The sequence below is a fragment of the Burkholderia sp. BCC1208 genome (genome assembly GCF_902833095.1).
Lineage (GTDB): Bacteria > Pseudomonadota > Gammaproteobacteria > Burkholderiales > Burkholderiaceae > Burkholderia.
On sequence record NZ_CADFDY010000003.1, the window covers coordinates 114,912 to 172,582 of the forward strand.

The 57,671-nt window shown below is 67.3% G+C and carries 47 protein-coding genes (2 of these 47 cut by a window edge); 20 read left to right on the top strand and 27 right to left on the bottom strand.

Features of this window, described 5'->3' with window-relative positions:
- The 3 genes from HWX09_RS08200 to HWX09_RS08210 all read right to left on the bottom strand — a co-directional run.
- Positions 1 to 933, bottom strand: partial view of an MFS transporter gene (locus HWX09_RS08200; RefSeq protein WP_027786637.1) — the 5' portion only. The gene continues 393 nt to the left of window position 1, outside the view; only the first 933 of its 1,326 coding nucleotides appear in the window; the start codon lies at positions 931 to 933; its stop codon lies beyond the left edge, outside the window.
- A gap of 74 nt (positions 934 to 1,007) precedes the next feature.
- Positions 1,008 to 1,757, bottom strand: coding sequence for an SDR family oxidoreductase (locus tag HWX09_RS08205; RefSeq protein ID WP_027786636.1), 750 nt, complete (start codon positions 1,755 to 1,757; stop codon positions 1,008 to 1,010).
- A gap of 153 nt (positions 1,758 to 1,910) precedes the next feature.
- Positions 1,911 to 2,810 carry a LysR substrate-binding domain-containing protein gene (locus HWX09_RS08210; protein WP_027786635.1) on the bottom strand — a complete coding sequence of 300 codons (900 nt, stop codon included), beginning with the start codon at positions 2,808 to 2,810 and terminating at the stop codon, positions 1,911 to 1,913.
- Positions 2,811 to 3,052: 242 nt separating this feature from the next.
- Between HWX09_RS08210 and HWX09_RS08215 the strand changes: the two genes are divergently transcribed.
- Complete coding sequence (locus HWX09_RS08215; RefSeq protein ID WP_027786634.1) at positions 3,053 to 3,976, top strand: LysR family transcriptional regulator; 924 nt, start codon at positions 3,053 to 3,055, stop codon at positions 3,974 to 3,976.
- A 34-nt stretch (positions 3,977 to 4,010) separates the two neighbouring features.
- The gene (dctA, locus tag HWX09_RS08220) at positions 4,011 to 5,321 is read left to right on the top strand and encodes a C4-dicarboxylate transporter DctA (protein WP_027786633.1); all 1,311 of its coding nucleotides are present in this window, start codon (positions 4,011 to 4,013) and stop codon (positions 5,319 to 5,321) included.
- A 24-nt stretch (positions 5,322 to 5,345) separates the two neighbouring features.
- On the opposite strand, the gene HWX09_RS08225 is transcribed toward dctA, so the two are convergent.
- Both HWX09_RS08225 and HWX09_RS08230 read right to left on the bottom strand, forming a co-directional pair.
- Positions 5,346 to 6,128, bottom strand: coding sequence for a substrate-binding domain-containing protein (locus HWX09_RS08225; protein WP_027786632.1), 783 nt, complete (start codon positions 6,126 to 6,128; stop codon positions 5,346 to 5,348).
- A gap of 55 nt (positions 6,129 to 6,183) precedes the next feature.
- Positions 6,184 to 7,479, bottom strand: coding sequence for an MFS transporter (locus tag HWX09_RS08230; protein ID WP_027786631.1), 1,296 nt, complete (start codon positions 7,477 to 7,479; stop codon positions 6,184 to 6,186).
- Positions 7,480 to 7,811: 332 nt separating this feature from the next.
- Here HWX09_RS08230 and HWX09_RS08235 point away from each other — a divergent pair, with 332 nt between their 5' ends.
- Positions 7,812 to 9,332 (top strand): GGDEF domain-containing protein, encoded by a 1,521-nt coding sequence (locus tag HWX09_RS08235; protein ID WP_027786630.1) that lies wholly within the window; start codon positions 7,812 to 7,814, stop codon positions 9,330 to 9,332.
- Between the two features lie 113 nt (positions 9,333 to 9,445).
- Here the strand turns inward: HWX09_RS08235 and HWX09_RS08240 are convergent, their stop codons facing one another.
- Positions 9,446 to 10,345, bottom strand: a complete 900-nt coding sequence (locus tag HWX09_RS08240; protein WP_027786629.1) for a LysR family transcriptional regulator — start codon at positions 10,343 to 10,345, stop codon at positions 9,446 to 9,448.
- A gap of 110 nt (positions 10,346 to 10,455) precedes the next feature.
- Between HWX09_RS08240 and HWX09_RS08245 the strand changes: the two genes are divergently transcribed.
- A complete protein-coding gene (locus tag HWX09_RS08245; protein WP_027786628.1) occupies positions 10,456 to 11,319 on the top strand; it encodes an NmrA family NAD(P)-binding protein in 864 nt (287 codons plus the stop codon).
- 81 nt (positions 11,320 to 11,400) lie between these two features.
- Here HWX09_RS08245 and HWX09_RS08250 read toward each other — a convergent pair whose 3' ends face one another.
- The 12 genes from HWX09_RS08250 to HWX09_RS08305 all read right to left on the bottom strand — a co-directional run bounded on the left by HWX09_RS08250 (position 11,401) and on the right by HWX09_RS08305 (position 26,060).
- The gene (locus HWX09_RS08250; protein WP_027786627.1) at positions 11,401 to 12,303 is read right to left on the bottom strand and encodes a GNAT family N-acetyltransferase; all 903 of its coding nucleotides are present in this window, start codon (positions 12,301 to 12,303) and stop codon (positions 11,401 to 11,403) included.
- A gap of 194 nt (positions 12,304 to 12,497) precedes the next feature.
- Complete coding sequence (locus tag HWX09_RS08255) at positions 12,498 to 13,685, bottom strand: M20 aminoacylase family protein (RefSeq protein ID WP_027786626.1); 1,188 nt, start codon at positions 13,683 to 13,685, stop codon at positions 12,498 to 12,500.
- A gap of 65 nt (positions 13,686 to 13,750) precedes the next feature.
- A complete protein-coding gene (locus tag HWX09_RS08260; RefSeq protein ID WP_027786625.1) occupies positions 13,751 to 15,208 on the bottom strand; it encodes an aldehyde dehydrogenase family protein in 1,458 nt (485 codons plus the stop codon).
- 140 nt (positions 15,209 to 15,348) lie between these two features.
- Entirely contained in the window at positions 15,349 to 16,674 is a 1,326-nt protein-coding gene (locus HWX09_RS08265) for an FAD-binding oxidoreductase (protein WP_027786624.1), read from the bottom strand.
- Positions 16,675 to 16,676: 2 nt separating this feature from the next.
- A complete protein-coding gene (locus HWX09_RS08270) occupies positions 16,677 to 17,411 on the bottom strand; it encodes a cupin domain-containing protein (RefSeq protein WP_027786623.1) in 735 nt (244 codons plus the stop codon).
- Between the two features lie 120 nt (positions 17,412 to 17,531).
- A complete protein-coding gene (locus tag HWX09_RS08275; RefSeq protein ID WP_027786622.1) occupies positions 17,532 to 17,963 on the bottom strand; it encodes an AraC family transcriptional regulator in 432 nt (143 codons plus the stop codon).
- 23 nt (positions 17,964 to 17,986) lie between these two features.
- Positions 17,987 to 19,321 carry an FAD-binding oxidoreductase gene (locus tag HWX09_RS08280; protein ID WP_175888564.1) on the bottom strand — a complete coding sequence of 445 codons (1,335 nt, stop codon included), beginning with the start codon at positions 19,319 to 19,321 and terminating at the stop codon, positions 17,987 to 17,989.
- A 138-nt stretch (positions 19,322 to 19,459) separates the two neighbouring features.
- Positions 19,460 to 21,328, bottom strand: coding sequence for an ABC transporter ATP-binding protein (locus HWX09_RS08285; protein WP_027786620.1), 1,869 nt, complete (start codon positions 21,326 to 21,328; stop codon positions 19,460 to 19,462).
- Positions 21,328 to 22,287 (bottom strand): ABC transporter permease, encoded by a 960-nt coding sequence (locus tag HWX09_RS08290; protein ID WP_027786619.1) that lies wholly within the window; start codon positions 22,285 to 22,287, stop codon positions 21,328 to 21,330. Before HWX09_RS08290 ends, HWX09_RS08285 begins: the two co-directional genes overlap by 1 nt.
- 31 nt (positions 22,288 to 22,318) lie before the next feature.
- On the bottom strand, positions 22,319 to 23,272 hold the full coding sequence (locus HWX09_RS08295; protein WP_027786618.1) for an ABC transporter permease: 954 nt from the start codon (positions 23,270 to 23,272) through the stop codon (positions 22,319 to 22,321).
- A gap of 79 nt (positions 23,273 to 23,351) precedes the next feature.
- Positions 23,352 to 24,935, bottom strand: coding sequence for an ABC transporter substrate-binding protein (locus HWX09_RS08300; RefSeq protein WP_027786617.1), 1,584 nt, complete (start codon positions 24,933 to 24,935; stop codon positions 23,352 to 23,354).
- A gap of 456 nt (positions 24,936 to 25,391) precedes the next feature.
- Entirely contained in the window at positions 25,392 to 26,060 is a 669-nt protein-coding gene (locus tag HWX09_RS08305) for a haloacid dehalogenase type II (RefSeq protein ID WP_027786616.1), read from the bottom strand.
- A gap of 462 nt (positions 26,061 to 26,522) precedes the next feature.
- On the opposite strand from HWX09_RS08305, the gene HWX09_RS08310 reads away from it, so the two are divergent.
- The 9 genes from HWX09_RS08310 (at position 26,523) to HWX09_RS08350 (ending at position 37,053) form a co-directional block, all read left to right on the top strand.
- Positions 26,523 to 27,383 carry a GNAT family N-acetyltransferase gene (locus HWX09_RS08310; RefSeq protein ID WP_027786614.1) on the top strand — a complete coding sequence of 287 codons (861 nt, stop codon included), beginning with the start codon at positions 26,523 to 26,525 and terminating at the stop codon, positions 27,381 to 27,383.
- A 12-nt stretch (positions 27,384 to 27,395) separates the two neighbouring features.
- Positions 27,396 to 28,322: a glyoxylate/hydroxypyruvate reductase A gene (locus HWX09_RS08315; protein WP_027786613.1), complete on the top strand. Its 927-nt coding sequence runs from the start codon at positions 27,396 to 27,398 to the stop codon at positions 28,320 to 28,322.
- 160 nt (positions 28,323 to 28,482) lie between these two features.
- Positions 28,483 to 29,883 carry an aspartate aminotransferase family protein gene (locus tag HWX09_RS08320; protein ID WP_027786612.1) on the top strand — a complete coding sequence of 467 codons (1,401 nt, stop codon included), beginning with the start codon at positions 28,483 to 28,485 and terminating at the stop codon, positions 29,881 to 29,883.
- Between the two features lie 85 nt (positions 29,884 to 29,968).
- Entirely contained in the window at positions 29,969 to 30,460 is a 492-nt protein-coding gene (locus HWX09_RS08325; protein ID WP_027786611.1) for a winged helix-turn-helix transcriptional regulator, read from the top strand.
- A gap of 109 nt (positions 30,461 to 30,569) precedes the next feature.
- Positions 30,570 to 32,042: an NAD-dependent succinate-semialdehyde dehydrogenase gene (locus tag HWX09_RS08330; protein WP_027786610.1), complete on the top strand. Its 1,473-nt coding sequence runs from the start codon at positions 30,570 to 30,572 to the stop codon at positions 32,040 to 32,042.
- A 234-nt stretch (positions 32,043 to 32,276) separates the two neighbouring features.
- Positions 32,277 to 33,287 carry a helix-turn-helix domain-containing protein gene (locus HWX09_RS08335; protein ID WP_034185530.1) on the top strand — a complete coding sequence of 337 codons (1,011 nt, stop codon included), beginning with the start codon at positions 32,277 to 32,279 and terminating at the stop codon, positions 33,285 to 33,287.
- A 78-nt stretch (positions 33,288 to 33,365) separates the two neighbouring features.
- The gene (locus HWX09_RS08340; RefSeq protein WP_027786608.1) at positions 33,366 to 34,304 is read left to right on the top strand and encodes a transporter; all 939 of its coding nucleotides are present in this window, start codon (positions 33,366 to 33,368) and stop codon (positions 34,302 to 34,304) included.
- A 22-nt stretch (positions 34,305 to 34,326) separates the two neighbouring features.
- A complete protein-coding gene (locus HWX09_RS08345) occupies positions 34,327 to 35,559 on the top strand; it encodes an MFS transporter (protein WP_027786607.1) in 1,233 nt (410 codons plus the stop codon).
- Between the two features lie 36 nt (positions 35,560 to 35,595).
- Positions 35,596 to 37,053, top strand: a complete 1,458-nt coding sequence (locus HWX09_RS08350; protein ID WP_027786606.1) for an amidase — start codon at positions 35,596 to 35,598, stop codon at positions 37,051 to 37,053.
- 131 nt (positions 37,054 to 37,184) lie between these two features.
- Here HWX09_RS08350 and HWX09_RS08355 read toward each other — a convergent pair whose 3' ends face one another.
- Complete coding sequence (locus HWX09_RS08355) at positions 37,185 to 38,660, bottom strand: HD domain-containing phosphohydrolase (RefSeq protein ID WP_027786605.1); 1,476 nt, start codon at positions 38,658 to 38,660, stop codon at positions 37,185 to 37,187.
- 290 nt (positions 38,661 to 38,950) lie between these two features.
- On the opposite strand from HWX09_RS08355, the gene HWX09_RS08360 reads away from it, so the two are divergent.
- The gene (locus HWX09_RS08360; protein WP_027786604.1) at positions 38,951 to 39,526 is read left to right on the top strand and encodes a DUF308 domain-containing protein; all 576 of its coding nucleotides are present in this window, start codon (positions 38,951 to 38,953) and stop codon (positions 39,524 to 39,526) included.
- 64 nt (positions 39,527 to 39,590) lie between these two features.
- Here the strand turns inward: HWX09_RS08360 and HWX09_RS08365 are convergent, their stop codons facing one another.
- From HWX09_RS08365 to HWX09_RS08385, 5 genes are all read right to left on the bottom strand, one after another.
- A complete protein-coding gene (locus HWX09_RS08365) occupies positions 39,591 to 40,304 on the bottom strand; it encodes a DUF4396 domain-containing protein (protein ID WP_027786603.1) in 714 nt (237 codons plus the stop codon).
- Between the two features lie 205 nt (positions 40,305 to 40,509).
- Positions 40,510 to 41,172 carry a nucleotidyltransferase family protein gene (locus HWX09_RS08370; RefSeq protein ID WP_227789464.1) on the bottom strand — a complete coding sequence of 221 codons (663 nt, stop codon included), beginning with the start codon at positions 41,170 to 41,172 and terminating at the stop codon, positions 40,510 to 40,512.
- Positions 41,173 to 41,392: 220 nt separating this feature from the next.
- Positions 41,393 to 42,160, bottom strand: coding sequence for a DUF4149 domain-containing protein (locus tag HWX09_RS08375; RefSeq protein WP_027786602.1), 768 nt, complete (start codon positions 42,158 to 42,160; stop codon positions 41,393 to 41,395).
- Positions 42,153 to 43,070 (bottom strand): nucleotidyltransferase, encoded by a 918-nt coding sequence (locus HWX09_RS08380; RefSeq protein ID WP_089502469.1) that lies wholly within the window; start codon positions 43,068 to 43,070, stop codon positions 42,153 to 42,155. Before HWX09_RS08380 ends, HWX09_RS08375 begins: the two co-directional genes overlap by 8 nt.
- Before the next feature lie 203 nt (positions 43,071 to 43,273).
- Positions 43,274 to 43,924, bottom strand: a complete 651-nt coding sequence (locus tag HWX09_RS08385; RefSeq protein ID WP_227789465.1) for a GntR family transcriptional regulator — start codon at positions 43,922 to 43,924, stop codon at positions 43,274 to 43,276.
- A 53-nt stretch (positions 43,925 to 43,977) separates the two neighbouring features.
- Between HWX09_RS08385 and HWX09_RS08390 the strand changes: the two genes are divergently transcribed.
- Positions 43,978 to 45,144, top strand: a complete 1,167-nt coding sequence (locus HWX09_RS08390; protein ID WP_027786599.1) for a pyridoxal phosphate-dependent aminotransferase — start codon at positions 43,978 to 43,980, stop codon at positions 45,142 to 45,144.
- A 177-nt stretch (positions 45,145 to 45,321) separates the two neighbouring features.
- On the opposite strand, the gene HWX09_RS08395 is transcribed toward HWX09_RS08390, so the two are convergent.
- Complete coding sequence (locus HWX09_RS08395) at positions 45,322 to 46,668, bottom strand: MFS transporter (RefSeq protein WP_027786598.1); 1,347 nt, start codon at positions 46,666 to 46,668, stop codon at positions 45,322 to 45,324.
- Positions 46,669 to 46,965: 297 nt separating this feature from the next.
- On the opposite strand from HWX09_RS08395, the gene HWX09_RS08400 reads away from it, so the two are divergent.
- The 5 genes from HWX09_RS08400 to HWX09_RS08420 all read left to right on the top strand — a co-directional run bounded on the left by HWX09_RS08400 (position 46,966) and on the right by HWX09_RS08420 (position 55,289).
- Positions 46,966 to 48,003, top strand: a complete 1,038-nt coding sequence (locus tag HWX09_RS08400; RefSeq protein WP_027786597.1) for a LacI family DNA-binding transcriptional regulator — start codon at positions 46,966 to 46,968, stop codon at positions 48,001 to 48,003.
- A 187-nt stretch (positions 48,004 to 48,190) separates the two neighbouring features.
- Complete coding sequence (locus tag HWX09_RS08405) at positions 48,191 to 49,972, top strand: IlvD/Edd family dehydratase (protein ID WP_027786596.1); 1,782 nt, start codon at positions 48,191 to 48,193, stop codon at positions 49,970 to 49,972.
- 32 nt (positions 49,973 to 50,004) lie between these two features.
- A complete protein-coding gene (locus HWX09_RS08410; RefSeq protein WP_027786595.1) occupies positions 50,005 to 51,186 on the top strand; it encodes a fumarylacetoacetate hydrolase family protein in 1,182 nt (393 codons plus the stop codon).
- 369 nt (positions 51,187 to 51,555) lie between these two features.
- On the top strand, positions 51,556 to 53,142 hold the full coding sequence (locus HWX09_RS08415; protein ID WP_027786594.1) for a methyl-accepting chemotaxis protein: 1,587 nt from the start codon (positions 51,556 to 51,558) through the stop codon (positions 53,140 to 53,142).
- A gap of 188 nt (positions 53,143 to 53,330) precedes the next feature.
- Complete coding sequence (locus HWX09_RS08420; protein ID WP_027786593.1) at positions 53,331 to 55,289, top strand: phosphatase PAP2 family protein; 1,959 nt, start codon at positions 53,331 to 53,333, stop codon at positions 55,287 to 55,289.
- Between the two features lie 87 nt (positions 55,290 to 55,376).
- Here the strand turns inward: HWX09_RS08420 and HWX09_RS08425 are convergent, their stop codons facing one another.
- Positions 55,377 to 56,900, bottom strand: coding sequence for an altronate dehydratase family protein (locus tag HWX09_RS08425; RefSeq protein ID WP_027786592.1), 1,524 nt, complete (start codon positions 56,898 to 56,900; stop codon positions 55,377 to 55,379).
- Positions 56,897 to 57,671 carry the 3' portion of a mannitol dehydrogenase family protein gene (locus HWX09_RS08430; protein ID WP_227789466.1) on the bottom strand. 431 nt of this gene lie beyond the right edge of the window, so 775 of the gene's 1,206 nt are visible here — the last part of the coding sequence; the start codon falls outside the window, past its right edge; it ends in the stop codon at positions 56,897 to 56,899. Before HWX09_RS08430 ends, HWX09_RS08425 begins: the two co-directional genes overlap by 4 nt.

A 57,671-nucleotide genomic window follows, 5' to 3' on the forward strand; every position in this document is an offset into this window, starting at 1 on the left:
CAGCGCGACGATCGCACAGGCATACGGAATCGCGGTGAACAGGCCGACCCACAGCGGATCGGCAACGCCGGCCTTGCGAATGATCGTCGGCAGCCAGAACGTGAGGCCGTACTGGCCGAGCACCACGCAGAAGTAGATCGCCGCCATCAGCCACAGGCGTCGGTCCGCGACGAACGTACGGATCGACAGGTGGGCGGTGGTGTGCTCGGCATCGGCCGACACGTTGCGCGCCAGGAGGGATTTTTCGGCGTCGGTCAGCCATTTCGCGCCGGCGATGCCATCGTCGAGATACAGCAGGATCGCGAAACCCAGCACGAACGAAGGCAGCGCCTCGAGCAGAAACAGCCACTTCCAGCCCGCCATCGACATCGCGCCGTGCAGGGAATGCATGATCGCGCCCGACAGCGGCCCGCCGATGATCCCGGCGAGCGGAATCGCCATGAAGAACAGCGACAGCGCCTTCGCGCGCCGCGCCGACGGGAACCAGTACGTGAGGTACAGGATCACGCCCGGCGCGAAGCCTGCTTCGGCGACGCCGAGCAGAAACCGCAGCACGTAGAACGCGGTGGGCGACTTGACGAACACGAAGCTCGCCGAGATCGCCGCCCACGTCAGCATGATGCGCGCGAGCCAGCGACGCGCGCCGACGCGATGCAGGATCAGGTTGCTCGGCACCTCGAACAGAAAATAGCCGAGGAAGAAGATGCCTGCGCCCATGCCGTAGACCGTCTCGCTGAAGCGCAGGTCGTTGAGCATCTGCAGTTTCGCGAAGCCGACGTTGACACGGTCGAGATACGCGCCGAGATAGCACAACATCAGGAACGGGATCAGCCGTCGGGCAACCTTCGCGTAGGTGGCCGCCTCGAACGTCGGCGCATCGTCCCGTTGCAGCGTCTCGCCCTGGACCGGCGGTGCGGGGTACTTTGCTCTCATCTTTGTCTCCTGCCATGGCCCCGGGTCGTCCCGGGTGCATGATGGTCGGCGCCGCGCATCGGGCGGCGCCGTTCTCAGTGAATCAGCATCCCGCCATTGACGTCGAGCGTGACGCCCGTCAGATAGCTCGACAGGTCGCTCAGCAGGAACAGGCACGCATTGGCGACGTCGGCGGCATCGCCGAGCCGGCCGAGCGGAATGCCCTTGATGATGTCCTCGCGCATGTCGGGCGTCAGCTTGTCGCCGGTGATGTCGGTCTGGATCAGGCCCGGCGTGATCGAATTGACGCGGATGCGCTCGGCGCCGAATTCGCGTGCCATCGCCTTCGCGAGGCCGAGCACGCCGGCCTTGGCGGCGCTGTAGTGCGGGCCGCCGAAAATGCCGCCGCCGCGTTGCGCGGATACCGACGACATGCAGACGATGCTGCCGCTGCGCTGCGCCTTCATCGCGGGCAACACCGCCTGCGACATGTAGAGCGTGCCGCGCAGGTTCACGTCGACGATCGCATCGAAGTCGCGCGCCGAGATATCCAGCGTGCGCACGGGCTGCGTGATGCCGGCGTTGTTCACGAGGCCGTCGATACGGCCAAAGTGCTCCAGCACCGCGCGGGCTGCCGCCACGCACGCGTCGCGGTCGGTCACGTCGCACGCGAAGCCGAGATGATCCGGGCCGAGTTCGGCGGCGGCCGCTTGCGCGTCTTCGCGGCGCAGGTCGAGGATCGCCACGCGTGCGCCCTGCGCGGCCAGCGCGCGGGCCGTGGCCTTGCCGATACCGCGCGGCGATGCGGCGCCGGTCACGATGATGGCCTTGTCGTCGAGCAACATGGTTCGTCTCCTGTGTTGATGTGTGTGCAGAGTGTCGGCTCGGCGGACACCCGCATCAACGCGGAAACGCTCAGACATCGTTGAGAAAATTTCAGGTGACGGCGCGCGGCCGGTGCTGCAGCGCAATATCGCGAGCGCCGTCGGGCGCCGCGTTCAAGCCGGCCGCGCGTGCGCCGCCACTTCCCGTTCGATCCATGCCAGGAAGCGCTTCACGCGCGGCAGCTCCGCGTTCTGCCGCGGGTAAACGAGATGATGCGCGCCGACTTCGACCGCATGGGCCGCGTCGAAGACCGGCACCAGCAGCCCTTCGCGGATCTTCACCGACGCGAGCATCAGGCTTTCGAGCGCGATGCCGAGGCCCAATGCGGCGGTTTCGAGCGACATGTACGAACGGTCGAACGAAAAATCGAAGGTCTTCTGGGCCGCGAGCGGCACGCCGGTCCGGCCGAACCACTGCTTCCACTGGACCAGCGGCGTTTCGGAATAGATCAGCCGATGCGCGAGCAGGTCTTCCGGCGCGTTCACCGGATGCCGTTCGAGATAGCGCGGCGACGCGAGCGGCGCGATGAATTCGCCGCGCACGGTCCGGACCTCGAGGTTGTCCCAGTTGCCGTAGCCGTGCCGGACATCGATATCGTAAAAGCCGTTCGAGAACGACACGTTTTCGTAAGAGCACGCGAGGTTCAGCTGGATATCGCCGTTCGCCTCCTGAAACGACGACAGCCGCGGCAGCAGCCACATCAGCCCGAAGCTCGGGCTCGAATGCACGCGCAGGATGTCCACTTCGGTGCGGCTCGACGCGCGCTCGGTCGCGCGGCTCAGGTCGGCCAGCGAGCCGGTGACGTCGGCCAGGTAGCGTTCGCCGGTCGGCGTGAGGACGAGGCCGCGCCCCGAACGCTGAAACAGCGGCTGACCGATCTGCGATTCGAGGTTGCTGAGCTGATGGCTCACCGCGGACGCGGTCAGGCCGAGCTCTTGCGCCGCACGGTTGACGCTTTTGGTCCGGGCGACGCTTTCGAACGCAATGATGGCCTTGAGCGGCGGAATGCGCATGCTGGAGTCCGTTGAAGAGAGCGGCTCGCCCGGCTGGCCGGGGCTAACGCCGGCGCTGAATCGTTGCCCGGGCAAAAGCGATACGGTACAACAGGAAGCGCGCCGGGACGATCGATTCGCGGCGTGGCCTCGGCTGGGCAGCACACCGCGCCGCGCCAACGCCGCCGCATGGACGACGCGACACGCATGGCGCGGACCGAATCATGCAAAATGCTGCGCATCTGAGTGGCGGAGAGTGACCGGTGGGCATCAATTTCGATTTGACCGACTTGCAGGCGTTTCGCGCGGTCGTGGAAACGGGCAGTTTCCGCAAGGCCGCCGAAGCGGTCAGCCTCTCCCAGCCCGCGTTGAGCCGCCGGATCGACAAGCTCGAGGACGCACTCGGCGTGCGGCTGTTCGAACGCACCACGCGCCGCGTCGCACTCACCACCGTCGGCCGCGTGTTCGCGCAGAGCGCCGAACAACTGCTCGACGATCTCGACGCCGCGCTGCTCGGCATCCGCGACGTGTCGTCGAGCCGCCTGGGCCACGTGACGATCGCCTGCGTGCCGTCGGTCGCCTACTACTTCCTGCCCCCCATCATCGCCCGCTATCATCAGCGCTTTCCGCGCATCAGGGTGAAGCTGCTCGACGCCGGCGCCAACGAGGTGCTCGGCGCCGTGATCAGCGGCGAGGCGGATTTCGGCGTGAGCTTTATCGGCAGCCAGGAGGCGGAGATCGAATTCAAGGTGCTGCTCCAGGAACGGTTCGTCGCCGCGTGCCGCCGCGACCATCCGCTCGCGCGCAAGAAGCGCGTGACCTGGAACGAACTTTACGAACACGATTACGTATCGGTGGACAAGACTTCCGGTAACCGCCTGCTGCTCGACCAGGCATTGGCCGCCGTCGCGCCGCGTAAGCCGAGCGTCTGCGAGGCGCGCCACGTCACGACCCTGCTCGGGCTGATCGAGGCGGGGCTCGGCGTCGCCGCGGTGCCATCGATGGCGATGCCGGGGCATGACCACCCGGTCCTCACGAGCGTGCCGCTCGTCGAGCCGGCCGTGAAACGGCGCGTGGGCATCGTCAAGCGGCGCGGGCGCTCGCTGACGCCGGCCGCCGAGGCGTTTCACCGGATGATCGTCGACGCGAAGCGCGGCGACGCCGTCGGCAGCGGCACATCGGCATGACGACGCCGGAACGCAAACGAAGGAAGATTGCATCGTGAGGTGGACCCGGCTGCTCAAATCGCTTTACGTGCAGGTCCTGCTCGCGATGATGCTCGGCATCGCCATCGGTCACGTGTGGCCGGCGGCGGGCTCGATGCTCAAGCCGCTCAGCGACGCGTTCGTCGGGCTCGTGAAGATGACCATCGCCCCGATCGTCTTTTGCACGATCGTGTCGGGCATCACGTCGTTGTCGAACGGGCGGGCCATCGGCCGCACGATCGTGCGGGCGCTCGCGCTCTTCTATCTGTTGACGGCCGCCGCGCTCGCGCTCGGGCTCGTCACCGCGTACGGGCTGCAACCGGGCGCCGGCATGCACATCGACGTCCATCATCTGGATGCGAGCATCCTGGCGCCGTACGCGAAGCATGCGGAGCCGCGCAGCCTGGTGGCGTTCGCGCTCGGCGTGATTCCGGATACGATGCTCGGCGCGTTCGCCAGCGGCGAAGTGTTGCCGGTGCTGCTGCTGTCGCTGTTGTTCGGCTTCTCGCTGAATGCGCATCCGCGCACCGCCCGCCCCGTTCTTGCGCTGATCGACGGCATCGCCCAGGTCGTCTTTCGCATCCTCGCGATGATCATGCGACTGGCGCCGCTCGGCGCGTTCGGCGCGATGGCGTTCACGGTGGGCCGCTTCGGCATCGGCTCGGTCGGTTCGCTTGCGAAGCTGATGATGTCCTTCTACGTGGCCTGCGCGCTGTTCGTCGCGCTGGTGCTCGCACCGCTCGCGCGGCTGCACGGCTTCGCGCTGTGGCGGCTCTTGCGTTACCTGCGCGAAGAGTTGCTCATCGTCCTCGCGACCTCGTCCACGGAGCCGGTCCTGCCGCGCCTGATCGTCAAGCTGGAAGCGCTCGGCTGCGACAAAGGCGTGGTGGGGCTCGTGCTGCCGGCCGGCTATTCGTTCAATCTGGACGGTACCGCGATCTATCTGACGCTCGCGGCGTTGTTCATCGCGCAGGCATGCGACGTCCCGCTTTCCGCGCCGCAGATCGCGACGATGCTCGCGATCATGCTGCTCACGTCCAAGGGGGCGGCCGGCGTGTCCGGCAGCGGGCTCGTCGCGCTGATCGCGACGCTCGCCGTCATGCCCGACCTGCCCGTCGCCGGGGTCGCGCTGCTGGTCGGCATCGATCGCTTCATGTCGGAAGCGCGCGCGCTGACCAGCGTGATCAGCAATGCGTGCGCGGTGATCTTCGTGTCGGCGTGGGAAGGTGCATGCGATCGCACGCGCCTCGCGCAGCGGCTCGCGTCGGCCGGGGCCGATGAAGCGCGTGCCGCGGCAGGCGGCGACGGCGACGGAAAGACGGTCTGATACGCGCCTTCCCGTCGATCGGGCTCAATGTGCGGAAACCGGATCCAGGCCGGTCGATTTCACGTCGGCCTGCACGTCGGGCGACGCAAGAAAGTCGAGCAGCGCCTTCGCTTCCCGCGGATGCTGCGCGCCGACCGGGATGCCGGCGGCGAAGCGCGTGACGGACTGCAGCGATTCGGGAATCTTGCCGACGAAGCTCGCCCCCTTGACGGGCAGCAGCTCGCTGACCTGCTGGAAGCCGATTTCGTAGTCGCCGTTCGCGACGACCGACGCCACCGGAATCCGCGGGATCATCTTCGCCTTCGACTTCACCTGCTCCTCGATCCCGAGCTTCTTGAACAGCGCGCGTTCGATATACACGCCGCTCGCGCTGTCCGAATAGGCGATCGATTTCGCGTGCAGCAGCACCTGCTTGAGGCCCTCGGCGGTGCTGATGTCGGGCTTTGCCGCGCCGTCGCGCACGACCATGCCGATGCGCGAGTCGGCCAGCTCGACGCGAGATTCGGGAGCGACCTTGCCTTGCTTGATCAGATCGTCCAGCGCGTAGCCGACCATGATCACGGCGTCGGCGGGCTCGCCGCGCGCGAGCCGGTTCGGAATTGCTTCGAGCGATTTGCCCATCGACGGGCCGAGCGCAGTAGCGAGCGTATTGCCCGTCGTGGACGCGAACCGGGGGCCGAGCACCTTGTAGGCGGCGGTGAAGCCGCCCGAGCTCATCACGTGCAGTTCGGCGGCCTGTACGTTGGCCGCCAACGCCGCGGTGGCGACGAGCGCGGTCGCGCAGAATGTCAGGAACGGATTTCTCATGGTCGTGGTCGTGCGGATTCGTGGATGTGGGTTGGCATGCCGGAGGGGCCGGACCTCAATGCGCCGGCGTCAACGTCGCTGCACGGCGGCGATAGAGCGCGAACGTCGCAAGCAACGCGCACATCGCGGCGAAGCTCATCCAGTAGCCCGGTGCGGCCTTGTCGCCCGTCATGTGAATGAGCCCGGTCGAGATGACCGGCGTGAAGCCGCCGAACACGGCCGTCGCGAGGCTGTACGCGAGCGAGAAGCCCGCGACGCGCACCTGCACGGGCATCACTTCCGTGAGCGCGACGATCATCGCACCGTTATAGATCCCGTACATGAACGAGAGCCAGAGCAGGACGAGCAGCATGTTGACGAACGACGGCGCGTGAGCGAGGAACGTCAGCGCCGGGTAGGCGGTCACGACGGTGAGCATCGTCATGCCGACCAGCAGCGGCCGGCGGCCGATCCGGTCGGAGAGCGCACCGCCGATCGGCAGCCACACGAAGTTCGACACGCCGACGCAAAGCGTCACGAGCAGGCTGTCGGCGGTGCTCAGATGCAGCACCGTCTTGCCGAAGGTCGGTGCGTAGACGGTGATCAGATAGAAGCTCGTCGTGGTCATCGCGACCAGCATCATGCCGGCGACCACGACGCCCCAGTTCTGGACCAGCGTACCGAACACTTCCTTCATGCCCGGACGATGCTTGCGGGCCTTGAATTCATGGGTTTCCTCCAGGTTGCGGCGCAGCATGAAGATGAACGGCACGATCATGCAGCCGACGAAGAACGGCACGCGCCATCCCCAGGCGGCGATCTGCGACGCGCTCAACCACTGATTGAGCGCGAAGCCGAGGCCCGCCGCGATGACGATCGCCACCTGCTGGCTGGCCGATTGCCAGCTCGTGAAGAAGCCCTTGCGGCCGGGCGTCGCCAGCTCGGCGAGATAGACCGATACGCCGCCCAGTTCGGCGCCCGCGGAGAAGCCCTGCAGCAGCCGGCCGGTCAGCACGAGCACGGGCGCGAGCAGCCCGATCGTCGCGTAGCCCGGCACGAACGCGATCAGGATGGTGCCGCTCGCCATGATCGTCAGCGTGACGATCAGGCCCTTGCGTCGGCCGACCTCGTCGATGTACGCGCCCAGCACGATCGCGCCCAGCGGCCGCATCAGGAAGCCGGCGCCGAACACGGCGAAGGTCATCATCAACGACGCGAACTCGCTTTGCGCGGGGAAGAAGACGTTGGCGATCTGCGTGGCGTAGAAGCCGAACAGGAAAAAGTCGAACTGCTCGAGAAAATTGCCGGCCGTGACGCGAAAGATCGCGGCGGCCTTCGAACGTTCGGCCGGAAGGCGGGACGAGGGGTGCATCGGGGTGTCTCCTGAAAACCTGAAATACGCGGGAGGGGCTGGTCGATTGTCGTTTTCCGGCATGTTGGCGCGGTATCGATCAAACGATAAGTGCGATTTTCGGAACGATTGATGCAGGATGGTTATCAATCAACATGAGCCGCATGTGTCCGGATGGCGTTCGGGCGTATTGCCGCATGCCTGGGTGACCGCACACGTTTGCGCCGTCACGCGATGCCGATGTGGCCGACGGGCGGCCATGCCGGCCTCGATTTTTCCTGAACCGTGCCGTTAACCGGGATTGGAATCCGCGCTGGCGCAATCGCAGCTGGCATCTCACAACGAGCGCGAGCATGCCCGCATTCACTTCGATCGAGAAAATCGCCGACTGGGCCGGACGCAATCCGTTCGTCGTCGGCGCGCTGGGCACGCTGATGTCGCTCGCGGCGCTCGGAATCAGCGCGGTGACGCTGTGGGCCGCGCGCAGCGAAGTCGTCGTGCACGCACATGAGACGTCGCGCAACGTCGCGGCCGTACTGGCGAGCCAGATCGCGAGGACGGTCGAAACGTCGAACACCGCGCTGGTCGCGCTGGCGGCCGATCTCGGCAAGCCGGGCGTGCAGCGCATGGACGCCGGGTTACGGCACGACCTGCTGTTCGAGCGCACCGCGGCGCAATACGTGACCGGCATGGGCGTGACCGACCGGCACGGCCGGCTGATCGACGGGTGCTGCAGCTCGACCCACCGGTGGGACTTCGGCGATCGCGACTACTTCAAGGTTCATCGCGATGCGGACAACGTCGGGCTCTACGTATCCCAGCCCTATCGCGCCCGCTCGCGCGACGGCAAGGAATCCATCGCGCTGTCGCGGCGCATCGAGCGGCCGGATCATGCGTTCGACGGGATCGCGGTCGTCGCCGTCGATCTCGCTTACTTCGAGCAGCTCCTGTCCCGTCTCGACGTCGGGCCGAACGGGGTCAGCGCGATCGTGCGCGCGGACGGCACGATCCTCGCGAGAAACCCTTCGTTGAACGAAGGCCAGATGAGCCGCCTGCGTCTGTCGAAATCCTTCAAGCGGATGGTGAACAGCGAATCGGGCTTCTATCCCGCGCGCTCGAGCCTCGACGGCACCGTGCGGTTGTATACGTACCAGCGGATACCGGGCACGCCGCTGATCGCGGTCGTCGCGCCGGCCGAAAGCGACGTGCTGGCCGGCATCCGGCGCCTGTCGTGGACGGTCGGCGTGTCGGCATCCGTGATCGGCGTATCGTTCTGCGCGGTGGTCTGGCTGCTTGCCTTCGCATTGCGGGACAACTTCCGCAAGCAGACGCTGCTGACCGATCTCACGCGTACCGATCCGTTGACCGGACTGCACAATCGTCGCGCGCTCGATACCGCGCTGGCCGACGAATGGGAGCGGCTGCAACGCGGCAGCGACGGGAGCCTGTCGGTGCTGTTCATCGACGCCGATCACTTCAAGCAGTACAACGACCGGCACGGGCACGCGCTGGGCGACACCGCGCTGCGCTTTCTCGCCGAATGCATCCGCGCGCATACGCGGCGGCGCGGCGACCTCGCCGCGCGCTACGGCGGCGAGGAATTCGTCGCGGTGTTGCCCGATACGGACGAAGACGGCGCCGCGCAGGTGGCCGACGCGATTCGCCGCGAGGTGGAACGCAACCGGCTCGACGGGTTTGCCGAAACCGTTCCGGCCTTCACCGTCAGCATCGGCTGTGCAACCGGTCGGCGCGCGCGGCATGCTTCCGTGCACGCGCTCGCGCATCAGGCGGACATGGCGCTCTACCGCGCCAAGCGCGAAGGCAGGAACCGCGTGTGTTGCGCGCGGACGGAGCCGGTCGCACAGCCGGCGTGAAGGCCCCGGTTCGAATCGGGATGGAAGGCGGAATCACCCCTGCCGATTGCGACGGCATCCCCCTCGGCACATCGCGGCCGCGACGCGCGTGCGCTGTCTCGACCGCGGCCGTTTCACTGCCCGGGTTCGATATACGCAGCCAGTTCTTCCGGCTTTCCCGATGGAAACGCGTCCTTCAGATGATCGAGAAACGCGGAAACGCGCGCGCTCAATAATCGTCTGGACGGATACAGCGCCCACAGGGCGATATCGGGCCCCGGCACGTCGCCCCAACTGACGAGCGTGCCGGCGGCCAGGTCGCGGCTCACGAGCGATACCGGCAGGCGCGCGACGCCCAGGCCGAGGCGGACCGTATCGCGCACCATGACCAGCGACGACAGCCGCGCCACGGGTTCGACCGGTATGCGCGCCGTCCCGGCCGGGCCCGCGATTTCCCATACGGCGCGGGTGCCGATCGCGCCGCGAACCACGGCCGGTGCGGGTGCGTCGCCGCTAGGCCGCGCCAGCGCGGGCGTCGCGACGACGACCAGCCGGTCGCGCAGGATCACGCGCCCGATCAGGCTCTCGTCCGGGTCCGGGTTCACGCGTATCACGAGGTCGTACCCTTCCTCGATCATGTCGACGGGCCGGTCTTCGGTCGTCACCTCCAGCCGGACGTCCGGGTATTTCAGCGCGAACGTCGCCACCAGCTTCCCCATCGCGAACTGGGAAAAGAGCATCGGCGCGCTGATGCGCAGCCGGCCGCGCGGCCGCTCGCTCCCCGATGCGATCGCCGACGCGCTGTCGGCAAGCTCCGCGAGCAAAGCACCCGTCCGCTCGTAGAGCGCGCGTCCTTCCTGCGTGAGCTTCACGCCGCGCGACCCGCGTTCGAACAGACGCAACGACAGACTGTTCTCCAGTTCCGCCACGCGGCGCGACAGCGTCGCCTTTGGGCGATCCGCGACCCGCGCGGCTTCCCCGAAGCTGCCATGGCGGGCGACGAGGTTGAAATCGGCGAGAGCAAGCAGGTCCATGTGTTCCACCAGTGAGACGACACGTCTATTTATCACATCTTCCGGATCGTGTGTGGATCACTTAACTTACGCAGGCAGTCAACCCAACCGTTACTTCAGGAGTGAACATCATGACCATTCTCGTTACCGGCGCCACCGGCCGTGTGGGCCGCCAGGTCGTCCGTCAACTCGTCGATCGCGGCGCCGACGTGCGCGTGCTGGTGCGCGATCCGGCCAAGGCCGACTTTCCGGCGGGCGTGACCGTCGCGCAGGGCGACATGCTCGACGTCGACGCGCTGCGGGCGGCATTCTCCGGCGTCCGCACGCTGTTCCTGCTCAACGCCGTGGCGGGCGACGAATTCACGCAAGCGCTGATTGCGCTGAATCTGGCCCGCGAGTCGGGCATCGAGCGCGTCGTCTATCTGTCGGTTCTCCACGCCGACCGCTTCGTGAACGTGCCGCACCTCGCGGTGAAATTCGGCGCGGAGCGGATGATCGAGCAGATGGGCTTCAGCGCGACGATCCTGCGCGCCGCATATTTCATGGACAACGAATCGATGGTCAAGGACGTGATCGTCGGGCACGGCGTCTATCCGGTGCCGATCGGCGGCAAGGGCGCCGCGATGGTCGACGTGCGCGACATCGCGGAAGTCGCGGCGATCGAATTGATCCGCCGCCACGACGCGCCCGGCAAGCTGCCGGTCGACACCCTCAACCTGGTCGGTCCCGACACGTTGACGGGCGCGCAACTGGCGTCGATCTGGTCGGAAACGCTCGGCCGCCCGGTTGCGTATGGCGGCGACGATCCGACGCCGTTCGAAAGCAATCTGGCTCAGTTCATGCCGAAATGGATGGCCTACGAAATGCGGCTGATGGCCGAACGCTACGTCAGCGACGGCATGGTGCCGGAGGCCGGCGACGTCGAGCGGCTGACCGCGATCCTCGGCCGCCCGCTGCGGACGTATCGCGACTTCGCGGCCGCGCTTGTGCGCTGAGCGCGATGGCGCGCGTTCATGCCGACGGTGGCTGGGCGGGCAGCCGCCCTGGAAGAACCGGCCGCCGTGCGCGGCCGGGGTTTACAGCATGGCCTGACTGATCAACGCGTACAGTCCGAAGGCCGGGTCGGCCGGGCCCTCGTGTGCCGCGGCCGGCGCGTTGCGAACCATCTTCGAACAGGTATCCACCTGTTTCAATCCCTGCTCGCTCAGCCACGCCGGCAGACTGCTCCCGGAAGGCACGTCGATACGAACGAATTCGCCGTCTCGTTTCGTCAGCCAATAGCCGATCAGCGCCTTCGCACGCGCATCGTCGCCCGAACGCGGCGCGACCACCGGACCGATCACGTATCCGCGACCGAAGCGCCGCAGCACCGAAAACCCGACGACCTCGCCGTCGCGTTCGAGCACGACGCTTTCGCCCCGCTTCAGCAACGCGGACAACAGCGCTTCGCGCTCGAGGCCGGAAGCCCGTGCGTCGAGTTCGATCAGGCGCGGCCAGTCCGCCGGCGAACCGGCACGCAGCCGCTCGCCGTCGGGCACGGCAACCGCGGCGGGCCGATCGACATTGCCCTGATATTGGCCCAGCGATCCGCACACGCTGAATCCCAGTTTCTCGTAGAGCGGCCGACCGGCCGGCGTCGCGTGCAGAAACGTGATGCGCGGCCCCAGTTCGTCGAGGAGCGTCTCCATCAGTTTGCGGCCGATTCCCCGGCCCTGATGCGCGTCGGAGACGATCACATGCCCGATCGCCGCGCGATCCGCACCGAACTTCCAGCACATCGCCGTGCCGATGACCACGCCGTCTTCCTCGGCCGCGAACGCGGTCGACGTGTCGGCGGAGAACTGCCAGTCTTCCACCCTGAACGGCCAGCGAAGCGCCGTGGTAAGGGCATGGGCAGCGGTGACGTCCGCCGCGGTGAATCCCCGGTAGCGAAGCGCCGACGTCGCGCCGTGCGCCTTCACTTCATGTTCCTGTTTCATCAAGGAATCCTTCCAAATAGTGTTTTCGTGCGACACGGCACGCTGAAAAATACGCGGCGATCACGTCGAAGCGGCGACGAATTGCACGGCTCTCCCCGGCTGGCATGGGTACCCGACCACCCGGAAGAACGCCTTTCCCGGACCCGACGCCCGATCAACCCGACGTCGACCGGTTTCAACACCGCCCCGACCCATCACGGCGATCGCGTGAAGTAACGCTGCGCCAGCGCGACCCAATACCGGACGCCGGCCGGAATGATGTCGTCGTTGAAGTCGTATTTCGGGTGGTGCAGTGCCGGCGCGCTCGCGCCGTCCTGCGCATTGCCGATCAGCACGTAAGCGCCCGGCCGCTCCTCCAGCATGAAGCCGAAGTCTTCGGACGTCATGTTCGGCGGCACGTCGCGCTCAACGCGCGCGTCGCCGAACGTGTCGCGAATCACCGCTTCGCACAGCGCCGTCTCGGCCGGCGTGTTGACCGTCGCCGGGTAGTACTGAAAAAACTCCACGTCGACCTGCGCGCCATAGGCCCCCGCGAGCCCCTCGCACGCGAGCCGGACGTCGCGCTGCAGCTTCTGCTGCAATGCCGACGACAGCGTGCGGATCGTGCCGCGCAGCTCGGCTGTGTCGGGAATCACGTTGTCCGTCGTGCCCGCATGGAACATGCAGACGGAAATGACGGCCGGGTCGACGGGGTCCTTGTGCCGTGCGGCGATGGTCTGACACTGCAGCACCATCGAGCACGCGAGCGGCACCGGATCGATGCCCAGATGCGGCTGTGCCGCATGCGCGCCCTTGCCCGTCACCGTGATCCTGAAGCGGCAGCCCGCGGCCATGATCGGGCCCGTACGCAACCCGAAATGCCCGGCCGGCAGACCGGGCCAGTTGTGCATGCCGAATACCGCTTCCGTCGGGTATTGCTCGAACAGCCCGTCGTCGATCATCCTGCGCGCGCCCGCGCCGCCCTCCTCGCCCGGCTGAAACACGAAATGGACGGCGCCGGGCAACTGCGGCAGCGCCTTCAGTACGCGTGCGGCGCCGAGCAACATCACGGTATGGCCGTCATGGCCGCACGCATGCATGATCCCGTGCGTGCACGATGCGTGCGCGAAGTCGTTCGCTTCGTGGATCGGCAATGCGTCCAGATCGGCGCGCAGCACGATGCCGCGGCGCGGATCCGCGCCGGGCAGGCTCGCGACGACGCCCGTGCCGCCCAGCCCGCGCGACACCGCGTAGCCGAGCGCTTCGAGCTCGCGGGCGACGACGTCGGCCGTCCGGTGTTCCTCGAATCGCAACTCGGGATGCGCGTGCAGGTCGCGGCGCAGTGTCGCCCAGTGCGCGTGATGCGCGTCCAGCGACGCGTCGGGGATGATGGCGTTTTCCACTCTCGGCACCCTTGCTAAGCAAACCGGTTCAAATCGCGACTGCTGCGTCGCGCGCAACGGCCGCATCAATCATAAAAACCCAGGATGGACTTGACCTCCATGTACTCCTCCATCCCCTCGACCCCGTATTCGCGGCCGTTGCCCGACTGCTTGTACCCGCCGAACGGCGCCTGAGGATCCCATGCAGGGTAGTTCAGATGCACCTGTCCTGCCCGGATGCGCGCGGCCACCGCGCGTGCGCGTTCCTTGTCGGTGCCCTGCACGTGCGCGCCGAGCCCGTAGACCGTGTCGTTCGCGATGGCGACCGCTTCGTCGACGGTGTCGTAAGGCAGGATCGCGAGTACCGGACCGAAGATCTCCTGCTGCGCGATCGCCATGTCGGTGCGCACATCGGAGAAAATCGTCGGCCGCGCATAGAAGCCCTTGTCGAGCCCCGCGGGCCGGCCGGGGCCGCCGGCGATCAGCTTCGCGCGTTCGTCGATGCCCGCGTCGATCATCCGCGCGACCCGACCGAACTGCGCGCGATTGGCGAGCGGCCCATGCGTCGTGGCCTCGTCGAACGGATCGCCGACAACGAGCGTTTGCATCGCCGCGACGGCCAGTGCCTCGACCGCGCCGAGCGCGTCGCGCGGCACGATCATGCGGGTCGGCGCGCTGCACGATTGCCCCATGTTCCGGAACGCGGCGGCCACGCCCGGCGGGACCGCGCGCGACAGGTCCGCATCCGGCAACACGACGTTCGGCGACTTGCCCCCCAGTTCCTGCGCGACGCGCTTGACGGTCGGCGCCGCCGCCTGCGCCACCAGCACGCCGGCCCGCGTCGAGCCGGTGATCGACACCATGTCGACTTCCGGATGCGCCGAAAGCGCGGCGCCCACCGTTTCGCCGCTGCCGCTCACGAGATTGAATACGCCGGCGGGCACGCCCGCGTCGGCGACGACTTCCGCGAACAGCAGCGCGCTGAGCGGCGACAGTTCGCTCGGCTTCAGCACCACCGTACAGCCGGCCGCGAGCGCCGGCCCGACCTTCGCGGTGATCTGATAGATCGGCCAGTTCCACGGCGTGATCAGTGCGCACACGCCGATCGGCTCGCGCACGACCGCGGTCGTCCCGCGCCGCTCGACGAATGGGTAGCGCGCGAGGTTATCGCGCGCGACGCGAATATGTTCGGCCGCGAGCGGCACGTGCGCGCCGCGTGCGTAGCCGATCGGCGCGCCCATTTCCAGCGCGAGCGCGGTCGAGAACAGCTCGGCGCGCTCCAGCATCAGCGCATGCACGCGGTCGAGCAATGCAGCGCGTTCCTGCGGTGACGTCGCGGACCAGCGTTCGAACGCGTGGCGCGCGGCCCGCACCGCGCGGTCGGCGTCGCGCGCGCTGCCGAGCGGGATCTCGCACAGCGTGTCTTCGGTGGACGGACTGACGACCGAGAACCGGTCGCGACCGTCCGGCATGACCCAGTCGCCGTCGATGAAAAAGCGATCGAGCCGGCCGGCTTGCATTAGGCGAACAACAGGTGAATTCATTGCAGCGGGTCCTTGAGTCGATACCAGGCGCCGACGAACGGCAGGAACCAGGGTTTGCCGAAGCGGCCCGGAATCGCGGGCCAGTCGAAACCTTTCCACGGGTTGAGGTCGGCGCGCCGCGTCCGCGCGACGGCCTTGCACTAGAAATCCGCGACCTTGCCCCATGCCGACTCGCTGAACCGGCCGGGCCGGTACGGCGCCGGGTCGACGAACGGTTGCGCCGCGGACGCGAGATCGGCGATCAGGTGCCCGGCGCCCGGCCCGATCCCGAAGCCGTGCCCCGAAAACCCCGCCGCGAGGATCAGCCCCGGCACGCCCGGCACTTCGCCGATGCCCGGCACGCCGTCCGGCGTGCTGTCGACGAACCCGGCCCATGCGTGCGTGATCGTCGCGTCGCGCAGTTCCGGCAACAGTTCGGCCGCGCGGCGGTACGTTTCGGCAACCGTCGGCATGTCGGGCTTCGGATCGAGAATGCGTACCGCTTCCATCGGCGTCGGCGCATCGAGGCGCCAGCGCTTCAACGTTTCATGGCCGCCACGCACGCCTTCGAGGCCGCCCGGCAGCAGATTGCGCCAGCGCTTCGCGAACATCGGCACGAATTGCGGCGCGAAGCGCAGGAACTGCGGCGTCAGGTCCACCCGCGCGCGGCCGCTGATCGCCAACGCGTAGCGTCCGTCGCTGCGGCGCGTCACGGACACGCCGGACGTATACATCGCATCCGGCAGCGGATGCTCGACCGGCGACACGCTCAGGATCGACTGACGGATCGACGCCTGCGGAAACCGGATGCCGAGCTGGCGGCAGAACGACGACGCCCATGCGCCGCCGGCCATCACGACCGTCCGGGTCTTGATGACGCCCGCCTCCGTGACGACGCCGGCGACGCGGCCGGCCTCGAGCTCGATGCCGCGCGCCGCGCAGTGCTGGTGGACGCTGCCGCCCAGCTTCATCAGCGCGGCGGCCACGGCCGGCGCGGCCTTCGCCGGATCGGCCGTGCCGTCGGTCGGCGAGAACACGCCGCCCTTCCACTGCCGGCCGGTCGCGCGCCCGCGCTCGGCGGCCTGCTTGCTGTCGAGCATGTACGTGGTCACGCCCGCGGTCTTCGCGAATTCGCCCCAGTTGGCCCAGCGGGACAGTTCGGCCTCGTCGTTGCTGAGATACAGCAGCCCGCAGCGATGAAAGCCCGTGTCTTCCCCGGATTCGGCGGCGAATCGTTCCCACAGATCGATGCTCTTGCTCGCCATCGGCAACTCGCGCGCGTCGCGGTTCTGCTGCCGGCACCAGCCCCAGTTGCGGCTCGACTGTTCGGCGCCGATGCGCCCCTTCTCGACGAGCGCGACCGAGATGCCGCGGCGCGCCAGATAGTAGGCGGTGAAGACGCCGATGATGCCGCCGCCGATCACGACGACGTCGGCCGCGGCCGGCGGCGTGGACAAGGTTTCGATATGGCGCAGCGGAGGGGACATGTTCAGTCTCGCTCCACGGTGGTATCGACGGTCTGCATGACGTAGAACTTCGCCACGCGTTCGCTGCTTTCCCATCCGATCGACGCGCCGCGCGGCACGAACAGCGCATCGCCGGCACCGAGCGACAGCACGCTGCCGTCGGGCGCCGCGAACCGCACGCCGCCGTCCAGCAGGAACATGAACTCGTTGGCGCGATGCGGCCGCACGATCCGGTGATACGGCGTCGAATCCCACGTGCCCGCGCAGTACCCGGCGCCGTCGTCGGTGAACACGTTGTCGCTGCGGCATTGCGGCGCGGGGCCGAGCAGTACCTCGGCCGGCAGCGTCGCGGACGGTTTGAAATCCGCGTCGGCGCGCAGCGCAAAGAGGCCCTGCTTCGTCGGTTTCGCGCACGCTGCCGCGCAGAACATCAGTAGCACCGGCGATTGCGCGGCGACGCGCAGTGCGGTGCCGCAGCCGATGACGGCGCCTTGCCCCGGGCCGACGACCAACGGTGCGGCCCCAACCGCTTCGAGCGTCAGCTCGCCTTCGACGACGACGAGCGTTTCGATGTGCGGAAAGCTCGGCACGTCCAGCTCGCCCACGAAACCGATACGTCCGGCGGCCATCGCGTCGGGGCCTTCCCATGCGATCTCGCGATGCGACGCGAACGGATCGCTCGCGCCGAACGCCTGCTTGCTGAATGCGGTGGAAGACGGTGCGCCGTCGGCCCGGTGCAACACGAAAACTGCGGTCATTTCTACTCCTGTGCAGTGCGCGACGGACTGCTTCAACGTCGTCACGCGATATCGGAAATCGTCGTTCGCCGGCTCTTCTGCCGGAAAATCCTCAGCGGGGCATGACGTCCATGCGTGCGCTTATGCCGCATGACACGACGCATCGCGGCGTTCGGCGCGCAGGCGCGTCGACGGCGTTCGCACCGATGCGCCGCCCGTTCGGGCGACCACGTAATCGCGCGGCGTGATCCCGAGCACACGCCGGAAATGCCGGCACAGATGGCTCTGATCGAAGAAGCCGACGTCGGTCGCGACGACCGACGGCGCGAGACCGGCGCGCAACAGGTCCTGCGCCCGCCGTACCCGCACGAGACACAGATACCGGTGCGGCGACAGCCCGGTTTCGCTGCGAAAACGCGCGGTGAAACGCGACACGCTCAACCCGGCCACCGCCGCGAGCGTATCGAGGTTCAGCGGCTGCGCGAACGACGCGTCGATCGTGCGCAGCACGTCGCCGATCGCCGGCGAGACGGGCCGCGCGACACGCGGCGAGCCAACGAATTGCACTGTCATATCGAATTCTCCCGGCGCTCGCTTCAATGCAGGAAATCCTGCATCCGGTAATACGCGCCGACGAGCGGCAGGAACCACGCGTGCCCGAAATGGCCGGGTATCGCCGGCCAGTCGAGTTCGCGCCACGGGTTCGACGCGGCCGCGCCGTACAGCACGTCCGCCATCACGCGGCCCATGTGCACCGACATCTGCACGCCGTGGCCGCTGTAGCCCATCGAGTAATAGAGCCCGTCGTGCTGGCCCGCGCGCGGCAGCCGGTCGGCGGTGATGTCGACCAGACCGCCCCAGCAGTAGTCGAGCCGCACCCCGGCCAGTTCGGGGAAATAGCCGGCCATGCCGGCGCGCAGGACGTCGCCGCTCTTTGCATCGGAGCGCGGGCTCGACATCGCGAAACGCGCGCGGCCGCCGAACAGCAGCCGGTTGTCGGGCGTCACGCGGAAGTAGTTGCCGATCTGGCGCGACGTCACATACGCGCGGCGATGCGGAAACAATCGGTTCAACTGCGCGTCGGGCAGCGGCTCGGTCACGACGATGAAGCTGCCGACCGGCGCGATGCGTCGCCGGAACCACGCGAACGGCCCGTGCTGCGAGGCGCCGGTCGCGACCAGCACGCGGTCGGCGACGAGCGTGCCGCGCGTGCACGTGACCGTGTGGCGCTCGCCGTCGAGCCGCTCGATCTGCGTGACGGCCGCGTGCTCGTAGACGCGCGCGCCGGCACGCACGGCCGCTTGCGCGAGCCCGACGCCGAACTTGCCCATGTGCATCTGCGCGCCGTTGCGCTGCAGAAGTCCGCCGTAAAAACCGTCGGACGCGATTTCATCGCGGATCCGCGACGGCTCGATCAGTTCGATATCCGGATCGACGTCGCGTCGCAACGCGTCGAAGGTCTTCGCGAGCCCCGCGAAGTGCTGCGGTTTCGCGGCGAGCTTCAGCTTGCCCGCGCGCCGGAAGTCGCAGTCGATCGTGTGTTCGGTCACGATCGTCTCGACGCTCTTCACCGCGCTTTCGTACGCGCGATAGAACTGCTTCGCGGGCTCGGCGCCGATACGGGCGGCGAGCGACGCGTAGTCCTGCGCCACGCCGGTATTGCACTGGCCGCCGTTGCGACCCGACGCTTCGCCGGCGACCTGCGCGGCTTCGAGCACGACCACCGATACGCCGCGCTGCGCGAGCGCGAGCGCCGCCGACAAGCCGGTGAAGCCGCCGCCGATCACGACCACGTCGGCGCGCCCTTCGACGGGGCCAACGCTGCCGGCGCGAAACGCGGGGCGGGTATCCAGCCAGTACGATTCCAGTTTCATTGGATCCTTCATTTGCATGCCGGCAATGACGATCGGCGACCGTTCAATGGGAATCATTTAATCATCGTCACAAACCGCGGTTGCCGCGTATTCGCGCACGACACGCGCACAAATTGCCGTTTTGCGCGACCGTCTCAGCAGACTATGCGGTGCACCGTCCACCGCACCGCGCGAGGAACGGTTCGCGCCCGCGCACTACAGCTGCACCGGCGTGACACCGGCCGGCACCGGCTCCGCCTGGAAGCGCACGAGATCTTCCTCGCTGCGATGGCACAGCACCTGCGCGCCGTTGTCGAGCGTGCGCAGCACGGGCGCCGTCCGGTTGCACAGTCCGTCCACCCGCATCGCGCAGCGCGACAGGAACGGACACAGCCCGGCATCGTCCGCGCCCGCGGCGATCGGCACCAGCGGACGGTGACAGCGCTCGGCCGCATCGTCGAGCCAGCCCACGCGCAGTTCCGGCGCGGACGACACCAGCAGGTGCGAATACGGGTGATAAGGCGGCGCGCACAGCGCGTCGCGGCTGCCCGTCTCCACGCGGCGGCCCGCATACAGCACGACGATGTCGTCGCTGATCGCGCGCACCTTCGCGATGTCGTGCGTGATGAACACGTACGACACGCCGAGCTTCGCCTGCAGGTCGCGCAGCAACTCGATGATCGCGGCGCCGACGACCGTGTCGAGCGCCGACGTGACCTCGTCGCACAGGATCAGGTCGGGCTCGGCCGCGAGCGCGCGCGCGAGGTTCACGCGCTGCTTCTGCCCGCCCGACAGCTCGCCGGTACGCCGCGCGGCCACCGCCGGCGGCAGCCGCACGAGTTCGAGCAGTTCCGCGACGCGCTGGCGTGCACGCGCGCCCTTGATCCCGTGGTAGAACGCGAGCGGTCGCGCGAGCGTGCGCTCGACGGTATGCACCGGGTTGAGCGCGGTATCGGCGTTCTGGAACACGATCTGCACGCGGCGATGCTGCTCCTTGGTGCGCTTGCCGATATCGCGCGCGAGCGGCTCGCCGTCGAGCAGGATCTCGCCGCCGGTCGCCGGCACGAGGCCCGCGATCACCTTTGCGAGCGTCGTCTTGCCGGAGCCCGATTCGCCGATCACGCCGACCGTCTGCCCGCGCCCGATGCGCAGGTCGACTTCATGCAGGATCACCTTCGCGGGCCAGCCGTTCGCGGTGCGGCCGCCGTAGCCCGCGATCGCGCCGCGCACGTCGAGCAGCGGCGCCGGCGCGGCCGGTTGTTCCGCTCGCGCGTCGCGTTCGGCATCGTTCGGCGTGACCGCCGCGATCAGGCTCTGCGTGTACGGGTGCGTCGGCGCATGGAGGATCTGTTCGGTGTCGCCCGCCTCGCGGATCACGCCGTCGCTCAGCACGACGATCCGGTCGGCCATCTGCGCGACCACGGCCAGGTCGTGCGATACGTACACCGCACTCATCCCGTAGCGCCGGATCACGCTCTTGAACGCCTGCAGCACGTCGATCTGCGTGGTCACGTCGAGCGCGGTGGTCGGCTCGTCGAGGATCACCAGCTCCGGATCGGTGATCAGCGCCATCGCGGCCATCAGCCGCTGCAGCTGACCGCCGGATACCTGGTGCGGATAGCGCTTGCCGATCGTCTCCGGCTCCGGCAGCGCGAGCGCGCGAAACAGCTCGATCGCCTTCGCTTGCGCGTCGCGCTTCGTCATCGTCTTGTGGATCAGCGCGCTCTCGATCACCTGGTCGAGAATCGTGCGCGACGGGTTGAAGGCGGCGGCCGCGCTCTGCGCGATATACGCGACCTTGCGGCCGCGCAGCGCGGTCAGCGCTTGCGCGGACAGCGTGCACACGTCGGTGCCGTCGAGCTTCACCGAGCCGCCGGCGATCCGGCATCCGGTGCGCGCATGGCCCATCAGCGACAGCGCGATCGTCGTCTTGCCGGAGCCCGATTCGCCGATCAGCGCGAGCACCTCGCCGCGCCCGATCTCGAAGTCGACGCCGTGGACGATCGTCGTTTCCTCGCCGCCCGGCCGGCCGCCGACCACGCGCAGCCCGCGCACTTCGACGAGCGGGTTCGATTCGTGTCGCATCAGCGTCCTCCGGCGGCGCCGGCCGCGCCCTTGCGGCGGCCGCGATGCGGCAGACCGTCGATCATCAGGTTGACGCCCACCGTCAGGATCGCGATCGCGACCGCGGGCATGATCGCGACGGCCGAGCCGTCGCCGAGGCTCGCGATGTTCTCGCGCACGAGCGAGCCGAGGTCCGCATACGGCGGCTGCACGCCGAGCCCGAGAAAGCTCAGGCCGCTCAGCAGCAGCACGACGAACGTGAAGCGCAGCCCGGTGTCCGCCAGCATCGGGTGGATCATGTTCGGCAGCATCTCGACGCACGCGATGTACAGCGCGCTTTCGCCGCGCGCCTTCGCCACCTGCACGAATTCGAGCGTGCTGATGTTGACCGCCAGCGCGCGCGCGATCCGGTACGAGCCGGGCATGTAGCTGACCGCGGCGGTGAGGACCAGCAGCGGCAGCGACGAGCCGAACGCGGCGACGAACATCAGCGCGAACATCTTCGACGGGATCGACGTGAGTGCGTCGAGCAGCCGGCTCATCGTCTCGTCGACCGCGCGGCCCGACACGGTCGCGAGCAGCCCGAGCGTCGTGCCGGTCACCGCGGCGAGCAGCACCGCGGCCAGCGCGAGCAGCACGGTCAGCCGCGTGCCGTACAGGATCCGGCTCAGCATGTCGCGGCCGAGAAAGTCGGAACCGAACGGCAGCTTCGCGCCGAACGGCGCGAACACGTCCGGCGTGACGATCGCGCCGACGTCGTGCGGCGCGAGCAGCGGCGCGAACACCGCAACGAACAGCATCAGGCCGACCATCGACAGGCCGACGCGGCCGCCGGTGGTCAGTCCGAGGCGTGCCCCGCGGCGCTTGCGCGGCTGGTCGGGGGACGGCGCGGCGGGCGGCGTCGCGCCTCCCCACGGCGAGCGCGGTTCGCCTGACGGCGGCAGCGCGCTGCTGCGATGAACGGGGTCGGTCGGGTGCATGGGCGGCATCTCGGAAGGTGGACGGGGGCGCTCAGGTCCGCAGTCGCGGATTCGACACGATCGAGCACAGGTCGGCGAACAGCACGAGCGTCAGGTAAGCGACGCAGAAGATCAGCGTGCACGCCTGGACCAACGGGAAATCGCGGTTGCTGACGGCGTCGACCATCAGGCTCGCCAGACCCGGATAGTTGAAGATCGTCTCGACGACGATCACGCCGCCGAGCAGATACGACAGGCTCAACGCGATCGCATTGGCGATCGGGCCGATCGCGTTCGGCAGCGCATGGCGCAGCACGACGCGTGCGGGGCTCGCGCCCTTGAGCACGGCCATCTCGACATACGACGCGCTCAACTGCTCGATCACCGCGGCGCGCGTCATCCGCGCCATCTGCGCGATCACGACCGCGCACAGCGTCAGCACCGGCATCGCATATGCCCGCAGGAAATCGTGCAGGCTGTCGATCGGGCCGCCGTACGACAGCGCGGACAGCCAGCGCAGCTTCACCGCGAACACGAGCACGGCGACCGTCGCGATCAGGAATTCCGGCGTCGCGACGAGCGACAGCGTGCCGAGACTGATCGCGCGGTCGATCGCCGACTCGCGCTTGACCGCCGCGAGGATCCCGAGCAGCAGCGCGATCGGTACCGACACGGCAGTCGTGATCGCCGCAAGCATGAGCGACTTCGGCAGGCGTCCTCCGATCATTTCCGACACCGGCATGTCGCCGGACAGCGAGCGGCCGAAATCGCCGTGCAGCAGCCCGGCGAGCCAGTGCACGTAACGCACGTGCGCCGGCAAGTCGAGGCCGAACTGCTGGCGCAGCGCGGCGACCGTTTCCGGCGTCGCCGACTGACCGAGCGCGGCTTGCGCGGCGTCGCCGGGCAGCAGGTTCGTGATCGTGAAGATGATCGCGGACACGATCAGCAGCGTCAGCGCGGTCACTGCGATGCGCCGGCCGATCAGCCCGATGAGAATCCGGTTCATGGAGCGGCACTCCCCAAAAAACCGCGCGTGGCCGGCGCGGCGATCCGCACCGGCCGCGCGACGGCGGCCAGCAACGACGTCATGCGTTCCACCACACGTGTTCGGCGAACATGAAGCCCATCATCCCGCCGGTCGGGATCGAACCGAGGCCCGCGAGCCGCTTGTCGTATCCGTCGAGGAAGCTGATGAACGCCGGAATCCCGACCCGGCCCTGCTGCGACACGATCACCTGCATGTCGCCGTACATCTGCTTGCGCTTCGCGTCGTCGGTTTCCGAACGCGCGGCGAGCAGCAACTGGTCGAACTTCGCGTTCTTCCAGCCCGACTCGTTCCACGGCGCATCCGACTTGAAGAACTGCGTGAACAGCACGTCGGCGCTCGAGCGCGGGTTGATGTTGCCGAAGGTGAGCGGGTGCTTCATCCAGTGGTTCGACCAGTAGCCGTCGGGCGACGCGCGGTTGACCTGCAGGTTCAGCCCGATCTTCTGGCCGGCCTGCTGCAGCAGCACGGCCATTTCGATCGACCCGTTTGCGTCGGACGTCGCATAGATCGGCGGCAGCGAGGCGCCGAGCGCCCCCGCCTTCTGCAACAGGAACTTCGCCTTGTCCGGATCGTGCGGCCGCTGCGGCAGCGACGCGTTGAAGTAGCGATGCCCCGGCGGAATCGGCTGGTCGTTGCCGATCACCGAGTAGCCGCGGAACACCGCCGAGCGGATCTGCTCGCGATCGAACAGGTACTTCATCCCTTCGACGAAATCGGGATTCGAGACGATCGGATTGTCGCTGCGCGCGATCAGGTCGGTATAGAGCCCCGACTTCGTTTCCTTCAGCGCATAGCCGGACGCCGACGCGACCCGCTGCGTCGAACGCGGGTCGATCGCGTTGATCAGGTGCACGTCGCCCGACAGCAGCGCGTTCAGGCGTGCGGCGCTGTCGCTGATGCCGATCAGCTCGATCTCGTCGAGATACGGCATGCCCGGCTTGAAGTAGCTGTCGTTGCGCACGCCGACGGTCGACACGCCCGGCTTGAACGACTTGAGCTTGTACGGGCCGCAGCCGATGCCGGTCGCGAAGTCGGTCGTGCCATCCTTGACGATCACGAGCTGCGGCGTCGCGAGGATGACCGGCAGATCGGCGTTCGCGCTGGCGAGCGTCAACGTGACTTCGTCGGGGCCACTCGCCTTCACGTCGGCGAACTGGTCGGCAAGTGGCTTGACCTTCGACGCGGTGGCCGCGTTCTTGTGACGCAGCAGCGAAAACACCACGTCGGCCGGGCCGACGGGCTTGCCGTCGTGGAACGTGACGCCCTTGCGCAGCTTGATGATCCACGTCTTCGCATCTGCCGTCTGCAGCGACTCGGCGAGGTTCATCTGCGGCGTCAGGCTCGCGTCGAGCTGCGTGAGGCCGCTGTAGAACATGAAGAAGCGGATGTAGTCCGCACCCGTCGAGCCCTTGGCCGGATCCAGCGTATCGGCTGTCGAGCTGGATTCGTTCGCGACCCGGATCTTGCCGCCGCGCTTCGGCGCGGGCGCGGCGAATGCCGACTGCGCATGCATCAGCAGCCCGCCGCCCCCGGCGGCCATCATGCCGCTCGCCGCCATGACCCGCATCATGTCGCGGCGCGTGAAGCCGCCCTTGCCGCCATTGTCGATATCGTCGCTCATCCGAACTGCTCCTGACTGTGGAAAGTGGGTCCAAGGGTCCAGCGTGGTTGTTCAATCTCGCCGTGCCCGCTTGCTGGTGGCGGGCGCGACGTCGTGCACATGCAATTCATTTAAGCATCGCCAAAATGCCGGTTGTCGCGATTCGAGGCACCCTCACGATACGAATCGACCGTTTTGGGTAGCCTGCGCAGCATGATTCGCTGCATGCGCCAGGAATCGCCGGCGGGTGCCGCCCGCATGCCGACGCACGCGCGAAAGTTCAGAGGATTGTTCGCCGGCATCGACGCGTTCATCCCGACCGTGCGGCGCGAATGCGCGCAGGGCTTGCGCGACGCGGCGACGTGGCGACGTGGCGACGTGGCGACGTCGGCAGCCTGCCGCTTGCGCGGGTTTTCCCCGGGATCGCGACCGGCGGCGGCACGGCGTGCGCGACGTCGCCCCGGAGAAACGCGCCGCTTACAGCCCGAGCTGCGTCGCGAGATGGCCGATGTCCGACACTTCGTAATAGTTGTAGAACGGCGTGCCCGGCTCGTGGCCGCGGTTCACGAATGCCTTGTGCTTGATCCCGAGATCCTCGGCCGTCATCAGGTCGTAGCGCAGGCTCGATGACACGTGCAGCACGTCCTCCGGCTTGCAGCCGAGCTTGCCGAACATGTATTCGAAGCCCTGCATCCGCGGCTTGTACGATTGCGCCTGCTGCGCGGTGAAGACGGCATGAAACGGTGCGCCGAGCTTGTCGACGTTGCTCATGATCTGGTCGTCCATTGCGTTCGACAGGATCACGAGCTTGTACTTCGAAGCCAGCCGCGACAACCCGGCCGGCACGTCGGGGTGCGGGCCCCACGTCGGCACCGCCAGATAGAAGCGCTCGGCCTCGGCTTCGTCGAACGCCGTGCCGACCCGCGCGCAGGTGCGGCGGATCGCGTTGACGACGACGTCGCGGTACGGCTTCCATGCGCCGAGCACCTCGTCGAGCCGATAGGCGGCGAACGCACGCACGAATTCCTCCATCGCGACCGGCGACAGCCGGTCCGCATAGACTTCGCGCGCCATCTCGGCCATCCGGAAACGGGTCAGCGTGCCGTAGCAGTCGAAGGTGATGAACTTCGGTTCAAACTGGATCATGGTGACGTCCTGTCGGTGTGAAGCCCCGGCAGGGCCGGGGACGGGCTGGGTTGGTTGAAATTGAATCAGGGCAAAAAGTCGTTCGCACATCGTTCGACGCGGCTCAAAGCGCAGAATCGCCGCGTGTTGCGCGGCACATGCAGCACGATCTGCGGCGCGATCGGGTGTGGCGCGGCGGGTCCGGCCGACGAACACCGCGCCACTGCGACGGGCTCGCCTGCCGGCGCGGCCTGGCGGCAGGCGGCGTCGCCGTACATTCATCGTAGTGGCATTCGCACAGCAGGCGTTGCCGGATCGACCGGCCGCGCCGGCACGGTCGGTGCGTTCGTTCGTGCCGATCGTGCGGGTTTGCATGGGTCCCGCGGGCGCCGGCCGCAGCCGGAAAACAGGCGAATCGTCCTATCCGTGCCGCCACCGCGCTGGCAGAGTGAACGGGTCATTCCCACCCATCCGGAGTCCGGCGTGTCCGACCTCAACCCATCCCGCACGCTCATCTATCGCACGTTCGCCGAAACCGACCTGCCCGCCGCCCATCGACTGTCGGAAGCGGTCAAGTGGCCGCACCGGCTCGACGACTGGCGCTTCGTCTTCCGGCTCGGCAGCGGCTTCGTCGCCGAAGACGAAAGCGGCGTCGTCGGTACCGCGTTCGGCTGGCGCTTCGGCGAATCGCACGCGTCGCTCGGCATGGTCATCGTGTCTCCCGAGCGTCAGGGCCGCGGCATCGGGCGCGAGCTGCTCGCGCGCGTCGTCGACAGCCTCGGGGCGCGCACGATCTTCCTGCATGCGACGCCGTCCGGCGAACCGCTCTACGTGAAGTTCGGCTTCGAGGCGATCGGCACCATCGATCAGCACCAGGGCGCCGCCTTCCAGCCGCCGCTGATCTCGCTGCCGCCCGGCGAGCGCCTGCGCCCGCTCGGCACCAACGACGGGCCGCGCCTCGCCGCGCTCGCGTCGCGCGCGGCCGGTTACGAACGCGGTGCGGTGATCGAAGCGTTGCTTGACGTTGCGAACGGGATCGCGCTCGACCGCGACGGCGAGCTGCTCGGCTTCGCGCTGTTCCGCCGGTTCGGCCGCGGCCACGTGATCGGCCCCGTGATCGCGCCGGATGCGCTGCGCGCGCAAGCGCTGATCAGCCACTGGCTCGCGCTGCACGAGGGCATGTTCGTGCGGCTGGACGTGCCCGGCGACAGCGGGCTGTCCGACTGGCTGCAGGGGCTCGGGCTGCCGCGCGTCGACACCGTCGTCGCGATGGCGCGCGGCACGGCGCCTGAGCGCGACCCGACGCTGCGCGCGTTCGCGATCGTGAACCAGGCGCTCGGCTGAGCGGCACGCACGATGAGCTTTCTCTACAAGGCCGACCCGGTGCGCGGCGCGCAGTGGGCGGCGCGCTTCGCGCAACAGGCGCCCGATCTGCCGTTCCGGATCTGGCCAGACCTCGGCGACGCCGAAGCCGTCCGCTATCTCGCCGCGTGGCAGCCGCCGGACGATCCGGTCGCGCTGCTGCCGAATCTCGAAGTCGTGTTCTCGGTCGGCGCCGGCATCGACCAGTTCGACCTGTCGCGCGTGCCCGCGCACATCCCGGTCGTGCGGATGATCGAGCCGGGCATCGTCGAAGGGATGGTCGAATACGTGACGCAGGCCGTGCTGACGATCCATCGCGACCTGTTCGACTATGCGGCCCAGCAGCGTGACCGGACGTGGCGCGAGCGGCCCGTGCGCGCGGCCGCGTCGCGGCGCGTCGGCGTGCTCGGGCTCGGCACGCTCGGCCAGGCGGTGCTCGACACGCTGCGGCGCTTCGGTTTCCCGTGCGCCGGCTGGAGCCGCACGCCGCGCACGCTCGACGGCGTCGACTGCCATGCAGGCGACGCGGCGCTCGACGCGTTCCTCGCCCGCACCGACATCCTGATCTGCCTGCTGCCACTGACCGACGGCACGCGCGGCCTGCTCGGCGCGCGCGTGTTCGACGCGCTGCCGGCCGGCGCGTCGCTCGTGCAGGTCGGGCGCGGCCCGCAGCTCGATTCGGCGGCGCTGCTCGCCGCGCTCGCGAGCGGCCGCATCGACAGCGCGATCCTCGACGTGACGGATCCCGAACCGCTGCCGGCCGGACATCCGTTCTGGACGCATCCGCGCATTCGCATCACGCCGCACATCGCCAGCGCGACGCGGCCCGACACCGCGGTCGACGCGGTGCTCGCGAACCTCGCTCGCCATCGCGCGGGCCAGCCGATGATCGGCGTCGTCGATCGCGCACGCGGCTACTGACGTGTATGCCCGGCCCGCCGGACACGCAGCAGAAAATGCCGAAGCGCCCCGCACAAACGCCGCGCGCATACGTTTCGGACCGCAAATTGAAGACGCATGCGAATGTCTCGCCCGGTAGCATGAACTCACCGCTGACACCTGACGAGAGTCCCGCCCTCCCATGAACCAAGCCGCGCTGATCGAAGCCGATCGTCAACACCTGATCCACCCCGTCGTCAATTACCGTGCGCACGAGGCGCGCGGCGTCACCGTGCTGGAATCCGCGGACGGCGTGTTCCTGCGCGACGCCGCGGGCCACACGCTACTCGACGCGTTCTCGGGCCTGTGGTGCGTGAACGTCGGCTACGGCCGCGACAGCATCGTGAAAGCCGCCGCCGACCAGATGGCGAAGCTGCCTTACGCGACCGGTTATTTCCATTTCGGCTCGCAGCCGGCGATCGAACTCGCCGAACGGCTCGCCGCGCTCGCCCCGCCGTCGCTGAACCGCGTGTACTTCACGCTCGGCGGCTCGGACGCGGTCGACTCGGCGGTGCGTTTCATCACGCACTATTTCAACGCCACCGGCCGCCCGTCGAAAAAGCAGATGATCGCGCTCGAACGCGGCTATCACGGCTCGTCGTCGATCGGCGCCGGCCTCACCGCGCTGCCGGCGTTCCACCGTCATTTCGACCTGCCGCGCGCGGACCAGCACCATATTCCGTCGCCCTACCCGTACCGCCATCCGCTCGGCGACGATCCGCAGGCGCTGATCGCCGCGTCGGTCGCCGCGCTCGAAGCGAAGGTCGCCGAACTCGGCGCGGACAACGTCGCCGCCTTCTTCTGCGAACCGGTGCAGGGTTCCGGCGGCGTGATCGTGCCGCCGGCCGGCTGGCTGAAGGCGATGCGCGACGCGTGCCGGCGCCTCGGCATCCTGTTCGTCGCCGACGAGGTGATCACCGGCTTCGGCCGCACGGGCCCGCTGTTCGCATGCGAGGCCGAGCAGGTCGATCCGGACCTGATGACCGTCGCGAAAGGCCTGACCGCCGGCTATGCGCCGATGGGCGCGGTGCTGATGTCCGACGAGATCTACGAAGGGATCGCGGGCCAGCACGCCGATGCGCCCGTGGTCGGCCACGGCTATACGTATTCCGCGCACCCGGTCAGCGCGGCGATCGGCCTCGAGGTGCTGAAGCTCTATCACGAAGGCGGGTTGCTCGCGAACGGCCAGGCGATGGCGCCGCGCTTCGCCGCGGGGCTCGACGCACTGCGCGCGCATCCGCTCGTCGGCGACGCACGTTCGGTCGGCCTGCTCGGCGCACTCGAACTGGTGACCGACAAGACCCGCAAGACGCGCTTCGACGCGGCGCTGAACGTGCCGGACAGGATCGCGGCCGCCGCGTACGCGAACGGCGTGGTGTTTCGCGCGTTCGGCGACGGCGTGCTCGGCTTCGCGCCGGCCCTGAGTTTCACCGCGGGCGAGTTCGACCTGCTGTTCGAACGCTTGCGCAAGACGCTCGACGACGTGCTGGCCGACCCGGGCGTGCAGCGTGCGCTCGACGCCGCGCACGCGCAGCCGGCCTGACAGGCCAAGGGAAAGCCGGGCTTGTGGCCGCCATCGTTCGACTCTAAAGTAACCGGACATTCCATTTTTGCCCTTTCACGTGAACATGACGGACAGCAAGCTGGATCGCATCGACCTGCGCATCCTCTCCCAGTTGCAAAAGCGCGGCCGCATGACCAACGTCGAGCTGGCCGATGCGGTCGGGCTGTCGCCCAGTCCATGCCTGATCCGCGTGAAGCGGCTCGAGAAGGCCGGCTACATCGGCGGCTACGGCGCGCACATCCAGCTCGAGAAACTCGGCGACGTGCAGGTCGTGTTTACGGAGGTCACGCTGGCCGACCACCGGCGCGAGGATTTCGAGCGTTTCGTCGCGGCGATCCGCAACGTCGACGAGATCGTCGAATGCCACCTCGCGAGCGGCGGCTACGACTACCTGCTGAAGTTCATCACGCGCAGCGTGAGCCATTACCAGACGATCGTCGAAGGGCTGCTCGAGCAGAACATCGGCATCGAGAAGTATTTCAGTTACGTGATCATCAAGTCGCCGTTCGTCAAACGGCACTACCCGCTCGAATCGCTGTTCGGCGAACGCCACTGATACTCGGCGTGCGTCGCTCCGTCACGCGGCAGCCGGCTGTCCGCGTGGGCGGAGTCGCGCCCGCGCCGCGCCGCCGTCGTCGCCGAACCGCTTCATTCAAGGACCTGTCATGCCGCTTACGCTGTCCCGAACCGAACTCGTTCGCACCGCCAATCTGATCGACGGCGCCTGGCGCGATGCGCTCGACGGCCGCCGCTTCGCCGTCACCGATCCGGCCACGCTCGAGACCGTTGCCCACGCACCCGACAGCGGCGCCGCCGACGCACGCGCGGCAACCGACACCGCGGCACGCGCGCTGCCCGCATGGCGCGCGACGCCCGCGCGCGAACGGGCCGCGATCCTGCGTGCATGGCATGCGGCGATCATCGCCCACACCGACGATCTGGCGAAGCTGATGTCGCGCGAACAGGGCAAGCCGCTTGCCGAAGCGCGCGGCGAAGTCGCGTACGGTGCGTCGTACGTGCTGTGGTTCGCGGAGGAAGCGACGCGCACGTACGGCGACCTGATCCCGCAGCAGCAGCGCGGCAAGCGGCTGAGTGCGGTGAAGGAACCGATCGGCGTCGTCGCCGCGATCACGCCGTGGAATTTTCCGCTCGCGATGATCGCGCGCAAGATCGCTCCCGCGCTCGCGGCCGGCTGCACGGTCGTCGCGAAGCCGGCGGAGGACACGCCGCTGACCGCGCTCGCGCTCGCGTTTCTCGCGCAGGAAGCCGGCGTGCCGCCCGGCGTGCTGAACCTGATCGCCGCGTCGCGCGAACGCGGCATCGACGCCGCCGCCGACTGGCTCGCCGACGGCCGCGTGCGCAAGATCACGTTCACCGGCTCGACGCCCGTCGGCAAGCTGCTCGCGCGCGAATCCGCGGCGACGTTGAAGAAGCTGTCGCTGGAGCTCGGCGGCAATGCGCCGTTCATCGTGTTCGACGACGCCGAGCTCGATGCCGCGGTCGACGGGCTGATGGCCGCCAAGTTCCGCAACGGCGGGCAAACGTGCGTGTCGCCGAATCGCGTGTACGTGCAGGCCGGCGTCTACGACGCATTCGCCGCGAAGCTCGCGGCGCGCGTCGCCGCGCTGAAGGTCGCGCCGGCGACCGACCCGGCCGCGCAGATCGGCCCGATGATCAACGCGCGTGCGGTCGACAAGATCGCGCGCCACGTCGGCGATGCCGTCGAACGCGGCGCACGCGTGCTGACGGGCGGCCAGCGCCTGACCGAACTCGGGCCGAACTATTACGCGCCGACGGTGCTCGCCGACGCCACCGCCGACATGCGGCTCACCTGCGAGGAAACCTTCGGCCCGGTCGCCGCGCTGTTTCGCTTCGAGTCCGAGGACGACGCCGTCGACGCCGCGAACGACACGCCGTTCGGACTCGCCGCCTATTTCTACACGCAGGACGTGCGGCGCATCGCGCGCGTGTCGGCGCGGCTCGAAACGGGGATCGTCGGGATCAACGAAGGCGCGCTCGCGAGCGAGGCCGCGCCGTTCGGCGGCGTGAAGGAATCGGGCTATGGTCGCGAGGGCTCGCGCTACGGCCTCGACGATTATCTGTCGATCAAGTATCTGTGCCAAGGCGGGCTCGACTGAACCGGTGTCGCCGCGCGTTCGATTTCCCGTCGGGCGTGCCGCTCCCGCCGGCATGCCTTACGGATTCGGGCGCGACGAAGCGGTCGGTGCTGACGTCATGCCGAATCGCGCGTGCCCGCCGCGCCATCCGCGGCGCGACCGCAGCCACGGCCCCGGCCCCGGGTAAAAACGCATTGCCAACCGGAATTTGTGTGCGCATTGTCGGCGGACGCCTCCTCCATCGCCCCGCTCGCCATGCATTCCGCTCCGCAGCCGCTCGCCGCAGGCCTCGCCGACACCGCGCCCGACGCGCTGCCGTTGATCCGGCGCTTCTCCAGCGAGGACGTCGATACCCACGCGGAATGCACGCACGGCTGGTCGATCCGGCTCGATCAGCTGTCGCCGGGGCCGTTCCATGGAACGCTGCACGAAATCCGCTTCGACGGCATGCAATTGCTGCGCGAACGCGTGAACCGCGCGCTGCTCAAGCGCGGCGACCAGTGCGCCGGCAAGACGTCGTTCAGCATCCCGCTGGAAACCGCCGGCGCCGGCTTCTGCGGCGGCGCGCCGCTGCGCGACAAGGCGTTGCTCGTCTCCGGCGGCACGTCGCTGCCGGAGTTGCGCACGCCCGACCATCAGGACGTCGTGCTGTTGACGGTGCCCAGCGACACGCTGCACCGGTTGGCGTGGCTCGGCGATCGGGACAATGATGGCGACGGCGTATCGTCGAGCGAAACCAGCATCCTGCGGGTGCCCGCCGCGCGCCACGACGCGCTGACAGCGTTGCTGATGGCCGGCTTCGGGGCGGCCGATACGCCGGAGCGCCCGCTCGCGCGGCCGCAAACGCGCAAGACGCTGCACGACGCCATTCTGGTCGAACTCGTGCACGCGATGGAGGCGGCCGGCCGCCCCGTCCGGCTCGATCCGTCCGCGCGTCGCCGCGTCGTCGATCGCGTGCGCGAACTCGTCGCGTCGCGGCCCGGTGTGGCGCTGACGGTGCTCGACGTGTGTCGCGAAGTCGGTGCGAGCCGGCGCAAACTGCAGTATTGCTTCGAGGAAATCCTCGGCACGCACCCCGCGTGGTACCTGCGCGTGCTGCGGCTGAACGCGGTGCGCCGCGAGCTGCGCGAGCATTCTCCCGCAAGCGCATCGGTCAGCGACGTCGCGTGCCGCTGGGGTTTCTGGCACCTGAGCCGGTTCGCGTCGCACTACCGGGAACTGTTCGGGGAACTGCCGTCCGACACGCTCAAACGCCCGTCACGATAATTACCAAAAGCGGATAACGCCCCGGATTTTGACGTTCCTAGACTCCGTACACATTTCAACTGTACGGGGAACGGCACGATGGAAATCCTCAGACGTCCGCACGGCGTGCGGCGCTGCCGCACACGCACCACCGCCGTCGCGATCGGCGCATTGGCGGCCACGCTCGCATGCCAGAACGCCCGGGCGCTCGAAAGCGACGGCCCGATCACGCCGTTCGGCGTATTCGATTTCGGCGCGGGCATCATGCCGCCGCCCACGCCGAACGGCACGCTCGCCACGCGCTTCGCGTACTACTCGACCCGCACGATCCGCAACGGCGGCAACGCCGACTTCTCGCTGACGGTCGCGTCGTGGAGCGTCGCGTATATCCGGATGACGAACGCGAAACTGTTCGGCGCGAACGTCGGCTTCGGCGCGGTCGTGCCGTTCCTGAACCTGAACGGACACGTGAACGTGCCGACGCCCGCGGGCACGCTCGCGATGTCCGCCGATCCGACCAACATCGGCGATGCGGACTTCCAGCCGCTGATCCTCGCGTGGACATCGCCGAATCTGTACGTCAACGTCGCCCTGCAGGTGCAAGCGCCGACGGGCGCGTATCGCGCCACCCGTCTCTTCAATCCCGGCGTCAATCACTGGACCTTCTCGCCGATCGTCGGCGCGACCTACATCACCGACGGCGGCTTCGAAATCTCGACCAGCATCGAGATCGATCAGAACACGACGAACCATGCAACGAACTATCGCAGCGGCACCGGATTCCGCCAGGAATTCGCGCTCGGCCAGCACGTCGGCGCGTTCACGGTGGGCCTGGGCGGCTACCTCGAGCGGCAGTTGAGCAACGACCACGGCCCGACCATCGACGGCAACCGCGCGCGCGTGAACGCGCTCGGCCCGGCGATCAGCTACGTCGAGCCCGGCAAGCCCGCCGTCTGGCTGCATGCCTACAAGGAATTCGGCGCGCAAAACCGCGCGCAGGGTTACCAGATCGCGCTACGTGCCGCGCTGTCGTTCTGATGTTCCGATTCGGGAGCTGTCGATGAATCCGCTTTCTTCAACGCAATCCGCGCCGCCCTGTACGCGTGCCGCCCGACAGGCCGGCGCAAGCCAGGGTGCCGTGCTGCTGCTCGGCAGCAGTCTCACGGTGATGGGCGCGGTCATGATCGCGCCGGTCCTGCCAAAACTCGCGGCCGAATTCGTGCCGGCCGACCCGCGGCTGGCCGCGCTCGTTCCGCTCGTCGCGACGGGCCCCGCCCTCGCGATCGCGCTGTGCGCGCCGCTCGCCGGCTGGCTGGCCGATCGCGTCGGACGCAAGATGCTGCTGTTGCTCGCGACGCTCGTGTACGGGCTGGTCGGCGCCGCGCCGGCGTGGCTCGACAGCCTCACCGCGATCCTCGTCTGCCGGTTCGCGCTCGGCGCGGCCGAAGCGTGCGTGATGACGTGCTGCACGACGCTGATCGGCGATTACTGGCATGGCGAGCAACGGGTGCGCTACGTGAACCGGCAGGTCGTCACGATCGGTATCGTCGGCACGGTGTTTTTCGTGCTCGGCGGCGCGGCCGGCGAGCACGCGTGGCGCTATCCGTTCTATCTCTATCTGTTGCCGATCCTGCTGCTGCCGGCGATTGCGACCGTGCTGTGGGAACCGCTGCGCGAGGGTCAGCCCGCGCAGCCGGCCGACCACGGCACGCCGCCGGCCCATGGAACGCTCGGGCGGACGCTCGCGGTCGGCTACGTGCTGATCTGCATCGGCATGATCAGCTCGTTCGTGGTGCCGGTGCAGATGCCTCAGTTGATGGTCGACATCGGCCAGCGATCGTCGACGATGATCGGCGCGGTAGCGGGCGTCGGCCTGCTGTCGACGCTGGCCGGTTCGATCGCGTGGCCATGGTTGCGCGACGCGATCGGCCGCCGCTTCGTCAACGTCGTGCTCCTTGCGCTGCTCGCGGCGGGCCTGACGCTGCTGGCCCGCGCGCATACGGTGCCGGCCATCGTCGTGGCGGTCGTGATTCACGGCTTCGGCGGCGGCATGCTGGTGCCCAACGCCATCCTGCCGCTGATGCGCACGCTGTCGCTCGCGATGCGCGGCCGCGGCCTGGGCGGTTTCACGGCCGCGCTCTATCTGGGTCAGTTCGTCAGCCCGCTCGTCGTGCTGGGCTGCGCGCACGCATTCGGCGGGCTACGCGCGGCGGTGTTCGCGATTGCGGCAGGCACGGCCGTCGCGGCGTTGTCGTGGTCGTTACCGGCGTGTCGCCGCCGCGACGACGAATGACCCATTCATGTTTTCCTGTTCCTGAACGATAAACCCATGAAAGACTTTCAGACGCTCATCGCCACGCACGACGGCATCGCGCTCGCGGCGCTCGTTCGAGCCAAAGAAGTGAAACCGACCGAATTGCTGGACGCCGTGCTCGCCAGTCTCGACGCGCTCGACCCCACGCTGAATGCCGTGGCGGAACGCCTCGACGACACGGCAAGACAGGCCGCGTCGTCCGTCACCGGGCACGAAAGCGTGCTCGCCGGCGTCCCGACGCTGATCAAGGACCTGTTCATGCCGGTGCGCGGTGCGCGGATGTCGAACGGATCGTTCCTGTTCGGCGACTACCGGCCCGACTTCGACGGCGAACTCGTGGCCCGCCTGCGGCGCGCGGGCATACCGATCGCGGGCACGTCGCTGTCGCCGGAGCTGGGCACGTCGTATTGCACGTCGTCGGCACGCTTCGGCATCACGCGCAACCCCTGGAATCCGCAGGTGAGCGCCGGCGGATCGAGCGGCGCGGCGGCGGCGCTCGTCGCCGCTCGCGTGCTCCCGTTCGCGCACGGCAACGACGGCGGCGGCTCGCTGCGGGTACCCGCGTCCTGCTGCGGCGTGTTCGGATTGAAGCCGACGCGCGGCCGAACGCCGAATGGCCCGATGATCGGCGAGGGATGGGCCGGCATGGGCATCAACCACGCGATCACGCGCTCGGTTCGCGACAGCGCCGCCCTGCTCGACCTGACCGCCGGCGCCGATACCGGTGCGCCGTATGCGGCGCCGCATCAGGCCGACACGTTTCTCGCGGCCACGCAGCACGATCCCCGGCCGCTGAGAATCGCCGTGATCGAGCAAGCGCCGCCCTGGCCGCTTCATCCGGCATGCCGGGCTGCACTGGAACATACCGTCGCGTTGCTGCGCTCGCTCGGACACGACGTCGAGCCGCTCGGCAGTCCCGTCGATTCGGCCGCTTTCTATGGCCACGTGTTCACGATCATCGGCGCGCAAACGCGCGCGCTGCTCGACACGATCGGCACCCAGCGACGCGCGCCGGTGCGCGACGACGAAATCGAGGCGCGCACCCGCATCATCCTGCGCGAAAAAGGCAACGTGAGCGGCGCCGAATACGCGGGCGCGGTCGACTGGATCCATGCGTTGGGCAGGACGTTCGGCCGGCTGATGGAACGCTACGACGTGTTGCTGACGCCGACGCTCGCGATGCCGCCGCTGCCGCCGGCCGCACTCGCGACGGTGGACGCCGCGCAATCGTTGAGCGACGTCATCGATCGGTCGCACCGGTTTTCGCCGTTCACCGCGTGGTTCAACGCGACCGGCCAGCCGGCGATGTCGGTGCCGCTTTACTGGGACGAGCAAGGCTTGCCGATCGGCAGCCATTTCGCGGGGGCCTTCGGCGCGGAGTCGCTGTTGTTCTCGCTCGCCGCCCAGCTCGAACGCGCCGCACCGTGGGCCGAGCGTGCCCCGCTGGTTCGCGTCGGGCCGTCGGGTGCGTGAATGGTCCGGCGGCAGGCGACGGGATGGCGGCACCCAGGTTGATCGTCGCGTGCCGCGCGTGCCACGATCATCGGCGCCCGGCGCAGCCGGTGCACCAGCCGCGCGAACGCGAATCCGCGTCTCGGATCGCGTCAGAGCAGCCCCAGCGCCGACGCCTTGAGGGTCGCCGCGGCGCGTGTCGAACATTCGAGCTTGCGAAACGCCTTTTCGACATGGGTTCGCACCGTGCTCGGACTCATCGCGAGCGCCTGCGCGACCTGCTTGTTGCTCGCGCCGCGGGAAATCGCCCGCAGGACGTCGATTTCCCGCGCGGACAGGCGCGGGCCAGCGGGCGACGGACGCGTGACGGTGCGCCGAAGCGCGGGCGCCCCATTCGTCACGAGCGCGGCCACCACTTCGCCGCATAGCCGGCCGCGCGCCGCTTCTTCCTGCAACTGGCCGGCGGCGGCCGCATCGCTCAGCGCCGCGCGCCACGGGCGCGCCGAGCGCAACGCGACCCATGCCAGCGACGCCGCCAGCACGCGCGCTTCCAGCGTCAGCGCCGCGTCACGCACGCCGCGAAAATAGCCCGAGCCGTCCTGCCGTTCGTAGGCATACGAAGCAAGCACCGCGGCTTCGCCGAGCGCGCCGGTCTGCCTGCCGGCGCGTTCGGTCCAGTACGGCACGAGCCGCACCTTTTCCCATGCGCTCGCAGGCAGCCGCGCCGGCAGATTCCACACGTCGTTCGGCACCGCGGCCCTGCCGATGCCATGGATCAGCCCCGCGCGGTACACGCGTTCGCGCGCTGCCTCGTCCGACGAGAGACGGCCGTAACAGGCGGCCGCCGTCGCGGCGACCGCACGCGAAAAACCCGTCATCCACGGCAGTTTCAGATCGATGACGTCCGCAATCAATTCAGCGGACGTCGCGCCCTGCATGTCCGGCGTGGCCAATGCGGCGTCCAGTTCGGCGGACGTCATGTGCTCGAGCGCCGCCAGCCAGCGCGTTGCGTCGCGCGCAGCCGTGTCGACGAGCACGGCCGGATAGCGTGCCCCCGCCCGTTGCCCGATCAATTCGAGGGCCCGCTCGACGCCGTACGTGCGGCTGAACACGTCGAGATCGCCCGCAAGCGCGACGATCGACACGGCGGCCGGCACCTCTTCCCGCGCGAGCCGTGCGGGCAGCCCGTTGCCGTCCCAGCTTTCGAAAATATGCCGCAGCGCGGTTTCCGTCGCGTGGGGCAGACCGAGTATTCGTGCAACCTCGCCCGAGACTTCGCAATGAATCTGCGCGAGCGGGATCATCGCGACGCCCGCGCCGCCGATCGCTTCGGCGATGCCGGACCGGCTCTCGAGCATCGCGGCGCGGATCGCGACGTCGTCGCCGAATACCTGCGCGAAACCCGCCGCGTTCGCCGTGCAGCCCGACCAGCGCAACAGCGCCACCTCGCGCGCCGTGTCGCACACCGATGCATCGAATCGTGCCGCGTGCGCGAGCCGTGACGCCAGCCAGCCGGTGCGCGGCGAATGGTCGGTCGGCTGCCCCATGCTGAGATCGCCGATGAAGGCCAGCGCGCGTACGGCGTCGAATATGCGCAGCGGGGCGTGACGGGCTTCGGCGTCGGACATCGGGTGGGCAGAGACATTCGCGAGGACGGGAAAACGATCATACGCGACGGCGTCGTGTCATGCACGAGCATGCGCGTGGCGGCTCACCGTGGCCACGCCGGCGCGAGGTTGGCCCGCATCGGCGCAGACGGCCGGCGGACTTCGCCATCGGACATCTGACCGATAGCGGGAGGCCTGGACGATTGCGATACTCGGCGCACTGGAGATTCGGTCGGCGCCACATCGGCATCCGCATGGCGGACACCTTGCGCACCGGCCGCAACGACGATTCGATGTAAGAAGGAGTGCAAATGGTTGATCGTTACCCCGAATTCCGTGCCCTTGCCGACGAACCATGGCTGAAGCGGTACTACTTTTCCAGGGCGATATTCTCGCTGATCTGGGTCGCACTGGCGTTTTCCGTCGGCCGGCAAAGCGCGGCCGGCGCGGCGGTCCTGCTGGTCGTTTATCCGGCCTGGGATGCACTCGCCAATTTCGTCGACCTGTCCCGCAGCGGCGGGACGGCGGCAAACCGCACGCAGGCGATCAACGTCGCGATCAGCGCCGTCACGACACTGGCGGTATTTCCGGCGTTGAATGCGGGCACGCACGCGGTACTCGCGGTGTTCGGCGTCTGGGCGATTCTCTCCGGCGCGCTGCAGCTCGGCACCGCCGTCCGGCGCTGGAAGCATGCCGGCGCCCAGTGGGTGATGATACTGAGCGGTGCGCAATCGGCGTTGGCTGGGTTGTTCTTCATTTTGCAAAGCCACGCGCCAATGCCGCCGGCGATCGTGAAGATCGCAGGCTATGCGGGAGTGGGTGCGCTTTATTTCCTGATATCCGCCATCTGGCTGCAGGTGCGGGGGATGCGGCGTAGGGTGTCGTGAGCCTTCGGTCGAAATGAAGATGTCACGCGACAAGCCACCTTCGCTGTGCTTGCGGTCAGGACCCTTACATTTTTTCCTTCATACCCGAATTGATCAGCCACCAGTTGACGGGATAGCTGGTGGCGAATCCTGCAAGCATCGCGAGCTGCATGGCGAACCAGAATTCGGGGCTCGCAACTTTCGCGATACCGCCGTAAGCCGGCTTGAACCACAGGAACTGGATGATGGCCATAACGCCGTACATGCCGACCTGCCACGCGGTAATCGACGCGATATCCGCTCTGACGGCCGCAATCAAACCTGCGCGTGCCGAGAGCCCCCGCATCGGTTTGATAGTGAAGTACTGAAAAACGATGCCGAACAGAAAGGCGACGATGAAATCGGGGATCCAGACAGCAAACGTTTTTTCATCAAACACCGTGTGCCACCCGAACCAGACTGCCAAGGCGGGGAAGGCAAAAGCCGACCACTCGACAACGATGTCTCCGAGCGTACAGCCCGCGCCGCAGTGACTCGTGCCTTTCATCACCATCGCGACGAACGGCTGCTCGTCGACCTCGTGTCCCGCGTCAGTGACATTCCGTCCCCACACGTAGTAGGCGGCAACCCACAAGACCGTCCCGAACAACGCCGTCAGGGGCCAGACGACGTTCATGATCCACATCTTCTGAGGGTGTCGAGCTTCGTCAACGACGATTGCAACGGCACAGGCCGCACCCAAAATGATCGATGTGACCGATAGCGTATGCAGCCAAGGTGGAAAGGTTCCGTAAATCATCGATATTCCTGCTGGCGAGTCAAATGCCAAACACCCAGCAAGGCACGTTCCGTTCGCCGGATGAAGCTTTCCGTCGTCAGGTCCGCCGATTCACTTGGCCGAGTGTCGTCTCTTGGCCGGAAGTCGCCGGTCGGCACCCGGTGCGGCCGACCGGCGACTTCCGACCCGAAGCGGTCTGTCGAGCGAACGCGCGCTCAGTGGCTGCTCACGGACTCAAACGGGCAACCGTCTTTACACCGACGGTACAACGGCTTCTTGACAATGTCCGACATTCGGGCGGTGGCGTGGCTTGCTCATCGTGGCTAGCTGACAACCGTAACGCGGGGCCAGCGGTCGCAGTATTTTTTTGCTCGATCCGTCTACGGTATGTCTCGATGCTGACGCGCGTCGGGTTGCGTCGTATAACCATAGAAAAAAGATCGTCGACGCCGTGCGGCGCGCAAACATCAATTGTCCCATCCTGGAGAAGGGATAATCCGACTGCCGTCGCGTACTCCGGCCACGATGCGATAGCTTCTGCCAAGGAAGTCAATGGTGGCACCGGGTGGCCGAATACACTCTCAAACCATAGATGAACAGCCGCTTGGTTGGTGACTTCCCAGGGAATCTCAGGACACCTTGCGGCGAGTCGCTGTTGAATCTCCGCGTCGCGAGTTGAAGACAGATCGGACGAGTCGAAATACGCCACATCGACATCTGGTAGGTATGTTGGAGTCTCATATCCGTGGAGTGAATCCCACACCAGATTGCGAATCGCTCCTCCACCGATGCACCACGAATCCAGCTGCATCTCGCGTACCGCCGATAATGCAGACATACACCAAGTGGAACGACTGGCTATTCCAATCAGTTTTTCATAAGAGTTCATGTAAATCTTCGCTCCAAACTTAGGGGAGTGCTGGCATTTTTGGCAATTCCGGTGGCACCGCATGGAACAAGTTCTCGGGTAATATCGCGAGAATGTATTTGCTGTGGGGTGCCGAAAATCTCGGTTTCGTCGTCACTCAACGATCGACTCGCCGCATCGGCGCACGAGGGGCCACACGATGCGGTAACACCCGAGTATGTACAAGTGTCAACTGCTCCAGTTAGAGCCTCAGTGTCTGCTTAATGACATCCCACTGTGTCGACAGGTCGGCATTGCGTTTTTTGAAAATTCGGTCAGAAAGTGTTACTCCCGCCATGGCCTTTCCAGACTCGTATGAGTTCAGGCCACCAATCGTCTCGGCGGTGAAAGTCGGATCTGTTGGATTGTGGAGAAACAAGTCGTGAAGCTGTTTATAAATTGATTCGCAGCGACTGCGAAACCATTCTAGTCGTAGATAACGCACTATGACTTGCTCACCAAACACGGTAGCAGCAGCAATCGCCCCAAATGCAAGATCGTCCTCTCTCATCAAAAAAATAAATATCAGGAGCGCAACTCCGGCGCGGAACCGTTCAAACCTGAGCATTGATTTAGAGATTTCCTTGCTAAAGAACGCGTTTTCTAGCGCCATTGCCGCCAACCTTCTGTGGCCAGCCGGCATTTGATTATTGTAGTATCCGACAGTCGTCTCATGCGACAACGCTACTCCAAAGCTCTGAGATATCAAGTCAGCGGATCTTGCGGCTAATGCACGGGGTTGAAGATAGAGTCTGACTGCGGTGCCGATGATAAACGCCAGAACCGCTGCAATGACCAGACCCATTTGCAGCCTATCGTACAACTGCGCGTGGGTGGCTCGGTCAACGAGAATCAGGGTCGCCGACAGCCCAGTTGTGATCCAGAACAGCCACTCACCGAAGGCTTCGCCGATTTCGACGGGGCGATAGTACGTAGCGCGAATAGGGTCGTGACGCTGATTGTTAGCCATAAGAAGGATAGGGATCTCCGAAAATCGCTCGCCATTCGGCTATTGCAAACTCGTGGTTGCCGAGAAAACCATTCAGCCACGCCGAGTTTGCGTGGGTGCACGCGCTACGAAGTCTGTCGGAGAGTCCAATCCGATCTTGCGCCGTTAGGTAATCGTCGATGCGCGCCCCGTCGTAATGCACGGCTGTCAAAACACTGCCATGTACTGCATCAAAAAATCTGTGAAGGGCGAGCGGCAGGCTGCTGCAATCGCCTATTCCGAGAAACAGCACCGCAAGCGCCTCAATGTGGAAGCTTCGCAATATATCTCCGTGCTTCCAATTCCAGTACTTCATCATCTTTATGGCGCGCCGAAAATATTTACCATATGCAGCCGCAGCTTGCTCGACGCGTGCCGTATGTAGCTTCGGCATCGAGCGGATCCATGTCTCCGTGTTCATGTCGGGCACGTTCAGATACTGCGCATCTTCATATCGCTGACCATCGTGACTTGTGAAATACACGGGAACGACGTCGACGTCAGGAAAAGCAGTGTAGCGAAGCGTCACCGCTTGTCCGTTGCGCCTAACGCGCTCCTTGCCCGATAGCGCGGTTCGGATATCAAGTAATACTTGCGAGGGAAGACGGCCGGCGCAGTGCTTCCCATAGTGGAGGACGACAAAGATGTCCATGTCAGCACGGCCATGAAGCGCTGTGTATTTGGGGATTGAGCCGCCAGCGAAAGCATCGATCAAGTGGAATCGATTACCGAGTAGATTGAAAATGTGATCCCGGCGCGCCGACGCTAACGCGCGGAAGTCGCCTGAAAGATTGATCTCGTCGTAAAACTCCGCGAATGCTCCGTCTACGGTGTATGCCACGTAGAGCCCCCGATTTGTTGTCGGAAGATTATAAGCCCGCAGGATCGTCATTGCACTTGGACTGGCACGACGTTGGTGGCCGCTTAGTGCGGTGCAGCTGACGTTCCAGTGCCAGTCTGAAGCGGCTGCGAACGACTGGAACTAGCCGAATGCCGCCCCACGCGTTCAGCTATAACCAACCCGCAGAAGACGCCAGCCATTCCCAAAACCGGCCTTTGGGACCGCTTGACGCCCCCGTCTCGACCTGCATCCCTCTACCGCCTGCGCAACGCCTGAGCCAGTGCGTCCCCCGCAGCCAGAATATGCGAGGACAAGGCCGCACACGCTGCGTCCACATCCCCATCACGTATCGCCCGGACGATGTTCCGATGCTCGTCGTTCGAGCGATCGTGCCAGTCAAGTTGCTGCCACGTCGCGTACAAATGCCGTGCGCTTGCGCGATGCATGTCGCCAATCGCGTCGACGAGCCGCGGCATCCCGCACCGCGCGGTCAGTGCGCGATGAAATCTCAGGTTCAGCGTACCCAGCACGGCTATACCATGCGCCGCCGCCTCCTGATCGAGGATCGCATCGAGTTCCTCCAGCGCACGTGCGTCGAGAGCGGAAATCGCCTCGCGCAGCGCCAGCCCCTCGAAAGCAGCACGCATCTTTGCCATTTCAAGCACGTCCGCCGGCTCGAGCGGCGCCGCCCGCACGCCTCGCCGCGGTTCCACCACGGCCAGCCCCTGCGCTTCCAGGCGTCTGAACGCCTCGCGTACCGGCACATGACTCGCCCCGAACTCCGCCGCGATGTGGTCCTGACGCAGCCACTCCCCCGGCGCGATGACGCCCGAGATGATGCGGTCCCCCAGCGCGACGGCGATCCGATCGGCCAGCGAGCGATCCTCCTTGACTTCAAAGTTCATGCCGACCACCATGCATATATTATCTATTAAATTGTAACAAAATCGGAGGCTCGATGCGCCACCACCGTCCTGCACGCCTGCAGCACATTGCCGGCATCGGCGTCGATCGCATGGGTTCGATCGCCGATCATGCCGACGTCGACCTTTTGCGACTCGAGAATCTCGATACCGACATCCCACCCACTTCCGAGGCGCTCGCCTTCACCCGCGAGGCAATCCAGCGAGACGCGGCCAACTCCTATTTGCCATTCGTCGGCCAGGATCGGCTACGCGCGAGCGCTGCCGCCCACGTGTCGGGGCTTTCGGGGCAATGCTTCACGGCCGACCAGGTGGTGGTGTCGGCGGGCGGACTCTCCGGCATTCTGAACACGCTGCTCGCCACCGTCGAGACCGGCGACGAAGTCATCGTCACCGATCCGACGTACGCAGGCCTGCTGAACCGCGTCCGCCTTGCGGGCGGCGTGCCCAGGCAAGTACCGTTCGCCTTCGCGCCGGGCGGCGAGTGGAAGCTGGATCAGACCGCGCTGCGGGCAGCGATCGGTCCGCAAACACGGGCCATGCTGCTGATGTCTCCGTCGATGCCTTCGGGCGGGTTCTTCGATGCGTCCGACTGGCAACTGATCGCGAGCCTGTGTGTGCAGAACGATCTGCTGCTGATCCTCGACAGCGCGATGGAACGGCTGCTCTTCGATGGACGCACGGTCATCCATCCCGCCGGCCTGCCCGGCATGGCCGAGCGTACGGTCACGGTCGGCGCCGCGTCGAAAGAGCTGCGCATGATTGGCTGGCGCGTCGGCTGGATCGTCGCGCCGGAATGGCTGATTCCCGATCTTGTGGCCGTGTCGCTCGCCAATGTCGTGGTGCCGGTCGGCATTGCCCAGGAGGCCGCGGCGGTTGCGCTCGAACATTCTGCATCCGATCTGCCTGGCTACGTGAGCGAACTCGAGAGGCGCCGGGATACGGTCGCCGCCGAACTGTCAGGTCTTCCGTTCGGCATGCCGGCGGGCGGCTGGTCGATGCTGCTGCGGGTGTCCGATTTCGGCCTGACCGGATCGCAGATGTCGGAGCGGTTGCTGCGCCGTGGCGTATGTGCGACGGCCATGACCGGATGGGGCGTCGCACACGGCGAGCAGTACGTCCGATTCGTGTACTCGAACGAACCGGTCGAGCGGTTGCGCACGCTCGGGGACAAAGTACGCTTCGCCCTGGAAGACGCATGACGGTCGCCCACGAGAAAACTGAGTCGCGCGCAGGGCGTCGCCGGTTGGAGGCATCCGGCATTCCGTCCGTGATGGTCGAGCGAATTCACACGAGATCAATCCACATGACGTGATGCATCCGGCGCCGGGGCGGCGCGATGTCCCGGCCCCGGCTGGACGTGACATCGCGCGAACGCCCTACCGCCCCGCCGGCGGCTGCAGGATGTCCCGCGGAATCAATGCGATCAGCACGCAACTGATCAGCAGGCAGGCGCCGAGCGCATAGGTGCCGTTGTTGATGTCGCCGGTCATTTGCTTAGCGACGCCTGTGATCATCGAGCCCGTGAAGCCGGACAGGTTGCCCACCGAGTTGATCAGCGCGATGCCGGCCGCCGCGGCCGTGCCGGACAGGATCTGTCCGGGGAAGGTCCAGTAGATCGGCATCAGCGCGAGGATGCCGCACGTGGCGACGGTCAGGAACACGATCGACAGCGCCACGTTGTGGGCGAACGCCGCGCTCAGAATCAGGAAGACGCCGCCGATCAGCGCGGGAATCGCCGCGTGCAGGCGGCGTTCGCCGGTCCTGCGCGAGTGCGATGCGTTCCACACCATCGCGAAGATGGCCGTCAGGTACGGAATGGCCGTCAGCAAACCGATATGCAGCGGGCTCCGCACGCCCGACGCGCGGATGATCGACGGCAGCCAGAAGGCCAGCCCGTAGAAGCCGGTATTGAACGTGAGCAGGATGAAGGTGAGCAACCAGACGCGCGGGCTGCGCAGCGCGGCGCCGACGCTGTGCGACTTGTGCGCGGCCTCGGATTCGAGGTTGCGCGACAGCACCGCCTTTTCGTCGGCGGACAGCCACTTCGCCGACCGCGGGCCGTCGCCGAGGCACGCCAGCACGATGAACGCCACCACGATCGACGGCAGCCCTTCGAGCAGCAGCATCCATTGCCAGCCGCTCATGCCCGACAGGCCATGCGTCTGCTCCATCAGCCAGCCGGACAGCACGCTGCCCAGCGTCAGGCTCAGCGGGATCGCCACCAGGAAACCCGACATCGCCACGCTCTGGCGGCGCGCCGGGAACCAGTAGTTCAGGTACAGGATGACGCCCGGGAAAAACCCGGCTTCGCACAGCCCCAGCAGGAAGCGCAGCGTGTAGAACATCGTGGTCGTCTGCACGTGGAAGAACTGCGCGAGCGGCACGATGAAGGCCATCGACGACGACACGATGCCCCACGTGATCATGATCCGCGCGATCCAGAAGCGTGCGCCGTAACGATGCAGCAACAGGTTGCTCGGCATCTCGAACAGGAAATAGCCCCAGAAGAAGATGCTGGCGCCGAGCGCATAGACGCTGTCGCTCAGGCTCAGGTCGTCGAGCATCTGCAGCTTGGCGAAACCCACGTTGACGCGATCCAGATAGGCCACGACGTAGCACAGCAGCAGCAAGGGCAGGATGCGCCGCATGACCTTGCGATAAAGGGCGTCCTCGGACGAGTCGGCCGCGGCCGGTGCGGCAGCGGCCTGCGTAATGGATGGCATCGGTCTGTCTCCTGTTCGTTTAGGTCTTCTTCGTACCGGCGAGTGCGCTTGACGCATCGATGTTACCGATAACATCCGGTGGCAAAAAAAAGCCGACGAGGCGACGGGAGCGAGCAGTGCTTTGATACCGGTAACAAACGCCAAGGTAGCATGCAGCGACAGGCGCGTACAAGTCCCGCCGAACGCGTGGTTTCCCTAGTACGGGCGTCGCTTCGACGAGCGCATCGCGGCCGGCCTGCACGATATGCCGCACCGGTATGATGTAGCCTTTCCGGCTTTCTCCCGATCGCGATTCCGATGCCCAGTCCCACCGCCGTCCGGCCCGCCGGGCCGCCCCGCATGTCCGACGTAGCGCGCCTGGCCGGCGTATCGAAGATGACGGTGTCGCGCGTGCTCGCGGGCCACAGCGTGGCCGCCGAGACGCGCGCACGGGTCTGCGAGGCCATCGACCAGCTCGGCTACGTGGCCGACGCGGCCGCCGGTGCGCTGTCGTCCGGGCGGTCGGAATTCGTCGCGGTGCTGGTGCCGTCATTGTCGAGTTCCAACTTCTCGGACACCGTGCGCGGCCTGACCGATGCGCTCGAACCGCATGGCCTCCAGCTGCTGCTCGGCGACACCGACTACGACCTGGAACGTGAAGAACGGCTAGTGCGCTCGATGCTGCGACACCAGCCGCGCTGCATCGCGCTGACGGGTGCGCAGCACACCGATGCGACGCGCAAGGTGCTGGAGCGCTCGGCGATTCCCGTGGTCGAGATGTGGGATCTGCCCACGCGCCCCATCGACACCGCCGTCGGCTTCTCGAACGTGCGCGCCGCCCGTGCGATGGTGCGCCACCTGGCCGAGCGCGGTTACCGACGCATCGGCTTTCTGGTCGGCGCCAGCGAACTGGATCGCCGCGGCCTCGACCGACTCAAGGGTTACCAGGCAGAGATCAAGGCGCTGGGGCTGGGCGAACCGCGCGTCGTGCGGCTGGGCGAATCGCCGATCACGATGAGCCACGGCGGGCCCGCGATGGCGGCGCTGCTGGAGCAATGGCCGGATACCGATGCGGTGATGTGCGTGAGCGACATGTCGGCATTCGGCGCGATCATGGAATGTCACCGGCGCGGGCTTGCCGTACCCGCCGATATGGCCGTGGCCGGCTTCGGGAACTTCGAAGTGGCGGCGTGCTGCCACCCGACCATCACGACCGTGTCGGTGGACGCGTACGGCATCGGGCTACGCACGGGCGAAGCGTTGCTGGCGGCGCTGCAAGCGCGCGACGGCGGCGAGCGGACCGAGTCGCACAGCATCCGTATCGACTACACGATCGTCGCGCGGGAAAGCGCCTGACGGGTCGACGGCCGCCCACGTGCCGGCGCGCGACGTGCGCGGCGTTGCTCCGGCCCCCTGCCCTCACCTCCGCCACGCGCGCACAAATCCCTTCCGCAACGCAAAAAACCCGTGCTAACATCCAATCGATGTTACCGGTAACTATCCGGCACGCACAATCAAGAAGGCCCTTCGGAGACAGCCTGCCATGTCACAAATCCCTCGCCGCTTGCGCAGCCAGGAATGGTTCGACGATCCCGCGCACGCGGACATGACCGCGCTCTATGTCGAGCGCTTCATGAACTACGGGTTGACGCGCGAGGAGCTGCAGTCGGGCCGCCCCGTCATCGGCATCGCGCAGACGGGCAGCGACCTGGCGCCGTGCAACCGCCACCACATCGAGCTGGCCGAGCGCACCAAGGCGGGCATTCGCGACGCGGGCGGCATTCCGATGGAGTTCCCCGTGCACCCGCTGGCCGAGCAGAGCCGCCGGCCCACGGCCGCGCTCGACCGCAATCTCGCCTACCTCGGGCTGGTGGAAGTGCTGCACGGTTTTCCGCTGGACGGTGTGGTGCTGACGACCGGCTGCGACAAGACCACGCCGGCCTGCCTGATGGCGGCCGCGACCGTCGACATGCCCGCGATCGTGCTGTCGGGCGGCCCGATGCTCGACGGCTGGCACGAGGGCAAGCGGGTCGGCTCCGGCACGGTGATCTGGCATGCCCGCAACCTGCTCGCCGCCGGCGAGATCGACTACGAAGGCTTCATGCAGCTGACCACGGCTTCGTCGCCGTCGATCGGCCACTGCAATACCATGGGCACGGCGCTGTCGATGAACAGCCTCGCCGAGGCGCTGGGCATGTCACTGCCCGGGTGCGCGAGCATCCCCGCCGCCTATCGCGAGCGCGGCCAGATCGCTTACGCTACCGGCAAGCGCGCGGTCGAACTCGTTCGCGACGACCTGCGCCCGTCGACGATCATGACGCGCGCGGCGTTCGAGAATGCGATCGTCGTCGCGTCGGCGCTCGGCGCCTCGACCAACTGCCCGCCGCATCTGATCGCCATCGCGCGCCACATGGGCGTCGAGCTGAGTCTGGACGACTGGCAGCGCTTCGGCGAAGCCGTGCCGCTGCTCGTGAACTGCATGCCGGCCGGCGAATACCTCGGGGAGAGCTTCCATCGCGCCGGCGGCGTGCCCGCCGTGCTGCGCCAGCTCGACGCGGCCGGCCTGCTACGGCGCGACTGCCTGACCGTATCCGGCCGCGCGATCGGCGAGATCGCCGACACCGCGCAGGATGCCGACCGCGATGTGATCCGTACGCCCGACGCGCCGCTCAAGCACGGGGCCGGCTTCATGGTGCTGTCGGGCAACTTCTTCGACAGCGCCATCATGAAGATGTCGGTGGTGGGCGACGCCTTCCGCCGGACCTACCTGGCCGAGCCGGGCGCGGAGAATACGTTCGAGGCGCGCGCGATCGTGTTCGACGGCCCCGAGGACTACCACGCGCGTATCGACGATCCCGCGCTGAACATCGACGAGCGCTGCATCCTCGTGATCCGCGGTTGCGGCACGGTCGGCTACCCGGGCAGTTCGGAAGTCGTGAACATGGCGCCGCCCGCCGAGCTGGTGAAGCGCGGCATCACGTCGTTGCCGTGCATGGGCGACGGACGCCAGAGCGGCACGTCGGCCAGCCCGTCGATCCTGAACATGTCGCCGGAAGCCGCGGTGGGAGGCGGCCTCGCCTTGCTGCGCACGAACGACCGCGTGCGTGTGGACCTGAATCGCCGCAGCGTCGACGTGCTCGTCGACGCGGACGAACTCGCGCGCCGTCGCGAGACCGCGAGCTTCACCGTGCCGGAGGCGCAAACGCCCTGGCAGGAACTCTATCGCCGGTTCGTCGGCCAGTTGTCCACCGGCGGCTGCCTCGAACCGGCCACGCTGTACCTGAAGGTCATCGAGCAGCGCGGCAACCCGCGCCATTCGCACTGACTGCCCCGCCCCCGACTCTTGCCGAGCTGACCATGCGTACTCCTTCCGTTTCCGATTGCCTGCCGCACGACCTCGCCCACGCGCTGCTGATCGGCCGCGTCTGGCGGCACGACGGCGCCCACGCGGGGCCGAGCGTCGTCGCCGTGCGTGGCGGCGAAGTGTTCGACATCACGCGCACCGTGCCGACCACCGCGGACCTGTTCGACCGCCCCGATGCAGTCGCGCTCGCGCGCACGGCTCCCGGCGAATCGCTCGGCCGCGTCGAGCCGTTGTTGCAGGCGACGCTGGACGGCACGCCCGGCGCCACGCGCCTGCTCGCGCCGTGCGACGTGCAGGCCATCAAGGCGTGCGGCGTCACCTTCGCGGTCAGCCTGATCGAGCGCGTGATCGAGGAACAGGCCGGCGGCGATCCGGCCAAAGCGAGGGAGGTACGCGACACCATCGCCGCGACCATCGGCACCGATCTGTCGAAGATCGTGCCGGGCTCGGAAGCCGCACTGCGCCTGAAGGCGGAACTCGAGCGCCGCGGTGCATGGTCGCAATACATGGAAGTGGGCATCGGCCCGGATGCCGAGGTGTTCTCCAAGTCGCAGCCGATGTCCGCGGTCGGCTTCGGCGCGGACGTGGGGCTGCTGCCCGTGTCGGTGTGGAACAACCCGGAGCCGGAGATCGTGCTGGCGGTCGCCAGCGACGGCAGGCCGGTGGGCGCGACGCTCGGCAACGACGTGAACCTGCGCGACATCGAAGGCCGTTCGGCGCTGCTGCTCGGCAAATGCAAGGACAACAACGGTTCGTGCGCGATCGGCCCGTTCGTGCGGCTGTTCGACGACGGCTTCACGCTGGACGGCGTACGGCAGGCCAGCGTGTCGCTGCGCGTCGAAGGCGCGGACGACGGCTTCGTCCTCGACGGCATCAGCCACATGCGCGAGATCAGCCGCGACCCGGCCGACCTCGTCGCGCAGACCTGCGGCGCGCATCACCAGTATCCGGACGGCTTCATGCTGTTCCTCGGCACGATGTTCTCGCCGATCCAGGATCGCGACGCGCCCGGCGGCGGATTCACGCATCACCTCGGCGACCGCGTCACCATCTCCACGCCCGCGCTCGGCGCACTCGTCAACACCGTGCGGCTTTGCACGGAGATCGCGCCGTGGACCTTCGGCGTGCGCGCGCTGTATGCGAATCTGGCCGCGCGCGGGCTGCTTGCTGCGTGAAGGCGGCAGACGGGGCGTGCGAACCGCCGCGCATTGCTCGGTGGCGGTAGCCTCGTCGACGATCGGTCCGTGAAGCACCCGCGCAACGTCGCGTGCGATCGAACCCGCTTCACGTGCCGTTCGCCTGCTCCGGCGCCTCTTGTCGCGTATCAACCGCGACGCACCACGCCGCGCGAAGCGCGAAGGCAGAAGCGGGTCTGTCGGGCGCAAACGGAGCCCTTCGCCCCCTCGACGTGACGAGCTCGGATCGCTGTCGAAATTTTTTTTCGATGGCAGGTCACGCGCAAACGATTGCGCTCGGCAACCGTCCTAAATTGTTCACTCACCGTACCGATAATAAGGAAAGCTATTTGATACTGGACTTTCCCCATGAACGATCGACGGCTAACGGTTCGCACGAAGCTGATCATGGCTTTCGGACTTCTTACGTGCATGGTTGTGGTCGTCTCTCTCGTCGGCATCGTATCGCTCGCCAACGCGAACGCGGCATTCGATAACTATGTCAACGGCACCAACGCCCGCGCGACCCTCGTGGACAAGGTTCGCGTCGCGGTCGACCGGCGTGCGATCGCCGCCCGCAACCAGGTCCTGGCGGCGGGACCGCGCGATGCGGACCTCGAGAAGGAAGCGGCACTGCAGGCCGACCGCGAAGTCGGCACGCTGCTGGGCGAGCTGACGAATGCGGTCCGCGAGGGGAGCGGCGCGTCCGACAAGTCTCGTGAACTGGTTCGGCAAATCGCGGCGGTCGAGGCGCAGTACGGCCCCGTGGCGCGCGCGATCGTCGAAGCGGCGGCGAACAACCGGCGCGATCAGGCGATCACGATGATCAACGAACAGTGCCGACCGCTGCTGGCCCAGCTCGTCGCGGCCACCGAGGCATATGCGACGTACTCGCGCTCGCGGGCCGCCCAACTGGTGAAGGAATCGGAAGACCGATATACCTCGCGGCGACTGATGCTGATCGTGATCTGCATCGCCGCGGCGGCGGCCGCCGCGATCTCGGGCCTCTTCATCATCCGCGGCCTGCTGCGCTCGCTGGGCACGGAGCCTGCCGCGCTCAGCGAGATCGCCCGCCATATCGCCGCCGGCGATCTCGGCGCCGAATCCACGACCGGCGCCGCGCCGGCCGGCAGCGTACTGGCTTCCATGCGCGACATGCAGGCGAACCTGATCCGCCTGATCTCGGAAGTCCGTACCGCATCCGGCAACGTCGCGACGGGCGCCGGCGAAATCGCGTCCGGCAACCAGGACCTCTCCTCCCGCACGGAACAGCAAGCCGCATCGCTGCAGGAAACCGCCTCGAGCATCGAGCAACTGACATCCACCGTGCGTCTGAACGCCGACAACGCGCAGCAGGCAAGCGGCCTGGCCGACAACGCATCGGAAGTCGCCCAGCGTGGCAGCACGGCGGTCGGCCTGATGGTCGACACGATGACGGACATCAGCGCGAGCTCTGCCAAGATCGCCGAGATCACCGGAATCATCGAAGGGATCGCGTTCCAGACCAACATCCTCGCGCTCAACGCGGCCGTGGAGGCCGCCCGCGCCGGCGAGCAGGGCCGCGGCTTCGCGGTGGTGGCCAGCGAAGTCAGAAGTCTTGCGCAGCGCTCGTCGAGCGCCGCGAAGGAAATCCGCGAGCTGATCTCGCAATCGGTCCGGAAAATCCAGGACGGCTCGCATATCGCGAACAACGCGGGCGATACGATGAGCCAAGTCACGCACGCGATCTCGCGCGTGACCGACATCATGGGCGAAATCGCCGCCGCGTCGAACGAGCAGAGCCGCGGCATCGAGCAGGTCAATCTGGCGATTACGCAAATGGACGAAGTCACCCAGCAGAATGCCGCACTCGTCGAGCAGGCCGCCGCCGCATCGAAGTCGCTCGAGGAACAGGGGAACCGGCTTGCCGAGGCCGTATCGCTGTTCCGGCTGGACACCGGCACGGCGAAGGCGTAGCGACTCGACGCGCAGCCGCATATCCGCGACACGCGCATCGAATCGGCGTCCGCCATGTTCAGCACCCGAAATTAACCAGATAGTGGGAATTCACACCCGCCGCGTACGACGCGCAACAATTCCGTAACGACCGCGTAACGATCGCTCACCACAATCCTCCCTCTTCGACCATCAGGATGGAGTCTTGCATGTTTGCGTCACGAAGCCGTTTCCCGCTGCACGTCGCGGCATTGTCGAGTGCGATCGTATTGGCCGCCTGCGGCGGCGGCGACGACGTCGCGTCGACCGCCACGATCGCCGCGGCCGTTCCGGCGCCCCCCGCCGACCCCGGCTTCGTCGACAGCGCGCCGATCCCGAGCGCGCCCGCTTTCGTCGACAACGTCGCGACCAACCAGCGCGGCGATGCGCGCTATGCGACGCTGTCGACCAACGCCGCGGTGCGCGTGTTGAGCCGTTTCCTCGATCTCTGGCAACCGTCGACGATGCTGGTCGACGCGGGCGTGAGCGCGCCGGCGAACGGCGCGTTCCCGGCCATCTCGCCGTCGACCTGCTCCGGACTGCCGAACAGCGGCGTGCCGTGCGGCACGATCCTGAACGATGCGGTGCTGTCGGCCAACGTGCAGTACGTGATCGACGCGACGACCGCCCGTACGCCGCAGCAGGCCGATGCCGCGTACTACGACGACCGGCGCGGCAAGGGATACAGCGTGACCGACGGCATGGGTCCGCTCACCGCCGCGTGGCGCACCGCGGCCCAGCAGACGACCAGCATCACCAGCGTGCCCGCCGATGCCACGACCGTGCTGTACAACGACTCCGGCAACAACGTCGGCGTCGGCAGCAGCGGCAACGCCAGTTTCGGGAAGGTCGTCGACCTGCTCAACGAAATGGGCAACAACGCGTCGACCGAACCTTCGAAGCGCTTCTTCAAATACGCGCGTCCGTACCGCTGGAGCACGAGCGTGATCGTCGCGCCGACGCTGGTGCCGGCCGAAAGCGCGACGCCCGCGACCGACGGCGGCTTCATCAGCGGCCACACGGCCGAAGCGATGCGCGATGCGACGACGATGGCGTGGCTCGTGCCGGAACGCTTCCAGGAAATGGTCAGCCGCGGCCTCGAGCTCGGCGAGAACCGGATCCTGGCCGGCATGCATTCGCCGCTCGACGTGATCGGCGGGCGCATGCTCGCGCTGGCCGTCAGCGCGGCGAACCTGACCGCGTACGCCGGCGACGCGCAGGCCGCCTACACGCAAGCCCATCAGACGTTGCAACAACTGACGGGCACCAGCGCCACGACCTTCTCCGCATTCGCGCACGCCGGCACGACGGCCACCGACCGGTTCGCGGACTACACGACGAACAAGAGCGCGTTCCTGCGCCGCATGACGTTCGGCTTTGGCGCGATCGAATCGACGAACGCACCGCCGGTCGTGCCGAAGGGCTCGGAGATTCTGCTGCAGACGCGCTTTCCGTACCTGAGCGCCGACCAGCGGCGCGTCGTGCTGAAAACAACCGAACTGCCGTCCGGCTATCCGGTCATGGACGACGCGGAAGGCTGGGGTCGCCTGAACCTGTTCGCGGCGGCCGACGGCTACGGCGCGTTCAACGGCAACGTGATCGTGTCGATGGATGCATCGCAGGGCGGGCTCAATGCCGCCGACCTGTGGCGCAACGACGTCGCTGGCGCCGGCAAGCTGACGCTGCAGGGCAGCGGCACGCTGACGCTGGCGGGCAACAACGGCTACACGGGCGGCACGCAGGTGAGCGGCGGCACGCTGGCAGCCGCGTCGACGACGGCGTTCGGCAAAGGGGACGTGTACGTCGGACCGGGCGGCAGCGTGCGAATCGCGGCCGCCGCGCCGGTGACGATCGCCACCCGCTACACGCAGCTCGACAACACGACGCTCGAACTCGACATCGACGGCAACGGCGGCGGACGGCTGCGCGTGGGCGGCCCGCTCACCGTCGCGGGCGGCACGCTGCACGTGAAATTCGTGAACGGCTACGCGCCGAAGGCCGGCGACACCATCGCGCTAATCGACGGCGCGGCGGCTGCCGCGAAGTTCTCGACGGTGACGGTCGACGGGTTCAAGGCCACGCCGGCCTACACCGCGACGGGCGTGTCGATCACGCTGTCGGCGGCGTAGCCGACAACGATCGCCTGCCGGCTCGTGCCGGTTTCCGTCACGGGTGCTCCTTCGCGGCCTGATCGCGCGAGGAGCGTGCGCGGCGCGTCACATGATCGCGCCGCGCAGCCACGGTACGAACTCGCGTTCGCCGATACCGTTGTCCTCGCTGCGCGATCGTCGTCCGGAGGCGACGTCGAGCATCAGCCGAAACAGCCGCGCGCCCGCTTCGTCGACCGTGAGCGAACCGGCGACGATCCCGCCGCTGTCGAAATCCATGTCCGATTGCATCCGCTCGAACAGGCCGGTCGTCGTCGCGATCTTGATCGTCGGCACCGGCTTCGAGCCGAACACCGAACCGCGGCCCGTCGTGAAGCACACGAGATTCGCGCCGCCGGCGATCTGCCCGGTCGCCGACACCGGGTCGTAGCCGGGCGTATCCATGAACACGAGCCCGGCTTGCCGCACCGGCTCCGCATAGTCGTAGACCGCGCGAAGCGGCGAGCGCCCGCCCTTCGACACCGCGCCGAGCGACTTCTCGAGAATCGTCGTGATGCCGCCGGCAAGGTTGCCGGGGGACGGGTTGTTGTTCATTTCGCCGCCGTGATCGGCGACGTAGCGCTCCCACCATTGCAACCGGCCGAGCAGACGCTCGGCGACGTCGCGCGAGGCCGCCCGCGCGATCAGCAGATGCTCCGCGCCGTAGATCTCGGGCGTCTCGGACAGAATCGCCGTGCCGCCGTTGCGGACCAGCAGATCGACGGCCGCGCCGAGCGCCGGATTCGCCGTGATGCCCGAATAGCCGTCGGACCCGCCGCATTGCAGGCCGACCGTCAGCCGCGATGCCGGCACCGCGCTGCGACGCGCGCCGTCGGCCACCTCCAGCAACGCGCGCACGATCGACACGCCTCGGGCAACGGTGTCGCGCACCCCGCCTTCGTCCTGGATGACCAGCGTGCGCACGGTGCCCGGCGCGGCCGCGTCGAGCCGTTCCGCGAGCGCGCCGACCTGATTGACCTCGCAACCGAGACCCACGAGCAGCACGCCGGCGAAGTTCGGGTTGCGTGCATAACCGACGAGCGTGCGGCGCAGCAGTTCGATGCCGTCGCCGGTCGCCGACATGCCGCAGCCGCTCTGATGGGTGATCGCGACGACGCCGTCGACATGACCGAACGCATCGAGCGCGCCGTGCCGGTACGCATCGGCGATCGCATGACAGACGCTCGCCGAACAGTTGACGCTCGCGATCACGCCGACGTAGTTGCGGGTGCCCACGCTGCCGTCGGGCCGCACGAATCCGTCGAAGGTGTCGCCGCGATCCGCCGGAACCTCGTGCGCATCGCCGGCAGGCCCGTCGTCGTGCGCATGACGCTCGGGCATCCCGACGTTGTGCACGTGCACGTGCTCGCCCGCGGCGATGTCGCGCAGCGCGATGCCGATCGGCTGCCCGCATTTGACGATCGCGTCGCCGCGCGCGATCGGCGCCGTGGCGACCTTGTGGCCGGCCGGCACCGCGGCCGCCGGCCGCAACGGCGCGCCGTGCACGTCGATCGGCACGTCCGGCGCCAGCGCGTCGAGTGCGACGGCGACGTTGTCGTCGCCGTGAAGGATCACGATTGCCGGTTGCTTCACGATGCAGTTCTCCCTGTCGTTGCGACGCCTGCCGGGTCGCCGGCCGGGTCGCCGGCCGCCGGATCGCCGGCCGCCATGCCATGGCGGGCGACGAGTTGCCGCAACCGAGGCTGTTCGGCCGGCAGCGCCAGCGAATCCGCGAGCGCGAGCAACGGCTCCATTCGCCGCGCCACCTTCTCGCGATGATTGACCGCGATATCGGCGATGCGATGCGCGAGAAACGGATTGAGAAAGCGCTCGCGCACGCTGTCGACATAGTGTTCGGCCGTTTCGCGCAGGCCCAGCGCCACGAATACCGGCGCGACTTCATCGCGCCACACCGCCTCGAGACCGTCGCGCAGCCGCGCATCGTTCATCGCGTCCAGCACCGTTTCCGATGCGTCGCGCCCCGCCGCGAGCCACTGCTCCGCGAGCCAGCTGTGCCCGAGATTGAGGAAGAACAGCTTCAGGCGCTCATGGCTGCGCAAATCGTCGGTGACGACGATCTGCGCGTGCCGGCACGGCAACGCCATGCCGGCACGCCGTTCGATCGCCCATAGCGCGTAGGGCTCCGCGATCGCGCCGACCGGATGCAGCGGCTCGGACACGATGCGGTCGACGAGCGAGTTGACCCACACGCAGCGGTGGCGCAGATAGTCGGCGAACGCGTCGGGCAGCCGCCACCGGCGCGCGAGGTCCAGCACGATGTCGCGCAGCGTGTCGCCGTTGTTCGTCACCAGCTCGCAAGGCAGGATGGAGATGCCATCGTCGGGACGCACCTGCCAGCGCGCA

Excerpts from the sequence above, each read along its gene's own strand:
- HWX09_RS08205 (WP_027786636.1), bottom strand. The coding sequence starts at position 1,757 with ATGTTGCTCGACGACAAGGCCATCATCGTGACCGGCGCCGCATCGCCG.
- HWX09_RS08410 (WP_027786595.1), top strand. The coding sequence starts at position 50,005 with ATGCGTACTCCTTCCGTTTCCGATTGCCTGCCGCACGACCTCGCCCAC.
- HWX09_RS08335 (WP_034185530.1), top strand. The coding sequence starts at position 32,277 with ATGCATTCCGCTCCGCAGCCGCTCGCCGCAGGCCTCGCCGACACCGCG.
- HWX09_RS08420 (WP_027786593.1), top strand. The coding sequence starts at position 53,331 with ATGTTTGCGTCACGAAGCCGTTTCCCGCTGCACGTCGCGGCATTGTCG.
- HWX09_RS08275 (WP_027786622.1), bottom strand. The coding sequence starts at position 17,963 with ATGACAGTGCAATTCGTTGGCTCGCCGCGTGTCGCGCGGCCCGTCTCG.
- HWX09_RS08245 (WP_027786628.1), top strand. The coding sequence starts at position 10,456 with ATGACCATTCTCGTTACCGGCGCCACCGGCCGTGTGGGCCGCCAGGTC.
- HWX09_RS08230 (WP_027786631.1), bottom strand. The coding sequence starts at position 7,479 with ATGCACCCCTCGTCCCGCCTTCCGGCCGAACGTTCGAAGGCCGCCGCG.
- HWX09_RS08350 (WP_027786606.1), top strand. The coding sequence starts at position 35,596 with ATGAAAGACTTTCAGACGCTCATCGCCACGCACGACGGCATCGCGCTC.
- HWX09_RS08340 (WP_027786608.1), top strand. The coding sequence starts at position 33,366 with ATGGAAATCCTCAGACGTCCGCACGGCGTGCGGCGCTGCCGCACACGC.
- HWX09_RS08390 (WP_027786599.1), top strand. The coding sequence starts at position 43,978 with ATGCGCCACCACCGTCCTGCACGCCTGCAGCACATTGCCGGCATCGGC.
- HWX09_RS08380 (WP_089502469.1), bottom strand. The coding sequence starts at position 43,070 with ATGACGATCCTGCGGGCTTATAATCTTCCGACAACAAATCGGGGGCTC.
- HWX09_RS08260 (WP_027786625.1), bottom strand. The coding sequence starts at position 15,208 with ATGAATTCACCTGTTGTTCGCCTAATGCAAGCCGGCCGGCTCGATCGC.
- HWX09_RS08285 (WP_027786620.1), bottom strand. The coding sequence starts at position 21,328 with ATGCGACACGAATCGAACCCGCTCGTCGAAGTGCGCGGGCTGCGCGTG.
- HWX09_RS08235 (WP_027786630.1), top strand. The coding sequence starts at position 7,812 with ATGCCCGCATTCACTTCGATCGAGAAAATCGCCGACTGGGCCGGACGC.
- HWX09_RS08265 (WP_027786624.1), bottom strand. The coding sequence starts at position 16,674 with ATGTCCCCTCCGCTGCGCCATATCGAAACCTTGTCCACGCCGCCGGCC.
- HWX09_RS08315 (WP_027786613.1), top strand. The coding sequence starts at position 27,396 with ATGAGCTTTCTCTACAAGGCCGACCCGGTGCGCGGCGCGCAGTGGGCG.
- HWX09_RS08325 (WP_027786611.1), top strand. The coding sequence starts at position 29,969 with ATGACGGACAGCAAGCTGGATCGCATCGACCTGCGCATCCTCTCCCAG.
- HWX09_RS08405 (WP_027786596.1), top strand. The coding sequence starts at position 48,191 with ATGTCACAAATCCCTCGCCGCTTGCGCAGCCAGGAATGGTTCGACGAT.
- HWX09_RS08295 (WP_027786618.1), bottom strand. The coding sequence starts at position 23,272 with ATGAACCGGATTCTCATCGGGCTGATCGGCCGGCGCATCGCAGTGACC.
- HWX09_RS08360 (WP_027786604.1), top strand. The coding sequence starts at position 38,951 with ATGGTTGATCGTTACCCCGAATTCCGTGCCCTTGCCGACGAACCATGG.
- HWX09_RS08345 (WP_027786607.1), top strand. The coding sequence starts at position 34,327 with ATGAATCCGCTTTCTTCAACGCAATCCGCGCCGCCCTGTACGCGTGCC.
- HWX09_RS08320 (WP_027786612.1), top strand. The coding sequence starts at position 28,483 with ATGAACCAAGCCGCGCTGATCGAAGCCGATCGTCAACACCTGATCCAC.
- HWX09_RS08370 (WP_227789464.1), bottom strand. The coding sequence starts at position 41,172 with ATGAACTCTTATGAAAAACTGATTGGAATAGCCAGTCGTTCCACTTGG.
- HWX09_RS08305 (WP_027786616.1), bottom strand. The coding sequence starts at position 26,060 with ATGATCCAGTTTGAACCGAAGTTCATCACCTTCGACTGCTACGGCACG.
- HWX09_RS08210 (WP_027786635.1), bottom strand. The coding sequence starts at position 2,810 with ATGCGCATTCCGCCGCTCAAGGCCATCATTGCGTTCGAAAGCGTCGCC.
- HWX09_RS08300 (WP_027786617.1), bottom strand. The coding sequence starts at position 24,935 with ATGAGCGACGATATCGACAATGGCGGCAAGGGCGGCTTCACGCGCCGC.
- HWX09_RS08375 (WP_027786602.1), bottom strand. The coding sequence starts at position 42,160 with ATGGCTAACAATCAGCGTCACGACCCTATTCGCGCTACGTACTATCGC.
- HWX09_RS08270 (WP_027786623.1), bottom strand. The coding sequence starts at position 17,411 with ATGACCGCAGTTTTCGTGTTGCACCGGGCCGACGGCGCACCGTCTTCC.
- HWX09_RS08355 (WP_027786605.1), bottom strand. The coding sequence starts at position 38,660 with ATGTCCGACGCCGAAGCCCGTCACGCCCCGCTGCGCATATTCGACGCC.
- HWX09_RS08385 (WP_227789465.1), bottom strand. The coding sequence starts at position 43,924 with ATGAACTTTGAAGTCAAGGAGGATCGCTCGCTGGCCGATCGGATCGCC.
- HWX09_RS08250 (WP_027786627.1), bottom strand. The coding sequence starts at position 12,303 with ATGAAACAGGAACATGAAGTGAAGGCGCACGGCGCGACGTCGGCGCTT.
- HWX09_RS08415 (WP_027786594.1), top strand. The coding sequence starts at position 51,556 with ATGAACGATCGACGGCTAACGGTTCGCACGAAGCTGATCATGGCTTTC.
- HWX09_RS08225 (WP_027786632.1), bottom strand. The coding sequence starts at position 6,128 with ATGAGAAATCCGTTCCTGACATTCTGCGCGACCGCGCTCGTCGCCACC.
- HWX09_RS08280 (WP_175888564.1), bottom strand. The coding sequence starts at position 19,321 with ATGATTCCCATTGAACGGTCGCCGATCGTCATTGCCGGCATGCAAATG.
- HWX09_RS08395 (WP_027786598.1), bottom strand. The coding sequence starts at position 46,668 with ATGCCATCCATTACGCAGGCCGCTGCCGCACCGGCCGCGGCCGACTCG.
- HWX09_RS08240 (WP_027786629.1), bottom strand. The coding sequence starts at position 10,345 with ATGGACCTGCTTGCTCTCGCCGATTTCAACCTCGTCGCCCGCCATGGC.
- HWX09_RS08330 (WP_027786610.1), top strand. The coding sequence starts at position 30,570 with ATGCCGCTTACGCTGTCCCGAACCGAACTCGTTCGCACCGCCAATCTG.
- HWX09_RS08290 (WP_027786619.1), bottom strand. The coding sequence starts at position 22,287 with ATGCACCCGACCGACCCCGTTCATCGCAGCAGCGCGCTGCCGCCGTCA.
- HWX09_RS08400 (WP_027786597.1), top strand. The coding sequence starts at position 46,966 with ATGCCCAGTCCCACCGCCGTCCGGCCCGCCGGGCCGCCCCGCATGTCC.
- HWX09_RS08365 (WP_027786603.1), bottom strand. The coding sequence starts at position 40,304 with ATGATTTACGGAACCTTTCCACCTTGGCTGCATACGCTATCGGTCACA.